We start from the raw sequence: 55235 nt of genomic DNA, 5'->3' as shown, positions 1-55235 counted from the left end.
TCGGCGTGAACGTCGTGATCCGGGGCACCGACGGCGCGGCGCTCGACGCCGCTATGCAGAGGCTGGCCGACGCATTCCCCGGGGCGACCGAGTGACGGCACCGGACGCGGCGGAGCTGCTCGCCGCGATGGAGGCGACTTGGCCCGCCGCCGCGGCCGCCCGCCATGGGCCGTGGATGATCCGCGACGGGCAGGGCGGCGGCAAGCGCGTCTCGGCGGCAACCGCCGAGGGCCCTGTCGGAGAGGGCGATATCCCGGCAGCCGAAGCCGCATTGACTGATCTCGGGCAGACACGGCTGTTCCAGGTGCGCGCCGGCGAGGACGACCTCGACCGCCTGCTTGACGTGCGCGGCTATGCCGTCATCGATCCCGTGACGCTCTATGCCTGCCCCGTGCGGCCGCTCGCGGACCAGGAGCGCCCGCGCCTGTCCGCCTTCACGATGTGGGAGCCGCTCGCCATCATGCGCGAGATCTGGGCCGAGGGCGGGATCGGCCCGGCTAGGCAGGCGGTGATGGAGCGTGCGGACGGGCCGAAGACGGCGGTACTGGGCCGCGCCGACGACAAACCCGCCGGCACCGCCTTCGTCGCCGTCCACCGCGACATCGCAATGGTGCACGCGCTCGAGGTGCGGCCCACGAGCCGCCGCCGGGGCGCAGCCCGGCACATGATGGTGCAGGCTGCGCAGTGGGCGCAGGCGCAGGGCGCGGGAACGCTGGCACTGGCCGTCACCGACGCCAACGAAGCCGCGAATGCGCTCTACCGCGCGCTCGGCATGACGGCCGCCGCGCGTTATCACTACCGCCTGCTCGATTGAGCGGATCACCGCTCATCCGGCGACTTGGAATTCCAAGGCCACAATCCGTCCAGATTCTCGGATAAACGTCGATGTCGGCCCGCGAAGGCCGACTCGCCCGCGCTCGGACGGGGTGCGCGGGACCCGGAGGCGCCGACGCGCGTTCGGCCTGACGACACGAATTCCGAGGATACACGACCGCCCGATGCTCCTGCGCTCTGCCCTTTCCTTTCTGCTTTGCGCCCTGCCCGCCTGGGCCGGGGCGGAGCTGTCGCTGCCCGCCGCGGCACGGCTGACGGCTGAAGAGTCGCGCGGGCTCGACCGGCACGAGATGGCGGTCGGGGCCTGGACGCCCGAAGGGATCGCGACGCTGACCGCCGAAGGGTCCGTCACGCGCCGGGCATGGCGCCTCCAGGGACAGAACCTGACGACGCTGCAACTGCTCGCCCCGCTCCGCCGGCAGCTCTACGATGCGGGCTACGAGATCCTGTTCGAGTGCGAAAGCGACGGCTGCGGCGGTTTCGACTTCCGCTTCTCGACGGACCTGTTGGGTGCGCCCGCGATGCACGTCGACCTGGGCGACTTCCGCTACCTCGCCGCACGGCGGGACGACAGCGGGACACGTGACCTCGTGAGCCTCATGGTCAGCCGCGCGCCCGGGGCCGGCTACGTGCAGGTGACGCAGGTCGGACCGCCCGAGGACCGCGCCCCGGCGCTGGTCACCTCGACCATGTCGGTCGACCCCGATGGGGCGTCAGCGGAAGACGACCTTGCGGCCCAATTGGCCGCCATCGGACGCGCTCCGCTGGAGGGGCTGAGCTTCGGAACCGGCAGCGCCACGCTCGCCGCCGAGGGCGCGGATGCTCTGGCCGACCTGGCCGAGTGGCTGCGGGAAAACCCGGACCGGACAGCGACGCTCGTCGGCCACACCGACGCCGAAGGTCCGCTTGCGCCGAACGTCGCGCTCTCGCGACAGCGGGCGGCGGCGGTGCGCGACCGGCTGGTGGACACCTTCGGCATACCGGCGGATCGACTACGCGCCGAGGGCGTCGGCTACCTCGCGCCCCGCGCCTCGAACGCGAGCGCGGACGGAAGGCTGGCCAACCGCCGGGTCGAGGTCGTGGTTACCGGCGAATGACGCCTACCAGACGTCCGGGCCCTTTTCCCCGAACGCGTCGACCAGGAAGTCGATGAAGGCCCGCACCTTGGGCTGCGTGAAACGGCCCGGCGGATAGACGGCATAGATGCCCTGCGTCTCGAGCGGCAGGTTCGGGATCGCCTCCTCGACCTGCCCTTTATCGAGCGCATCAGCGTACAGGAAGCTGGGCAGGTACGCGATGCCTAGACCCGAGATCGCGGCGTTCAGCAGCGACTGCCCGTCGTTCACGCTCAGCCAGCCCGACGTGCGCACCTGGCGCTTCTCGCCCGACGGCGCCGTCAGCCGCCAGACCGCCCCCGCCGACTGGCTGGTGTAGTGCAGCAGCTTGTGTTCGTTCAGGTCGTCGATCTTCATCGGGCGGCCGTACTTCTGGAAATAGCTCGGCGCGCCGATCATGCGCTTCGTCGTCTCGGTCAGCTTGCGCGCCCTGAGCGAGGAATCCTCAAGTTCACCGATGCGCACGGCCATGTCGAAGCCTTCCGAGATCAGCTCGACGTAACGGTTGTTCAGCACCATGTTCACCGTGATGTCCGGGTACTGGTGCAGGAAGTCGCCCAGGATCGGCGACAGGTGGTTCACGCCGAAATCGGTCGCCACCGAAATGCGCAGCAGGCCGGAGGGCGCCGACTGCATCGATGTCACGAGCGCGTCCGCCTCGCCCGCGTCGTTGAGCACCCGGCGCGCGCGGTCATAATATGCCAGCCCTATCTCGGTCGGGCTAACGCGTCGCGTCGTGCGGTTGAGCAGCCGCGCCCCCAGCCGCGCCTCGAGCGAGCTGACGTGCTTCGACACGGCAGATTTCGAGATCCCCATCTTCTTCGCGGCGTCGGTGAAGCCGCCCTGATCGACCACGGTCGCGAAGGCTTCCATCTCGGTCAGTCGATCCATGCCCGTCCTCGATCATCTTCTTTTTCTGTGTCCCCTCTGTCTTCCCGGATTCGGGCGACATTGGGGAAGCGCACCGGCATAATCGCGCAGCACGCCGGCCATTTGTTGACGGGTTGCGGAGAAACTACAAGCCGGCGGCCAAACGTGCCCCCTGGTCGATGGCGCGCTTGGCGTCCAGCTCCGCCGCCACATCAGCGCCGCCGATGACGTGACAGGCGATTCCAGCCGCCGTCAGGGCATCCGCCAGCCCCCTTTCGCTTTCTTGTCCCGCGCACAGCACCACCGTGTCACAGGCGATCACCTGTGGCTCTCCGGCAACGGTGACGTGCAGCCCCGCGGCATCGATCCGGTCATAGGTCACCCCGATCAGCGTCTTCACGCCCCGCATCTTGAGCGAGGCACGATGAATCCAGCCCGTCGTCTTACCCAGCCGCTTGCCCGCCTTCTCGGCCTTGCGCTGAAGCATCACCACCTCGCGCGCCGGCGCACCGGGATGCGGCCCGTCCGCCGCCAGACCGCCCGGCGTCGTTCCGGGATCGCCGACGCCCCACTCCGCCTTCCATGCGGCAAGGTCCAGAGTCGAGCTCGGGCCCGGATCGACCAGGAACTCCGCCACGTCGAAGCCGATGCCGCCCGCCCCGATCACGGCGACGCGGCGGCCGACCTCGACCCGTTCCGCCAGGACGTCCGCGTAACCCACCACGTTCGGCGCGTCTTGCCCCGGGATCTGCGGGTCGCGCGGCCGCACGCCGGTGGCGACGATCACCTCGTCGAACTCCGCCAGCGCCTCTGCCGTGACCTCCCTGCCCAGCCGCTGGTCGATGCCGCGCTCGGCCAGCATCACCTCGTACCAGGCCACGAGCCCGTCGAATTCTTCCTTTCCTGGGATTCGCCGCGCGAGGTTGAGCTGCCCGCCGATCCGCGCATCGCGCTCGAACAGCGTCACGGCATGTCCCCGCTCCGCTGCCGTCAGCGCCGCCGACAGGCCCGCCGGCCCCGCGCCCACGACGGCCACGCGCTTTGGCTCCGCCGCCGGCTCGAAGACCAGCTCGGTCTCGTGGCAGGCGCGCGGATTGACGAGGCAAGTCGAGATCTTGCCCGAGAACGTGTGGTCCAGGCACGCCTGGTTGCAGGCGATACACGGCGCGATGGTCTCGGACCGGCCCGCCGCCGCCTTCGCCACGAAGTCCGGATCCGTCAGGAACGGGCGTGCCATCGACACCATGTCGGCGCAGCCGTCGGCCAGCACCTGCTCGGCCACCTCGGGCGTGTTGATCCGGTTCGAGGTGACGACGGGCACCGAAACCTCGCCCATCAGCTTCCTCGTGACCCACGCGAAGGCCGCCCGGGGCACACTGGTGGCGATGGTCGGCACACGCGCCTCGTGCCAGCCGATGCCGGTGTTCAGGATCGAGGCACCCGCCGCCTCGACCGCTTTCGCCAGCCGCAGCACCTGATCCCATGTCTGACCCTCCGGGACGAGGTCGATCATCGAAAGCCGGTAGATCAGGATGAAATCCTCTCCCACTGCCGCGCGCGCCCGCCGCACGACCTCCACCGGGAGGCGCATCCGTTTCTCGTACGACCCGCCCCAGCGATCGGTGCGCGTGTTGGTGCGGGTCACCAGGAACTGGTTGAGGAAATAGCCCTCGGACCCCATCACCTCGACGCCGTCGTACCCGGCCTCGCGCGCGCGGGCGGCGGCGGTTGCGATATCGGCGATCTGCTTCTCGATCCCGTCCTCGTCCAACTCCTTTGGCGGAAAGGGCGAGATCGGCGACTTAAGGGCCGAGGGCGCGACGCATTCCGGCGAATAAGCATAGCGCCCGGCATGGAGGATCTGCATCGCGATGCGGCCGCCATCGGCGTGCACCCGGTCGGTGACCTCCCGGTGGTTCGCGATGTCCTGCGGCGTGAACAGGCCCGCCGCGCCCGGAAACACGCCACCTTCGCGATTGGGCGCCATGCCGCCGGTGACCATCAGCCCCACGCCGCCGCGCGCGCGGGCGGCGTAGAACTCGGCCACCCGGTTCCAGTCGCCCGTCTCCTCCAGCCCGGTATGCATCGAGCCCATGAGCACCCGGTTGGGCAGCGTCACGTGGCCCAGGTCGAGCGGCGACAGAAGGTGCGGATAGGGCATGGTCAACTTCTCCTCCGGAACCACCGCATTGATGCACCCCCGCCGCCTGCGCTGTCACGCGGTACGCGGCGTCCCTTCCGCATCTCTGGTCTGGAAATATCCCGGGGGAGCCGCGCGACCGCGCGGCGGGGGCAGAGCCCCCTCCTCCGTCAGCCGCCCGCGCCCCGGCTTGGGCCGAGGCCGGTCCATCTCACATCTCCGCCCGCGGCCGACGGCTGAGCGTCACGTCGCGCAGGACGGCGCTGTTCCGGCCCGGCGTCTCGAAGATCAGGTCGACCCAGATCCGGTCGACCGGCCGCGAACTCACGCCGCTGTTGGACAGGTCGAACTCTGCCGCCTGCACGCCGTCCTCCTGCGCCAGCTTGCGCACGATCTGCTCGGTGTTCGGGGCCTGCGTGACGTTCAGTCGGGCGTAGACGTCGACCGTCCGCTCCAGCTCCAGTGCCGCCGATAGCCGCAGGATGTGATTTCGCCGTAGCGCGGCGCGCGCCTTGTCCGGGAACTCCACGACGAGGCTCAGGAAGGTGCCGTCAAAGCGGTGCACGTCGATCTGGAGGTCGGGCACAGCTGCGCCGACCGCCACCTGCCGGATCGCGATCCCCGGCAGGCGCGAATCGTGAAACACGGTCACGTCATCGCTGAGCGCCGTGGGGCTTTGACAGTCGGTGAACTCCTGCACCGGCAGCGCCGCCGACCACGGAGCCGGGCGCCAGGCCCAGTCGGCGCCGGGCGGGGGCGGGATAGTTGCACCTGCAACCATTCCGCCGGCTGCCGCGCCGGCGGCGCCGGTGTCCCGGCCCCGCCGGCGGCGGAGAGCGGCCAGTCCAACCCTGCCCGCCGCGCGGATCATCTGGCGCCGTGTCCGGTCACTGGTCCATGTAGACGTGCTTCTCGGCCTTGGCGCCGGGATGCGTGACCGCGCCCTTCACCGTCGAGCCGACGAGCTGGGCGAATTTCCAGAGCGCACCGCTTGCATACTCGGTCTCGCGCGGGCCGGGCCAGGCCTGCTTTCGCAGAGCCAGCTCCTCGTCCGGCAGCGCCACCGAAAGCTCGCCCTTGATCGCGTCGATGGTGATCGTGTCCCCGTCCTTGATCAGCGCGATGGGTCCCCCCTGCGCCGCCTCGGGGCCGACATGGCCCACGCAGAAGCCCCGCGTGGCGCCCGAGAAGCGGCCGTCGGTGATCAGCGCCACCTTCTTGCCCATGCCCTGACCCGACAGCGCGGCGGTGGTGGCCAGCATCTCGCGCATGCCGGGGCCGCCGGCGGGACCCTCGTTGCGGATGACGAGCACCTCGCCTTCCTTGTACTCGCGCGCCTTGACGGCGGCGAAGGCGTCCTCCTCGCATTCGAAGACGCGGGCCGGCCCGGTGAAGACCTGGTCCTCGGCCGCGATGCCCGCGACTTTCACGATGCCGCCCTCGGGGGCGAGGTTGCCCTTCAGCCCCACGACACCGCCGGTCTTGCTGAGCGGCGCGTCGACCGGGTGGATCACCCGGCCGTCGACTTCACGGTCGATGCGATCGAGCTCCTCCCCGATGGTGCGGCCCGAAGCGGTCATGCAGTGCTCGTGGATCAGGCCGGCGCGGCGCAGCTCCTTCATCACGACGGGGATGCCGCCCGCGTCGTAGAGGTCCTTGGCCACGTACTGACCGCCGGGCTTGAGGTCGACGAAGTACGGCGTGTCGCGGAAGATCTCGCACACGTCGAACAGGTCGAAATCGATCCCGGCCTCGTGCGCGATGGCGGGCAGGTGCAGCCCGGCATTGGTCGAGCCGCCGGTGCAGGCGACGACCCGCGCCGCGTTCTCAAGGCTTTCGCGGGTCACGACGTCACGTGCGCGAATGTTCTTTTCCAAGAGGTTCATCACCGCCTCGCCCGAGGCCGTCGCGTACTGGTCGCGGCTCTCGTACGGCGCGGGCGCGCCCGACGAATTGAACAGCGCCAGGCCGATCGCCTCGGACACGCAGGCCATGGTGTTGGCGGTGAACTGGCCGCCGCAGGCCCCGGCCGAGGGGCAGGCCACGCGCTCGAGCACGGCCAGCGCCTCGTCCGACAGGGTGCCATTCTGGTGGCGGCCGACGGCCTCGAACATGTCCTGCACGGTCAGGTCGCGGCTGGCGAAGTCCTCGGGCACGTTCGACCCGGCGGGCACCTTGCCCGGCAGGATCGAGCCGCCGTAGATGAAGACCGACGGCACGTTCAGCCGCACCATCGCCATCATCATGCCCGGCAGCGACTTGTCGCATCCGGCCAGCCCTACGAGCGCGTCGTAGCAGTGCCCGCGCATGGTCAGCTCGACGGTGTCGGCGATGGCCTCGCGGCTGGCCAGCGACGAGCGCATGCCCTCGTGACCCATGGCGATGCCGTCGGTGACGGTGATGGTGGTGAACTCGCGCGGGGTGCCGGAGGCCGACTTCACGCCCAGCTTCACGGCCTGCGCCTGGCGGCTGAGCGCGATGTTGCACGGCGCGGCCTCGTTCCAGCAGGTCGCCACGCCGACGAAGGGCTGGTGAATCTCGTCCTCGCCCAGCCCCATGGCGTAATAATACGACCGGTGCGGTGCCCGAGCGGGACCCTCGGTCACATGGCGGCTCGGCAGCTTGGATTTGTCGAACTTGCCCTTCAGCATCGCGCCCATCTCCTCGTCTCTGTCGCGCTCGGAATATGCGAGGGGCGGCATCGGGACAAGCATGATTGCTCACCGCGCGGGCGGATTGTAACTTCCGGAAAAATTGCGGGGCACGAGGCAGCATGCCGTCAAATCTTTTCCGGCGCTACGTGGCGCCCGCCACGGCGCGCCCGCAGGTGTGGCGGCTGATCCTGGGGCTCGTCCTGTCGCTGGCCGTCTATGCCGGCTGGGTCGCGCTGATCCTGGCGACGATGGTCGCAGTCTCCGGCGTCGACAGCGCCACCGCCTGGGCGCGCGCGCTGGCCGAAGGCGCGACGCCCACGGCGACGCTGGTGCTTTTCATCAGCTTCCTCGGCATGGCGGCTGGTCCGATGCTGGCCGCGCGCCTTCTGCACGGGCGCGGTCCTGCGACGCTGTTCGGGCCACGCGTGCGGGTGCTTCGCGATTTCGTCGTCGCGGCCCTGGCCGTCGCGGCCATCTACGCGCCCGGCCTGGTGATCTGGTCGCTGATCTACGACGCGGTGCCGAACCTCGACCTCTGGCTCTGGCTCGCCTACCTGCCCGCCGCGCTGCTGGGCATCCTGATCCAGACCGGCGCGGAAGAGCTGGTGTTCCGGGGCTACATGACACAGCAGCTGGCGGCGCGCTTCCGCTCACCGCTGATCTGGCTCGCCGGGCCGGCGGTGCTGTTCGGACTGGTGCACTACAACCCTGCGACGGCGGGCGACAACGCTTGGCTGCTGGTCGGCTCGGCCACGGTCTTCGGGCTTGTCGCCGCGGACCTGACGCGGGTGACCGGCAGCCTCGGCGCCGCGTGGGGCTTTCATTTCGCCAACAACCTCGTCGCCATCCTGATCCTCGCCACCGCCGGCACGATCGAGGGTCTGTCGCTCTACCTCACCCCCTACCCGGCCGAGGCCGGCGGGATGGTCCGCGCGCTGATGGGCGGCGACATCCTTCTGATGCTGCTGGTCTGGGCCCTGCTGCGCCGCCTGCTGCCACGCTGATTGCATTTCACCGGCTTGCGGCTTATCTCGCGGACACCACGGACAGACCGGAAAGCCGCCTGCATGAACTGGATCTCGAACTACGTCCGCCCCAAGATCAACTCGCTCTTCTCGCGCCGGGAAGTGCCCGAGAACCTGTGGACCAAGTGCGACCAGTGCGGAACGATGCTGTTCCACCGGGAGCTGTCCGAGAACCTGAACGTCTGCACGAACTGCGACCACCACATGCAGATCACGCCGCGGGCGCGGTTCGAGGCGCTGTTCGACAACGGCACCTTCACCGAGGTGTCGGTGCCCCAGCCCGTGGCCGACCCGCTGCAGTTCCGCGACCAGAAGCGGTACCCTGATCGTCTGCGCACCGCCCAGCGCAATACCGGCGAGAAAGAGGCGATGCTGGTCGCCGAGGGCGAGATCGGACGCACGCCCATCATCGCCGCCGCGCAGGACTTCTCGTTCATGGGCGGCTCGATGGGCATGTACGTGGGCAACGCGATCATCGCCGCCGCCACCCGCGCGGTCGAGACGAAGCGCCCGCTGGTGCTGTTCTCCGCCGCCGGCGGAGCGCGCATGCAGGAAGGCATCCTGAGCCTCATGCAGATGCCGCGCACCACGGTGGCGGTCGAGATGCTGCGCGAGGCCGGCCTTCCCTATATCGTCGTGCTCACCCACCCCACGACGGGCGGCGTGACGGCGTCGTACGCGATGCTGGGCGACATCCAGATCTCGGAGCCCAACGCCCTGATCTGCTTCGCCGGCCCCCGCGTGATCGAGCAGACGATCCGCGAGAAGCTTCCCGAGGGCTTCCAGCGGGCCGAGTACCTGCTGGATCACGGCATGCTCGACCGCGTCACGCACCGCAAGGAGCTGCGCAACGAGCTCATCACCGTCGTCCGCATGCTGCTTGGCCTGCCGCCGGCGGTGCAGGGCGATCTGCCCCCGCCGGCCGAGGGCCCCGAGAAGCAGAAGGCCGAGACGGCGGAAATCGCGGAGACCCTCGTCACACAGGACACCACCGCGTGAGCCCAGATGCCTCGGACGTCATCCTGCAACGGATGATGTCGCTGCACCCGAAGATCATCGACCTGACGCTCGACCGGGTCTGGCGCCTGCTCGACCGGCTGGGTAACCCGCAGAACGACCTGCCCCCGGTGATCCACGTCGCGGGGACGAACGGCAAGGGCTCGTCACTGGCCATGATCCGCGCCGGGCTGGAGGGGGCGGGCCATCGCGTCCACGCCTATACCTCTCCGCACCTCGCCCGCTTCCACGAACGCATTCGGCTGGCCGGGAAGCTTATTTCCGAGGACGCGCTGGCCGCCATCCTCGACGAATGCGAGGCGACCAACGGCGGCGAGCCGATAACGTATTTCGAGATTACCACCTGCGCCGCCATCCTCGCCTTCGCGCGCACGGCCGCTGACTACACCCTGCTCGAGGTCGGGCTGGGCGGGCGGCTGGACGCCACCAACGTCATCGACCGCCCGGCGCTGACGGTCATCACGCCGGTCTCGCTCGACCACCAGTCCTATCTGGGCGACACCCTGCCCGAGATCGCGGGCGAGAAGGCCGGCATCCTCAAGCGCGGCGTGGCGTGCGTCGTCGGCCCGCAAGAGGACGCGGCGCTCGAGGTGATCGAGGCGCAGGCCGAAAGGCTGGGCGCGCCGCTCCTCGCCCACGGCCAGCACTGGCATGCGTGGGAAGAGCGTGAGCGGCTGGTATTCCAGGACGAGACCGGGCTTCTGGACCTGCCGCTGCCGAACCTGCCCGGGCCCCACCAGATCGACAATGCCGGCACTGCGCTCGCCGCCCTGCGCCACCTCGGCCTGGGGGAGGCCGCCTGCGAGGCCGCCGTCACCCGCGCCGAATGGCCCGCCCGGATGCAGCGCCTCACCCACGGGCCGCTGGTCGCGGCGGCGGGCGACGCGCAGCTCTGGCTCGACGGCGGACACAACCCGGCCGCCGGCACCGCGCTGGCCGCGACCCTGCGGCGGATGGACGACCGGCCGGTCCACCTGGTCTGCGGCATGCTGAACACGAAGGACGTGCAAGGCTACCTGCGCCCGCTCGCGGGTATCGCCCACTCGCTCCACGCCGTCTCGATTCCCGGAGAGGCGGCGACGCTGTCGGCGGACGAGACCGCCGCCGCGGCCACGGCGGTGGGCCTCGGCGCAACGACGGCGCCGGACGTGGAGACGGCGATCCGCGCCATCGCCACCGTCGATCCCGCTGCGCGCATATTGATCTGCGGCTCGCTCTACCTCGCCGGCGACGTGCTCCGCAAGAACGGCTGAGCATCCGGCCTCATCTTCGGTCCTGAAATATCCCCGGGGGTCCGGGGGCAGGCAGCCCCCGGACGTCAGCCACGTGGCGCAGACCGCCGGAGACTTGCCCCCGCCGCGTGCCAACGCCATAAGCCCGCCCCATGATCACGCGACACCACCAGAAGGGCGACGCCGCCTCCACTGCCGTCTATTCCGATTGCGAGCGGTACCGCTACACCCTCACGCGCACCTGGGATCCGCACGGGAAACGCGCGCTGTTCGTCATGCTCAACCCCTCGACCGCGACCGAGCTTCAGAACGATCCGACCGTCGAGCGCTGCGAGCGGCGGGCGCGGACACTGGGCTTCGGCGCGTTCCGCGTGTGCAACATTTTCGGATGGCGCGAGACCGACCCGAAGAAGATGCGCGCTGCCGAGGACCCGGTGGGGCCGGACAATGACGCCGCCATCGCGGAGTCCTGCGATTACGCCGACACCATCGTCTGCGCCTGGGGCACGCACGGGGCGCACCTGAGCCGGGGGCCCGAGGTCGAGGCGCTGATGCGCGGGACCGGCCGCACCCTGCACCACCTAGGGCTCACTCAGGCCGGCCACCCGAAGCACCCGCTCTACATCCCCTACACGGCGCAGCCGCAGGTCTGGACCTGAGGCATTCGCCTCAAGCTCAGGGCGCCGCGTGTTCATCGATCCGCTCCGCATCAGCCGTGTGCGGACGGTCCGCCGACGCGTCCGCCTCCTCCCCGTCCGGCTCCGATTCCGCGTCGCAATCCGGTCCGACGTCGGGCTGATCCGGCAACTCGGGATCGACCGGCAGCAGTACCGGTCCCGGCTCCTCCGCGCCCGGCATGTCCGGCTCTTCCGGGTCGACGGGACCCAGCACGTCGTCCGTCGCAGGCACGCCACCCGCGTCAGGCAGCTCGGGGTCCACGGGCTCGAGCACGGCGGAAAGAGGAACCACTTCACACCCGTCGGCGAGCCAGACGTCGCACACCGGGACCTCCTCATGCCCGGGAAAGCGCAGCACCGTGTCTCCGACGCGCAGCTCGGCACCATCCTCGCCCGTCGCCGTCTCCAGCGTCTCCACCTCCTCCGGCGAATCCAGCATGACGCGGTCGACGCCCGGGCGGAACCCGTCGAGCGCGACCAAGCCGGCCCGTCCGCCGTCGACCTCGTGGGTCACGCCGGGTCCTGCCTGTTCCGGAAGATGATCCCCGTCATCCGCCTCGTCGTCGTCGTCGAAGAACGGCACGACCGCCAAGCCCAGAAGCCCGACCGTCACGAAGCCCGCGATCATTCCGTTTCCCTTCGCCTGTGTCCCAAGCTTCATAAGAACGGCGGAGTCGGGCACGGTGTCCAAGACATTCGCGAGACGAGGTTAACGAATGCAGACCGCTTTCCAAGGGTTCGAGACACGGCGCATCGACGTGGGCCGCCTGTCGCTGTCGGTCCGCGTGGGCGGAGAGGGGCCGCCGCTCGTCCTGCTGCACGGCTTTCCCCAAACCCATCTCTGCTGGGCGCAAGTCGCACCGGCCTTCGCCGAGCGCCACACTGTGATCGTCCCCGACCTGCCCGGCTACGGCGCAAGCGACGCGCCCGCGGACGATGCGGAGCACACCGTCTATTCGAAGCGGGCGATGGCGCGGGACGTGGCCGGGCTGCTTGACTCGCTGGGGCATGACCGGGCGTCGGTCCTCGGCCACGACCGCGGGGCGCGCGTCGCCTACCGTTTCGCGCTGGATCATCCCGACCGGATCGACAGGCTCGGCATCATCGAGATCGTGCCGACCGGCGATTTCTGGGCCGCGTGGAACGCCGACCTCGCGCTCGCCGCCTACCACTGGACGTTCCTGGCCCAGCCCGCGCCGATGCCCGAGCGGCTGATCGCCGGTGACCCGGCCGGCTGGCTGGACCACACGCTCGCGTCGTGGAGCAAGTCCGGCACGCTGAACGCTTTTCCGCCCGAGGCCCTCGCCGCTTACCGCGCGCAGATGCAGGATCCCGCGCGCATCGCCGCCATGTGCGCCGACTATCGCGCCGGGGCGACGACGGACAGGCGGTTGGACGAGGCGGACCGTGCCGCCGGGCGCACCATCAAGGCGCCGGTGCGCTATCTCTACGGCCGCCACGGCTTTCCCGCCCGCACGGGCGATCCGGCGGGCATCTGGCGGCCATGGGCGCCGGTTCTTGGCACCGCCGACTGCGACAGCGGCCACTTCGTGCCGGAGGAGAACCCGCAGGCCGTGCACGACGCCTTCGGCCCGTTCTTCGCACGCTGACAGGAACAGGGGTCGCAAGCCGGCCAGCATTGCCGCTTTCAATTCGCGGCCTTTTCGCCTATATGCGCGCAATCGCACCTGCGGGTGTCGATCTCCACGGGCCTGAGCTGGACGACATCCCGGCCTGCGCCATCACCCTCAACACACAAGGAGACCCCGATGTCGATTACCGCGGAAGAAAAGACGCGCCTGATGAAGGAATACGGCACCAAGGACGGCGACACCGGTTCGCCGGAAGTCCAGGTGGCGATCCTCACCAGCCGCATCGCGACGCTGACCGAGCACTTCAAGACCCACAAGAAGGACAACCACTCGCGCCGTGGCCTTCTGAAGCTCGTGGCTCAGCGCCGCAAGCTGCTCGACTACCTCAAGGGCAAGGAAGAGAAGCGCTATCAGGACCTGATCGGTCGCCTCGGCATCCGCCGCTAAGAGATTCGGTCGCGCCTCCGGGACATCTCGGAGGCGCGATTGCTTTGACCCGGCCGCATCCGCGCCTACGGTCATCGCATCCTCCCGCCGGGCCTCGCCGGGATGGCAGACGACGAAGACGAGGTCACGGGGCGATGCGCCCCGTACGCACAACGGCCAAAGGGGAACGCCCCGGCGGCCAGAACAGGATACGAGATGTTCAACGTTACCAAGAAATCCATGCAGTGGGGGGACGAGACCCTCACGCTCGAGACGGGCAAGGTCGCCCGCCAGGCCGACGGCTCGGTCGTCGCCACGCTGGGCGAGACGAGCGTCATGGCCAACGTGACCTTCGCCAAGCAGGCGAAAGAGGGGCAGGACTTCTTCCCCCTCACCGTCCACTACCAGGAAAAATACTATGCCGCCGGCAAGGTGCCGGGCGGCTTCTTCAAGCGCGAGGCGCGGCCGACCGAGAAGGAAACTCTGACTGCCCGCCTGATCGACCGTCCGATCCGCCCGCTGTTCGTGCCGGGCTTCAAGAACGAAGTGCTCGTCATGTGCACCGTTCTGTCCCACGACCTGGTCAACGACCCCGACATCGTCGCGATGATTGCCGCCTCGGCCGCGCTGACGATTTCGGGCGCGCCGTTCATGGGCCCGATCGCCGGCTGCCGCGTGGGCTATGTCGACGGTGAGTACGTGCTCAACCCCGATGTCGAGGACATGAGCAACCTGCGCGCCAACCCGGACCAACGGCTCGACCTTGTCGTCGCGGGCACCCATGACGCCGTGATGATGGTCGAATCGGAAGCCTACGAGCTTTCCGAGGCCGAGATGCTGGGCGCGGTGAACTTCGCCCACGAGCAGATCAAGCCGGTCACCGACCTGATCGTCTCGCTCGCCGAGGAATGCGCGAAAGAGCCGTTCGACTTCACCCCGCCGGATTACTCCGCCCTCTACGAGCGCGTGAAGTCGGTGGGCGAGGAGCAGATGCGCGCCGCCTTCGCGATCCGGGACAAGCAAGAGCGCACGACTGCCATTTCCGCGGCCCGCGAAGCGATCCGCGCCCAGCTGACCGAGGAAGAGCTCGAGGACGCGAACCTCGGCTCCGCCTTCAAGAAGCTGGAATCCTCGATCCTGCGCGGCGACATCATCTCGGGCGGCGCCCGGATCGACGGCCGCGACACCGAAACGGTGCGTCCGATCGAATCCGAGGTCAGCTTCCTGCCCCGCACCCACGGCTCGGCGCTGTTCACCCGCGGCGAGACGCAGGCGCTGGTCGTCACCACGCTTGGCACCGGCGAGGACGAGCAGATCATCGACGCGCTGCACGGGAACTTCCGCTCGAACTTCCTGCTGCACTACAATTTCCCGCCGTACTCGGTCGGTGAAGCTGGTCGCGTCGGCCCTCCGGGACGGCGCGAGATCGGCCACGGCAAGCTGGCTTGGCGTGCGCTGCAGGCGGTCCTGCCGCCGGCGACCGAGTTCCCGTACACCATCCGTGTCGTGTCCGAGATCACCGAGTCCAACGGCTCGTCCTCGATGGCGTCGGTCTGCGGCGGTTCGCTGTCGATGATGGATGCGGGCGTGCCGCTGAAGGCGCCGGTCGCAGGCGTGGCCATGGGCCTGATCCTCGAGGACGACGGCCGCTACGCCGTGCTGACCGACATCCTGGGCGACGAAGATCACCTCGGCGACATGGACTTCAAGGTCGCGGGCACCGAGAACGGCATCACCTCGCTCCAGATGGACATCAAGGTGGCCGGCATCACGTCCGAGATCATGGAGAAGGCGCTGGATCAGGCCAAGCGCGGCCGGATGCACATCCTCTCCGAGATGGGCAATGCCCTGACCGAGGCCGGCGAATTCTCGGTCCACGCCCCGCGCATCGAGACGATGACCGTTCCGCAGGACAAGATCCGGGAAGTCATCGGCTCGGGCGGCAAGGTTATCCGCGAGATCGTGGAAGTCTCGGGCGCCAAGGTCGACATCAACGACGACGGCGTGATCAAGATCGCCTCGCCCAACGGCGAAGCCATTCAGAAGGCCTACGACATGATCTACTCGATCGTGGCGGAGCCCGAGGAAGGCAAGGTCTACAAGGGCAAGGTCGTGAAGATCGTCGACTTCGGTGCCTTCGTGAACTTCTTCGGCAAGCGCGACGGCCTCGTTCATGTCAGCCAGATCGAGAACCGCCGCCTGAACCATCCTTCGGACGTCCTGAAGGAAGGCCAGGAAGTCTGGGTCAAGCTGCTGGGCTTCGACGACCGCGGCAAGGTTCGCCTGTCGATGAAGGTTGTGAACCAGGAGACGGGCGAAGAAGCGACGAAGGAAGACGCTGCGGAGTGATCCGCGCCGTCCCCGGCTGAGACAAGAAGGCCCCGGCACTCGCCGGGGCCTTCTTCGTTCCGGTATCGTCTTCCACCTTCGCTATGGTTCGCTTCGGTCGCCGGTGCACGCACGAAAAAGCCGGGCCGCGCAGCATCCTGCGGGCCCGGCTGTTTCGACCGGCGGAAAACGGCGGCGTTACCGCGCCAGCCCGCCCGCCAGCCCCTTCTCGATCAGCGCGATGGTCTCGTCCACGCCGTAGAGCGCGATGAAGCCGCCGAAGCGCGGCCCCTGGCTCGCGCCCAGAAGCACTTCGTAGAGCGCCTTGAACCAGTCGCGCAGCGGCTCGAACCCGTGCTCCTTGCCCACGGCGAAGACGACCGATTGCAGCGCCTCGGCGTCCAGACCGCCGTCCCATGCGCGCAGCCGACCGGCGAGGTCCTCCATCGCCGCCCGCTCCCTTTCGTCCGGCAGGCGGAACGTCCGCTCCGGCGCGACGAAGTCGTGGAAGTAGCGCACGGCGAAGCCCGCCGCGGCGTCGAGGTCCGGGTGCGTCTCGGGCGAGGCCTCGGGCGCATAGCGCTTGATGAAGCCCCACAGCCTGTCCTTGTCCTCCGCCCCCGACACGGCGGCGAGGTTCAGAAGCATCGCGAACGGCACGACCATCTTCGACTCCGGCGGATTCCCGTTGTGCACGTGGAACACCGGGTTCGCCAGCTTCTGCGTCTCGTCCTGGTCCGGAAAGGCCCGCAGTTGCTGGTGGTACTCGTCCACCGCCTTGGGGATCACGTCGAAGTAGAGCCGCTTCGCCGTCTTCGGCTTCTGGTACATGAAGTACCCCAGCGACTCCGGCGCGGCATAGGTCAGCCACTCCTCCATCGACAGGCCGTTGCCCTTCGACTTCGAGATCTTCTGCCCCTTGTCGTCCAGGAACAGCTCGTAATTGAACAGCTCCGGCTGCGGCGTCCCGAGCGCCCGGCAGATCTTCGACGACAGCTCGGCCGAGGGGATCAGGTCCTTGCCGTACATCTCGTAATCGACGCCCAGCGCGGCCCAGCGCATTCCCCAGTCGGGCTTCCACTGCAGCTTCACGTGGCCGCCGGTGACGGGCACCTCGACCTTCTCGCCGTCCGGCTCCTGATAGACGATCGTGCCTTTCGACACGTTGCGCTCCAGCGTGGCGACCTGCAGCACGTGGCCGGTCTTGGGCGACACGGGCAGGAACGGCGAATAGGTGTTCACACGCTCGGCCTCGACCCCGCCGAGCGAGGGGATCATGATCTCCATTATCTTGTCGAATCGCTCAAGCACCGTCAGCAGCGCCTCGTCGAACCGGCCGCTCTTGTAGTACTCGGTCGAGGACGCGAACTCGTACTCGAAGCCGAAACTGTCCAGGAAGGCACGCAGGCGGGCATTGTTGTGATGGCCGAAGCTCTCGTGTGTGCCGAACGGGTCGCGCACCTTCGTCAGCGGCAGGTTGAGATCCTCGCGCACCTGCTCCTGGTTGGGGACGTTGGTCGGCACCTTGCGCAGGCCGTCCATGTCATCCGAGAAGCACAAGAGCTTCGTGGGAATGTCCGACAGGATCTCGAACGCCCGGCGCACCATCGTGGTGCGCTGGACCTCGCCGAAGGTCCCGATATGCGGCAGGCCCGAGGGGCCGTAGCCGGTCTCGAACAGCACGTGGCCCTTCTCGGGCGGTGCCTTTTCATAGCGTTTCAGGACCCGACGCGCTTCTTCGAAGGGCCAGGCTTTGGAACGCATCGCGGCATCGCGCAGGTCGGACATCTCGGAATCCTCGTCTCCGCCGGAACCCCCTGTCCCGGCAAAGCCCGCTAACTATTGCCGGGGGCCCGCCGCGTCAATAATCTGCGCCTGCACCCGACGGACAGGATCAGACACGTGAACGACGTTCCCCATTCGATGACGGCGCAGGACTGCCTCGTGGCGGTGATGGTCGCGGTTTCGGCTTCGGACGAGCGGTTGAGGACAACCGAACTCGTGACCATCGAGCGGATCGTGAATCACCTGCCGGTCTTCGGCGGCTACGATCAGGATCGCATCCGCACCGTTTCGCAGGTGGTCTTCGACCTCTTCGCCGAGGAGGACGGCCTCGACGCCTTCTTCGGCCTGATCCGTGACAACCTGCCCGAGCGGCTGAACGAGACGGCGTATGCGCTGGCCTGTGACGTGGCCGCCGCCGACGGCGCGCTGCAACAGACCGAGATCCGGTTCCTCGAGGAAATCCGCTACGAACTCTCGATCGACCGCCTGGCGGGAGCCGCGATCGAGCGGGGGGCGCGGGCGCGGCACATGACGCTTTGAGCGGTACGCCGCCGCGTGCCGGAACATCGGCGGGCCGGCGGCTGTTCTCTTGTCAAATGACACAGGAGAACCCGTTATGGAATTCATACTCGGACTGATCATTCTGATCCTGGACATCTACGCGATCTACCAGGTGCTGACGAGCGGTGCGTCCACGCTGGCCAAGGTGCTTTGGACGCTGGCCATCATCATCCTGCCGGTTATCGGCCTGATCGTGTGGTTCTTCGCTGGCCCCCGCGGCGGCTCGGCCCGTGTCTGATCGGAAGTAGCGCCGCCCTTGCCCTTCGTGCGGGGCGGCGTCCCGTCAGGTGATCGCTTCCAGACGCTCTTTCGACAGCTCGCCCGGCACGATGGTAATCGGTACGGGCAAAGAGCCCGCGTTGCGCGTCAACTGCGTCACCAGCGGCCCCGGCCCCTGCTTGCCGGTTCCCGCGCCCAGCACCAGAACCCCAACATCCGGATCCTCGCGTATCTGTTCGAGGATCTCGGGCACCGGTTCGCCCTCGCGGATCACCAGTTCCGGATCGACGCCCTGCTTGTCGCGCATCCACTTCGCGAAGACCTCAAAATGCGCCTCGATCCTATCGCGGGCCTCTTCGCGCATGATCTCGCCCACGCCGATCCAGTGATTGAACTCCTCGGGCGGGATCACCGACAGGATCTCGACCCCGCCGCCGGTCTTGGCCGCGCGCATGGCGGCGAAGCGCATGGCGTTCAGGCACTCGTGACTGTCATCGAGGATGACGAGGAACTTTCTCATGGGTCTGGCATCCCTGCCCTGATCGGCGGGATGATGGACGAGCGGCGTGCGGCTGTCCACAGGCTCAGGCGGACGCGAGCGCCCAGTCCCAGTAGAGCTCGCGCACCTTCTTCGTCACCGGCCCCACGCCGTACGTCGTGCCCTCGAACTCGGTGACCGGGGTGACCTTCTGCATGTTGCCGGACAGGAAGACTTCGTCGGCCGCGCGGAAATCTTCGAAGGTCAGCACGGTCTCATGGACCCGTATGCCCTCGGCGGCGAGGTTGGCGATGTGGCGGGCGCGAGTGATGCCGGCAAGGAACGTGCCGTTCGGGATCGGCGTGAAGATCTCGCCGTCACGCACCATGAAAACATTGGCGGTAGCGGCCTCGGCCACGTTGCCCATGGCGTCGGCGACGAGCGCGTTCTTGTATCCCTTCGACGCGGCCTCGACGAGCATCCGGGCGTTATTCGGGTAAAGGCAGCCGGCCTTGGCGTTCACCACGGCGCTTTCCAGCACCGGACGGCGGAAGCGGGTGGTGCCAAGCGTGGTGGTGAAGTCCTCGGGCGGCATCGGGATCTCTTCCAGGCAGACGCAGAACCCCGCTTCGCCCGGCCCCGGCGCGACGGCCGCGATGCCGCCATCGATGGCCCAGTACATCGGGCGAATGTAGACGGCGGCGTCCTTCGGGTAGAGCGCCAGTCCCTCGCAAATGATCTCGACCATCCGGTCCGCCGCGACGCCCGGCTCGAGCATCAGGGCTTTGGCGGAACGGTTCACCCGCGCGCAGTGCAGGTCGAGGTCCGGGGCCACGCCGTTGGCATAGCGCGCGCCGTCGAAGACGGTGGAGCCCAGCCAAGACCCGTGATCGGCGGCGCGCATGATCATCGCGTCGCCGTCGTGCCAGGCGCCCTCGAAATAAGTCTTGATGTTCTTGCCGGTCGCCATGGTCCCACCTCTTCGTCGTCAGCCGCGCGACTTAACCACTGCGCGGCGAGAGGGTCCAGAGCCTCAGGCGACCTGCGCGGTCAGCCCCGAGAGCATGTCGAGACAAGCGTCGAGCTGCGACAGCGCGATGTACTCGTCGGGCTTGTGCGCCTGCGCGATGCTGCCCGGCCCGCAGACGACGGCGTGGGTGCCCAGCGACTGGAACAGCCCCGCCTCGGTGCCGAAGGACACGACCTCGCTCTCGCGCCGGCCGGTCAGCGCAGCGATCAGGTCGCGGGCCTCGTTCTCGTCCATGGGCGCGAGTTCGGCCACCTCGCCGATCACGCGCGTCAGGATGTCGGCCGAGGGCTCAATCGCCCGCATCTGCGGCAGCAGGTCCTCGTGTACAAGCCGGGCAAGCGCCTCTTTCACGTAGGCGGGGTCCGAGGCCTGTACCGGGCGCATCTCCCACTCCACCTCGGCCTTGCCGGGGATGACGTTGTGCGCGACGCCGCCGTGGATGCGGCCGATGTTGATCGTGGTCCACGGAGGTTCGAACCGACTGCCGTGTGGTGCACGGGCTTTCAACGCCTCGCGCAACTCCAGAAGCCGCGCGACGTAGCGCACCGCGTACTCCGCCGCGTTCACCCCAAGTTCGGGGCGCGATCCGTGGCCCTCGAGCCCGTGGAACTCGGTCGTGTACTCGTTGCAACCTTTGTGGCCCTCCACGACGTGAAGGCTCGTCGGCTCTCCGATCAGCGCCATCGCGGGGCGCAGCTCGTGCGCGCGCAGCATCTCGACCAGGGCTTGCCCGCCAAGGCAGCCGACCTCCTCGTCATAGGTGAAGGCGAAGTGGATGGGGCGCTTGAGGTCCAGCGCCGCCCACTCGGGCGCCGCCGCGACAACGGCGGCGATGAAGCCTTTCATGTCGCAGGTGCCGCGCCCGTAAAGCAGGCCGTCGCGCTCCACCAGCCGGAACGGGTCGGACGACCAGTCCTGATCCTCGACCGGCACCACGTCCGTATGCCCCGACAGGACCAGTCCGCCGTCGCCCTCGGGCCCAAGCGTGGCGAAGAGGTTCGCCTTGTGGCCGCTGTCGTCATGCATCAACTCGACCCGCGCCCCCAGATCTCCGAGGCGCGAGGCGAGATGCACGATCATCTCGAGGTTGCTGTCCGACGACACCGTGGGAAAAGCCACGAGGTCCGCCAGGATGTCGCGGGCGTGCTGAATTAGGTCAGGCCTTGACATGCAGTCGGCGCGGCCTGTTGCAGAACGTTTCGGCTGGGCCGTGGTCGCGGATCAGGATGCTCTCGGTAATTTCGAGCCCCCAGTCGTTCATCCAGAGGCCCGGCATGAAGTGGAAAGTCATCCCCGGCTTCAGCTCGGTCTGATCCTCGGCCCTCAGCGATACGGTGCGCTCACCCCAATCCGGCGGATAGCTCAGGCCGATGGGATAGCCGCAGCGCGCGCCGCGCTCGATCCCGGCCCGCTCAAGCGGTTCGGCCAGGGCATTTGCGATGTCGCAGGCGCGGCGGCCCGGCCGCGCGGCCTCGAGCCCTGCTTCCAGCCCCTCGAGCAGCGCCGCCTCGGCGCGCCGGATGTGGTCGGGCGGGTCGCCCAAGAATACGGTGCGGCAGACGGGCACGTGGTAACGGCGATAGCAGCCGGCCAGTTCGAAGAACGTCGCCTCACCCTTCTTGAAGGTGTCGCCGTTCCAGGTCAGGTGCGGGGCCGAGGCGTCGGTGCCCGACGGCAGGAGCGGCACGATCGACGGGTAGTCGCCCCAGCAATCAGCCCCGTCACCGCGGATGATATCGCCGTAGATCTCGGCCACCAGGTCGTTCTTGCGCAGGCCAGGCTCCACCCGCTCGATCACGCCGTCAACGACTTTCTCGGCGATACGGGCGGCGCGGCGCATGAACGCGATCTCTTCGTCGGACTTCACGCCGCGCTGCCAGTTCACCAGCGCCGTCGCGTCGACGAACTGCGCGCCCGGCAGTTCCTGCAGCATCGTGACGTAAGCCTTGGCCGAGAAATAGTAGTTCTCCATCTCGACGCCGATGCGCGCGTTGCCATGCCCGGTCTCGTGGATAATCCGGGCGAGGTCCTGCATCGGGTGCCGCTCGGTCGACTGCACGAAGTTGTCGGCGTAGCCGATCACCCTTTCGTCTGGCATCCAGACGGTGCGGACGGCACCGTTCGCGTCTTGGTTCCGGCCCCACCAGATCGGGTCGTGGTCGTGAAAGACCAGTACGCCCTGGTGGACGTAGAAGGACCAGCCGTCATAGCCCGTGAGCCATGCCATGTTCGAGGGATCCTCGACGAACAGCACGTCGATCCCCGCCTCGGCCATTGCGGCCCGGGTGAGGGTCAGGCGCCGAGCGTACTCGGCTGCGCTGAACGGCAGGATGTCCGGAGCAGCAGGCATGGGGCAAGATCCTCCTTTTCGGCTCGGATTCAGCGTTCTTCGTGGCCAGCGGGACGGTCAACCGCGGGCACCCCCTTCGGAGCGCCGCAGGTTGGCACCGCGTCGCATTGCATCGGTATCTTGCACTAAAACCGGGCATCTGCCCTCCGTCTGAGCCGAAACCGAACTTTGGACGTCGACGAGCGACCTGATGGTTACTGCGTCGCCGGGCGTGCCCCGGTCGGGCTGCCGTTCGGCGGTGGCGGATTTGGGCGGAGGACCCTCGAAAGACTCCGACCGCTCAGAGTCTCGACGCGGGGAAAGCGCGGCGAGTTCCTGCGCGGGAGCAATCGTGATTGGGGAGCTTGAGGAGCAGGAACAGAGCACCGGACGAACGGGTCTGTGGCGTCGGGCTTCAGCCCGCTGGTCCGGTACCTACTAACGTAATCGTTACTAACTCGCTTTTACCGCGATTCGGCAGGCATCGAAACATGTTTCTGTCGTATATACGCCACCTTTGCGCCATGAATTCAGGCGACGGACGTAATGCGCCCGCCCCGAATGTCGGAGCGGGCGTTGTGGAAAGATTCGAGTCAGAGCTGCCGCTCGACCATCATCTTCTTGATCTCCTGGATCGCCTTCGCCGGGTTCAGACCCTTGGGACAGGTCTTGGCGCAGTTCATGATGGTGTGGCAACGGTACAGCTTGAACGGATCCTCCAGATCGTCCAGCCGCTCGCCCGTGGCCTCGTCCCGGCTGTCGATGATCCAGCGGTAGGCGTGCAACAGCGCGGCGGGCCCGAGGTAGCGGTCACCGTTCCACCAATAGCTCGGGCAGGCCGTCGAGCACGAGGCGCACATCACGCATTCATACAGGCCGTCGAGCTTCTTGCGGTCCTCGATCGACTGGCGCCACTCGTGCTCGGGGCGGCTCGTCTTGGTTTCAAGCCACGGCATGATGCTGGCGTGCTGGGCGTAGAAGTGGGTGAGGTCGGGGATCAGGTCCTTGACCACCGGCATGTGCGGCAGCGGATAAACCTTCACGTCGCCCTTGATCTCGTCCATCCCGTAGATGCAGGCCAGCGTATTGATCCCGTCGATGTTCATCGCGCACGATCCGCAGATCCCTTCCCGGCAGGACCGGCGGAAGGTCAGCGTCGGGTCGATCTCGTTCTTGATCTTGATGAGCGCGTCCAGGACCATCGGCCCGCAGGTGTCCATGTCGACGAAATAGGTGTCGACGCGGGGGTTCTCTCCGTCGTCCGGATTCCAGCGATAGATCTGGAACTTCCGCACGTTTTTCGCCCCCTCTGGCTTCGGCCAGGTCTTGCCGGTGCGAATCTTCGAGTTCTTGGGGAGGGTCAGTTGAACCATCTCTCTCTCCTATCTCAACAGCGGGGGCAGCCCCTCGGCCGCCAGGCATTGCAGGGTCGCGGGACGGGCCGCGACCGTGATCAGGATCTGGCGCGTCGAGGCCGTGGGCCCGGTGACGCTGTCGGCCGCCAGCGCCCGAAGCTCCGGAGCGGTGGCATTGTCCACCACGCAATCCGCGGCGGGTTCAAGCGGCACGCCCGGCGCGACGTCGGCCAGGATCGGGCGGATGGCGCTGCGCGCCGCGGCGCGGGTCAGATCCTCGCGCGTGGCGGGCGTGCAAGCGGCCAGCACCGCCGCCAGCAGGACGAGTCGGCCGATCATTCCAGCACCAGGGGCCGCGCCGGCCCCTGCCCCGTCGCCCGCCGGACGCAGCGATCGTAGGCTGCGTACGGATCGGCGCCGCCACCAAGGTTCACGCCCGCGGTGAGCGAGACGTCGAGGTCGGTGTGCATCCCGCCGCTGCCATAGCCCAGCTCGGCCACGCCGCCGATGGACGACACCGGCTCGGCCGCCGCGCGTGCCCGCTCGGCGCAGCGGCGCTCGGCCACCTCGGTCGAGGCGGGGGCGCAGGCGGCCGCGACCGCCAGAAGCCCGAGAGCCGCCGCCACCCGCTTCAATACACCCGGGCCTTGGGCGCGATCTTCTTCAGATCGATTCCGCCCTCGTTGTGGCCCAGCAGCGGGTTCAGGTGCACCGGACGGTAATCCAGCTCGACCTTTCCGTTGACGCGGGCCAGCGTGTGCTTGCGCCAGGTCTCGTCGTCGCGGTCGGGGTGATCCTCCTGCGCGTGGGCGCCGCGGCTTTCCTTGCGCGCCTCGGCGCTGACGATGGTGGCGAGCGCGTTCGGCATCAGGTTGGTCAGCTCGAGCGTCTCCATCAGGTCGCTGTTCCAGACGAGTGAACGGTCGCTGACATGCAGGTCGTCCATCTTGCCGGCGACGCCGTACATTTTCTCGACCCCTTCGGCGAGCGTCTTGTCCGTGCGGAAAACGGCGGCGTCCGACTGCATGGTCTTCTGCATCTCGAGCCGCAGTTCGGCCGTCGGGACATTGCCCTTGGCGTGACGCAGCCCGTCGAAACGCGCAAGCGCCTTGTCGATGCTCGCCTTGTTGAGCCGCGGGTTCGGCGCCTGCGGGTCCACCACCTCGGCCGCGCGGATGGCGGCGGCACGTCCGAACACCACCAGGTCGATCAGCGAGTTCGAGCCAAGCCGGTTGGCGCCATGGACGCTGGCGCAGCCGGCCTCGCCCACGGCCATCAGGCCCGGCGCAACGCGGTCGGGGTCGCCCTCGACCGGATCGAGCACCTCACCCCAATAGTTCGTCGGAATGCCGCCCATGTTGTAGTGCACCGTCGGCAGCACCGGGATCGGCTCCTTCGTGACGTCGACGCCGGCGAAGATGCGCGCGGATTCCGAAATGCCGGGCAGCCGCTCGGCCAGCGTCTCGGGCGGCAGGTGATTGAGGTGCAGGTGGATGTGATCCTTGCCCTCGCCCACGCCGCGGCCTTCACGGATCTCCATGGTCATGCAGCGCGAGACCACGTCGCGCGACGCCAGATCCTTGTAGGTCGGCGCATAGCGCTCCATGAAGCGCTCGCCCTCGGAATTGGTAAGGTAACCACCCTCGCCCCGCGCGCCCTCGGTGATCAGGCAGCCCGAGCCGTAGATGCCGGTGGGGTGGAACTGAACGAACTCCATGTCCTGCAGCGGCAGACCCTGCCGCGCCACCATGCCGCCGCCGTCGCCGGTGCATGTGTGCGCCGAGGTGGCCGAGAAATACGCCCGTCCGTAGCCGCCGGTGGCAAGCACGACCATCTTGGCATTGAAGACGTGCATCGTGCCGTCGTCGAGCTTCCAGCACACGACGCCCTGGCACTGCCCATCGTCGGACATGATCAGATCGATGGCGAAATATTCGATGAAGAACTCGGCGTTGTTCTTCAGCGACTGGCCATAGAGCGTGTGCAGGATCGCGTGCCCGGTCCGATCGGCCGCCGCGCAGGTCCGCTGCACCGGGGGACCCTCGCCGAACTCGGTGGTGTGGCCACCGAACGGACGCTGGTAAATCTTTCCCTCTTCTGTGCGCGAGAACGGCACGCCGTAGTGTTCCAGCTCGTAGACCGCTTTCGGCGCCTCGCGGGCGAGGTATTCCATCGCGTCCGTGTCGCCCAGCCAGTCCGAGCCCTTCACGGTGTCGTACATGTGCCACTGCCAGTGGTCGGGGCCCATGTTGCTCAGCGACGCGGCGATGCCGCCCTGCGCGGCGACGGTGTGCGAGCGCGTCGGGAACACCTTGGTGACGCAGGCCGTCTTCAGGCCCTGCTCGGCCATGCCCAGCGTGGCGCGAAGGCCCGAGCCTCCGGCACCGACGACGACTACGTCGTAGGTATGCGTTTCGTATTCGTAAGCAGCCATGAAAGTCTCCTCAGAGCGCGAGGCGGGCGATGGCGAAAAGCCCCGTCGCCGCCGCGGCGTAGCTGATGCAGATCACCGCGATGATCGAGATCTTGCGGGCCAGGCCCTGCACGTAATCCTCGATCATCACCTGCGCGCCGTTCTTGAAGTGCACGAAGCCGACCAACAGCGTCAGCGCCGCAACGATCGCGGGGAAGGGGCGCGAGAAATAGGCAACCACCTCGGGATATGGCTCGCCCAGCATCGGCCCGAAGGTGAAGACGAAAAGCGGCACGAGCACCAGAAGCGCCACCGAACTGATCGTCATGTTCCAGAAGTGCGAGGTACCGGTCTTGGCCGACCCCATCCCCGTCGCGCGCTTGCGCGCCGTCATGTAAGCCATGTCGCCCTCCTCAGATCACGATGACGGTGAATACGGTCAGCACGACCGACCCGATCATGCAGCCCCAGCCCAGCTTCTCGGCAATGCCGATTTCAAGCCCGCGGCCGGTGTCCCAGTACAGGTGCCGCAGCCCGGCCAGCGTGTGATACCAGAGCGCCAGCAGCGACAGGAACATGATCAGGTCGCCGAACCACGAGGTGATGAAGCCGTCGGCGGTCGCGAAGGCCTCGGGCGAAGTCGCGGCGGCGAGCAGCCACCACACGACCAGCAATGCCCCGACCAGAAGCCCGTTGCCGGTGATGCGGGTAAAGATCGAGGAGATGGAGGTGATCTGCGGCCTGTAGTACGGCCCGATCATGAAGGGCGAGAGTGGGCGGTCCCCCCGGTTCACGTCTGGCATGGCTTTCCCTTCCGTTGTGCCGCCGCGCGGCGCGTTCGGGCGCAAGTGATAGCGGTTTTTACGCGCGTGTCACGTGATCGAAGCACAATCGGCCGAGGTATTTAGACGCATTTCAAGTTTTCGCCGGCGTTCGTGATCACGCCTCGGCGGCGTGTGATCACGGCCTCGCCGAGTGCGGCCGGTCAGCCCGATTCGGTGCGCGGCCCCATCTCTGGTCTGAAAATATCCCCGCCGGAGGCACCGCGCCGGGCGACGCCCGGCGCGAAGAAGAAGGCGTCGGGCCGCAGGCGCGGCAGTTTCCTATCGGGGAACCAGCACCCAGTAATCGAGGTCCAGCAGAACCTCGGGCAGGTATTTCCCGTCCTCTCCCTTCAGCGCAAACGCGCCGCTGTCGCCCTTCACCGCCACCAGCCGCAGGCGCAGTGCGCCCACTCCCGGCGCCGCCGTTTCGGCCCGGTCCAGAACCTCGGACCAGGCCCGCACGGTGTCACCCGAGAAGCACGGGTTCGCATGGACCCCGCCGTTCAGCCCGACGATCGCCTGCGCGCTCGCCAACCCGTTAAACGACAGCGCCCGCGCGAGCGAGATGACGTGCCCGCCATAGACCAGCCGCCGCCCGTCCTCGCGCAGCGCAGCGTCGAAGTGCACCCTGGCGGTGTTCTGCCACAGCCGCGTGGCCAGCATGTGCTCGGCCTCCTCCACCGTCACGCCATCGACGTGATCGATGCGCTCGCCGATCGCGTAGTCGGCCCACCGGTGCGGCTCGCCCGCCAGCGCGACGTCGTAGTTCGAAAAGTCCAGCTCCTTCGGCACCACCAGCTCGCTCGCTGCCACCGCGTCGGCCAGGTCGGGCACCACCGTCTCCGGAGCCGCCCCCTCGGCCCGCCGCCGGACCATGACCCAGCGCACGAAGCTCAGGACCGGCGCGCCGTGCTGGTTGCGTCCCGTGGTCCGCACCCAGACCACGCCGGTCTTGCCGCTGGAGTTTTGCTTGAGCCCGATCACCTCGGACTCCGCTGTCAGCGTGTCTCCGGGCCAGACCGGCCGCAACCACCGCCCCTCCGCGTAGCCCAGGTTCGCTACGGCGTTCAGCGAGATGTCGGGCACCGACTTTCCGAACACCGTATGGAACACGATCAGGTCGTCTACGGGGGCGGCCGGCAGGCCGCAGGACCGCGCGAAGGCATCGGACGAATGCAGCGCCCCCCGTGCGGGATAGAGCGCGTGGTACAGCGCCCGTTCGCCGCCCGACAGGGTCCGGGGCACGGCGTGGACGATCCGCTCGCCCAGCCGGTAATCCTCGAAGAAGCGCCCCGCGTTCGTCTTCACGTCACTGCGCCCCCAGCTTCATGTCCGGCGAATACTCGCCCTCGACCTCCTTGGTGACGGCCTGCGCGCAGCGCATCACCCCGTTCTCGGCATCGAAGGCATAGGCGGGATCGCCGTGCAGCTCCCATCCCTTGGCGAGCGCCTCGCTCACCTTATGACAGAAGGCCGACGTATCGTCGCCAGTGAGAAGTCGATAGAGTTTCATCCGAACGGCCAATATCCAAGCCAGCCGTGGATCATCGCCACGACGAGATAAAGAACGAGCGCCGCGACCGGCGCGATGATTTCCTTGCGCACGGGCGCGGGTTCGGGCTTGCGCCACTGCGACACCGGCTCCGCCCGGTTGATCAGGGCGATCTCGGCCAGCGCCCACAGCAGCAAGCCGCCGAACAGGATGAACGACTTGAGGTCGCCGTTGACCAGAAGGTGGCCCACCGCCCAGCACGAGAAGCCGATGAGCTGCGGATGCCGGGTGACGCGCGTGATCCGCGTCTTCATGCCGCTCGCCGCGAACAGGTAGAAGCCGATCAGGACCAGCAGGTTGTTGATGCCGACCAGCGCGGGGCTGCGGCCCCACCAATAAACGTTGTCGCCGGTGCGGTAGCCGAACACCATCAGCACGATGCTGATCAGCAGCAACACCGCCACCAGCCCCTTGCCCTTGTCGCCCATCTTCGCGCGTGCGTCGGGGGCCACGCGCTTGAACATGTGCGCGCCCGCCCACAGCAAAACGCCGAGGATCAGTAGTATCATGTGCTCTCCAGTTCCCAGATCGCCTGTGCCTTCGCGAGCGTCGCCCGCGCGGTCTCAACATGCAGATTCTCGACGATCTTTCCATCCAGCACGGCGACGCCCCGCCCTTTCGCCTGCGCCTCCTCGAACGCTGCGATCTGTCGGCGGGACAGGTCGACCTCGGCCTCGGTCGGGGCGAAGCAAGCGTTGGCGACGTCCACCTGCGCCGGGTGGATCAGCGTCTTGCCATCCATCCCCAGCGCCCGGCCCTGCCGACACTCGTCGCGCAGGCCGTCCTCGTCCTTGAAGGCGTTGTAGACCCCGTCGACGCACGCGATCCCAGCGGCGCGCGCCGCCAGCAGGCAGGTTTGAAGAGCCATCATCATCGGCAGCCGATCCGCGCGGAAGCCGCAGCGCAGTTCCTTGGCCAGATCGTTCGTCCCCAGCACCAACCCCTGCATCCGCGGCGCCCGCGCGATGGTGACCGCATTCAGGATGCCCTCGCAGGTCTCCATCATGGCCCAGATGCGGGTCTGTGCCGTCTCGGCCCGCGCCTCCAGCCGATCGGCCAGTGCCTCAACATCCGCGTCACGGTCCACCTTGGGCAGAAGGATCGCCTGCGGCCGCGCGGCCGCCACGGCGTCAAGGTCCGCCTCACCCCACTCGGTGTCGAGCGCGTTGATCCGGACGAGCTGCGCGCGCGGGCCGTACCCGCCCTCTGCCAGAGTCTGGGCGAGCAGATCGCGCGCATTGGCCTTCTCGTCAGGCGCGACTGCGTCCTCAAGATCGAAGATGATGGCGTCCACCGGCAGGGTTTTCGCCTTCTCCAATGCCCGGGGATTGGAGCCTGGGATGTAGAGGACAGAGCGCCAGGGCCGCGCCGCGTGATCCATGGGAGCCTCCCGCAATATTGTTGCGAAACCCAGCACGAATCCGACGAGATCCGCAAGAAAAACTTCGCCGCGGCGCAGCGCGCGATGAGGGACCGGGAGGGACGGAAGAGCTCAGGTGAGAGCGTCGAAGATGAGTTTCGCGCCGGTTATCGTCAGGAAGACATAGGCCAGCATGAAGAACCAGCGATCCGGCACCATCCGGTGCAGCACGACGCCCAGCCAGATGCCCAGAAGCGCCACGGGGGCAAGGAACAGGTCCGCGATCAGCGTCTCGCGAGTGAAGATCCCGAGCGCGAGGTAGGGCGGCAGCTTAACCGCGTTGATCGCCCAGAAGGTGATCACCGTCGTCGCCTGGTACGTCGTCTTCGAGAAGCCTTGCGTCAGCAGGTAAACGGCCGCCGGCGGGCCGCCCGCATGGCTGATGAAGCTCGTCAGACCCGCGACCGCGCCCCATCCGAAGCCCGCCGTGCGCCCCATTATATGGCCCCGCGTCGCCAGCCATCCCCGCGCCCGCGCCAGCCGGTAGACGACGAAGCCCAGTGCCACGAGCCCGATCAGCAGCCGGAACAGGTCGGCGTTTGCCACGGTGTAAAGCGCCGCGCCCGCCGCGATGCCCGGCAGGCTGCCGACGATCAGCAGCTTCGCCGCCTCGGCGTCCCACTTGCGCCAGTAGGCGCGCACCGCTCCCAGGTCCATCAGCATCAGCAGCGGCAGCATCAGGCCGATGGCCTCGCCCGGCTCGACCACGAGCGCCAGGAACGGCGCCGCGGCGAAGGCGGCACCCGATCCGAACCCGCCCTTCGAGATTCCAGCGAACAGCACGGCCGGCGTCGCGAAAAGAAGAAATGTTGCGTCGACGACCATCCTGCCCCGTCCCGGCCCGCGTTCGGCGCGCCTTAGCACCGAACGCAGGCGGATCAAACGCTTACCGCGGCACCGCTTGCGACCCCGGCGGCAACTCGCGGCGAGGCGCGCCGATGCTGCGGGGCGGCGCACTTGCGCGACACTGCGGGAATGGCTTACCCACGCGACGTCACAAGTTCAGGACCGGAGATCCAAATCCATGGCCAGACCCAAGATCGCCCTCATCGGCGCGGGACAGATCGGCGGGACGCTCGCGCATCTCGCCGCCCTCAAGGAGCTCGGCGACGTCGTCCTCTTCGACATCGCTGACGGCACGCCGCAGGGCAAGGCGCTCGACATCGCCGAGTCCGGCCCGTCCGAGGGCTTCGACGCCGCCCTGAGCGGGACCACGGATTATGCCGACATCGCGGGCGCCGACGTCTGCATCGTCACCGCCGGGGTGCCGCGCAAGCCCGGCATGAGCCGCGACGACCTGCTCGGCATCAACCTCAAGGTCATGAAGGCGGTGGGCGAGGGTATCAAGACCCACGCTCCGGACGCCTTCGTCATCTGCATCACCAACCCGCTCGATGCGATGGTCTGGGCCCTGCGCGAGTTCTCGGGGCTACCTCACGAGAAGGTCGTGGGCATGGCCGGCGTGCTCGACTCGGCGCGCTTCCGCCACTTCCTGAGCCTCGAGTTCGACGTGTCGATGAAGGACGTCACGGCGTTCGTGCTGGGCGGCCACGGCGACACCATGGTGCCGCTGACCCGCTACTCGACCGTGGCGGGCATCCCGCTGCCCGACCTCGTGCAGATGGGCTGGACCACGCAGGAAAAGCTGGACGCCATCGTGCAGCGCACCCGTGACGGCGGCGCCGAGATTGTGGGCCTGCTCAAGACCGGATCGGCGTTCTACGCGCCCGCGACCTCGGCGATCGAGATGGCCGAGGCGTACCTGAAGGACCAGAAGCGCCTCCTGCCCTGCGCGGCTTGGGTGGACGGACCCTATGGCCTGAAGGGCATGTACGTCGGCGTGCCGACCATCATCGGCGCGAACGGCATCGAGCGCATCGTCGACATCAAGCTCGACAAGGACGAGCAGGCTATGTTCGACAAGTCGGTGGATTCGGTGCGCGGCCTAGTGGACGCCTGCAAGGGCATCGACGAAACGCTCGCCTGAGCGCGGCCAAACGCTGAAAATGGAAGGCGGCCGCGCCCGGCGCGGCCGCCTTTTTCGTGACCGGTGGCTGATTCTCTGCGTCGCAGCGTTTGCGCCACACTTCGCCGCCACCTGTGATCACACCCGAAAAAGCTGTGATCACAAGGATCGGAAAATGCGTAGAAATGCGCTCAATGGACCTGAAAGGCCTTAAACGCCGTTCCCGGACGTGTCATGCACCGTGAAACCGCAGCAGATACGGGACAGTTCAGGTGAACATTCACGAATATCAGGCGAAGGCGCTCCTGCGCGACTATGGCGCCCCGGTCTCGGACGGCCGCGTGGTGACCAAGGCCGAGGAGGCGAAAACCGCAGCGGGCGAACTCGACGGGCCGCTCTGGGTGGTCAAGGCGCAGATCCATGCCGGCGGCCGCGGCAAGGGGTCGTTCCAGGAAGCCGACGCCGGCGAAAAGGGCGGCGTCCGGCTGGCGAAATCGGTCGAAGAGGCCGAGGCTGAAGCCAAGAAGATGCTCGGCCGCACCCTGGTGACGCACCAGACCGGCCCCGCCGGCAAGCAGGTCAACCGCATCTACATCGAGGACGGGTCCGACATCACCCGCGAGCTTTACCTCGCGCTGCTGGTCGACCGCGTCACCTCGCGCATCTCGTTCGTCTGCTCGACCGAGGGCGGCATGGACATCGAGGAGGTCGCAGCCTCGACCCCCGAGAAGATCCTGTCGTTCAGCGTGGATCCGGCGACCGGCTATCAGCCGTTCCACGGCCGCCGCATCGCTTTCAATCTCGGCCTCGAGGGCCAGCAGGTGAAGCAGTGCGTGTCGCTCATGGCGACGCTCTACAAGCTCTTCACCGACAAGGACATGGAGATGCTCGAGATCAACCCGCTGATCGTCACCGACAAGGGCGATCTGAAGGTGCTCGACGCGAAGTTCGGCTTCGACTCCAACGCGCTCTACCGCCACCAGGACATCGCCGCCCTGCGCGACGAGACCGAGGAAGACCCGAAAGAGCTCGCCGCGTCGAAGTACGACCTGAACTACATCGCGCTCGACGGCGAGATCGGCTGCATGGTCAACGGCGCCGGCCTTGCCATGGCGACGATGGACATCATCAAGCTCAAGGGCGCCGAGCCCGCAAACTTCCTCGACGTGGGCGGCGGCGCGACCAAGGAGAAGGTGACCGAGGCGTTCAAGATCATCACGTCCGACCAGAACGTGAAGGGCATCCTGGTCAACATCTTCGGCGGCATCATGCGCTGCGACATCATCGCCGAGGGCGTCATCGCCGCGGTGAAGGAAGTCGGCCTGAACGTTCCGCTCGTCGTCCGGCTGGAAGGCACGAACGTGGAGAAGGGCAAGGAGATCATCGAGACCTCTGGCCTGAACGTAATCGCCGCCGACGACCTGAGCGACGCCGCCGAGAAGATCGTGAAGGCGGTCAAGGGCTGATGCGCACGCTCGCGGTTCTTCCCCTCCTCGCGCTTGCCGCCCCGGCGGCAGCGCAGGAGACGGTGTCGCCCGAGGCTTTGGCGGCCTACGCAGCCGAGGTGTGCGTCCAGCGCACGCCCGGTCCCGGCGACATCGAAACTGGCGAGATGGAGCTGGTGGAACGGGGGGACGAACTGGCGACGTTCGCGCATCCGTCCGGTCTGGTGATGGCGCTGACCTCGCGGCCCGAGTTCTTCTCCTGCGAGATCGAGGTGCCCGAGGCCACCGAGGGCTACTTCGACGCACTGATGCAGGCTTTCGCGCCGCGGCTGCAAGAGGTCATTAACGCCGACGACCACGAGCAGGTCGAGGACGGGATGGTCTGGGAAGGCTACACCGAGACCGGCGCGCTCATCACCACCGAGCTTCAGTATCACGAGGGCGGCAGGATCACGCTGACCTCGAGCACTCAGACGACGCAGGCGCCCCCGGCGCCGCGCGACCTCAACTGAAAAGGGACAGACATGGCCGTCCTCGTTGACGAAAACACCAAAGTCATCTGTCAGGGCTTCACCGGAAGCCAGGGCACCTTCCACTCCGAACAGGCCATCGCCTACGGCACCAAGATGGTCGGCGGCGTGACCCCAGGCAAAGGCGGGCAGACCCACCTCGACCTGCCGGTATTCAACTCCTGCCACGAGGCGGTGCACGAAACCGGCGCCAACGCGTCCGTCATCTACGTGCCGCCGCCGTTCGCCGCGGACTCGATCCTCGAAGCCATCGATGCCGAGATCCCGCTTGTCGTCTGCATCACCGAGGGCATCCCGGTGCTCGACATGATGAAGGTCAAGCGCGCGCTCGAAGGGTCGAAGACCACGCTGATCGGCCCGAACTGCCCGGGCGTCATCACGCCCGACGCCTGCAAGATCGGCATCATGCCCGGCCACATCCACAAGCGCGGCAAGGTCGGCGTCGTGTCCCGTTCGGGCACGCTGACTTACGAAGCCGTGAAGCAGACCACCGACGTGGGCCTCGGCCAGTCGACCTGCGTCGGCATCGGCGGCGACCCGATCAAGGGGACCGAGCATATCGACGTGCTCGAGTGGTTCCTGGCCGATGACGAGACCGAGGCGATCATCATGATCGGCGAAATCGGCGGTTCGGCAGAGGAAGACGCCGCCGCATTCCTCGCCTCCGAGAAGAAGAAGGGCCGCTGGAAGCCGACCGCCGGCTTCATCGCTGGCCGCACGGCACCTCCGGGCCGCCGCATGGGCCATGCCGGCGCGATCGTCGCGGGCGGCAAGGGCGGCGCCGACGACAAGATCGAGGCGATGAAATCCGCCGGCATCACCGTCGCCGACAGCCCCGCCGGCCTGGGCGAGGCCGTGCTTAAGGCCATCGGGTAACAGTTAAGTGCCGGGCGGCCGCCGCCCGGCACCGAAAGAAAGAGGACCGGCCCAGATGGGCTTCGCAGACGCCATAAAGACGTGTTTTCGCAAATACGTCACGTTCTCCGGCCGCGCTTCGCGACCGGAGTATTGGTATTTCGTCCTCTTCATCTTTCTGGGCAGCATCGTGCTGAGCGCGGTCGACAGCGCTCTCTTCGGCATCGAAGTTGTTGAGGTCGCGCCCGGACAGATCAGCGCCGAGTCAGACGGCCCGCTCGCCTCGATCTTCTCGCTCGCCGTGTTCCTTCCCGCGCTCGCCGCAGCCTGGCGGCGGATGCACGATACCGGCCGATCGGGCCTCTTCGTCCTTTACCCGCTGATCGTCATGATCGGCGTGACCACGTTCGCCGGTTTCCTCGCCGGCTTCGACGCGGCCATGTCCGGCAACCTCGCCGCCCTCTTCGCTGGCGCAGGGGGGCTCGTGCTTGCCGTCGCCGTCTTCATCCTGATCCTATCGCCGCTTCTGGTGCTCTGGTGGCTGACCCGACCATCCGAACCGGGCTTCAATCAATACGGTCCCAATCCTCACGAGGTGATTTCATGACCGAGCAATCGCCCAACGATCTTTTCCGCGCCTCCAGCTTCATGCAGGGGCACAACGCGGAGTATCTGGAACATCTCTATGCCCGGTACGCCGAGGATCCGAACGCGGTCGACGCGGCGTGGGCCGATTTCTTCCGCCAGCTCGGCGACGAGGAGACGCAGGTGAAGTCAGAGGCGAACGGCCCCTCCTGGGCCCGCGCCGATTGGCCGCCCGCGCCGACGGACGAACTGACCGCCGCGCTCGACGGCCAATGGCCGGCGGCCGCCGCGGCCGCGCCCGCCGCCCCGGCCGAGGTCAAGCAACTCGCCCGGAAGATCGCCGACAAGGCGAAGGACGAGAACATCCGCGTCAACGAGGAGCAGATCCGCCGCGCGGTGCTGGACTCGATTCGCGCGCTCATGCTGATCCGCGCCTACCGCATCCGCGGTCACTTGGTGGCCGACCTCGACCCGCTTGGCATGCGCAACCCGACGCCGCATCCCGAGCTCGACCCGCGCTCCTACGGGTTCACCGACGCGGACATGGACCGGCCGATCTTCATCGACAAGGTCCTGGGCCTCGACGTCGCGACCCTGCGCGAGATCCTCGAGATCGTGCAGCGCACCTACTGCGGCACCTTCGCGCTACAATACATGCACATTTCGGACCCCGAGCAATCGGCCTGGCTGAAGGAGCGGATCGAGGGCTACGGCAAGGAGGTGAAGTTCACCCGCGAAGGTCGCCGCGCGATCCTCAACAAGCTGGTCGAGGCCGAGGGATTTGAGAAGTTCCTCCATGTGAAATACATGGGCACCAAGCGCTTTGGCCTGGACGGCGGCGAAAGCCTGATCCCGGCGATGGAGCAGATCATCAAGCGGGGCGGCGCGCTCGGCGTGAAAGAAATCGTCATCGGCATGCCGCATCGCGGCCGCCTGTCGGTCCTCGCCAACGTGATGAACAAGCCCTACCGCGCCATCTTCAACGAGTTCCAAGGCGGCAGCTTCAAGCCCGAGGATGTCGACGGGTCGGGCGACGTGAAGTACCACCTCGGCGCCTCGTCCGACCGTGAGTTCGACGGCAATTCGGTGCACCTGTCGCTGACCGCGAACCCCTCGCACCTCGAGGCGGTAAACCCGGTCGTTCTGGGCAAGGCGCGCGCCAAGCAGGACCAGCACGGCGATCCCGAGCGCACGGCGGTCCTGCCCGTTCTTCTGCACGGCGACGCGGCCTTCGCCGGCCAGGGCGTCGTGGCCGAGTGCTTCGGCCTGTCGGGCCTGAAGGGCCACCGCACCGGCGGCACCATCCACATCGTGGTCAACAACCAGATCGGCTTCACCACGGCGCCGCACAACTCGCGCTCGTCGCCGTACCCGACCGACATCGCGCTGATGGTCGAGGCGCCGATCTTCCACGTGAATGGCGACGACCCCGAAGCGGTGGTGCACGCCGCCAAGGTGGCCATCGAGTACCGGCAGAAGTTCCACAAAGACGTGGTCATCGACATGTTCTGCTATCGCCGGTTCGGCCACAACGAGGGCGACGAGCCCATGTTCACGAACCCCGCGATGTACAAGAACATCAAGAAGCGGAAGACGACCCTGTCGCTTTATACCGAGCGGCTGGTGCGCGACGGCCTGATCCCGGAGGGCGAGATCGAGGACGCCAAGGCCGCGTTCCAATCCAAGCTGAACGAGGAGTTCGAGGCCGGTAGGGAATACCGCCCGAACAAGGCCGACTGGCTGGACGGACGTTGGTCGCACCTCGACCGACAGGGCGAGAAGTACCAACGTGGCAAGACCGCGATCAAGGAGGAGACCCTGCAGGAGATCGGCCGCGCGCTCACGAGCACGCCCGACAACTTCAGCACCCACCGCACGGTCGAGCGCCTGCTCGAAACGAAGCGCAAGATGTTCGAAAGCGGCCAGGGCTTCGACTGGGCGACCGCCGAGGCGCTGGCCTTCGGATCGCTGCTGACCGAAGGCTATCCCGTCCGCCTTTCCGGGCAGGACTCGGCGCGCGGCACCTTCTCGCAGCGCCACTCGGCGCTCGTCGACCAGGAGAGCGAAGACCGGTACTACCCGCTCAACCACATCCGCGAGGGGCAGGCCAGGTACGAGGTCATCGACTCGATGCTCTCGGAATACGCCGTGCTGGGCTTCGAATACGGCTTTTCGCTGGCCGAGCCCAACGCGCTGACCATGTGGGAGGCCCAATTCGGCGACTTCGCCAACGGCGCGCAGATCATGTTCGACCAGTTCATCTCGTCTGGCGAATCGAAGTGGCTGCGCATGTCAGGCCTCGTCATGCTCCTGCCCCACGGCTACGAGGGTCAGGGCCCCGAGCACTCGTCCGCACGACTGGAACGCTTCCTGCAGATGTGTGGCCAGGACAACTGGATCGTCGCCAACTGCACGACGCCGGCGAACTACTTCCACATCTTGCGCCGCCAGCTGCACCGCACCTACCGTAAGCCGCTGGTGCTGATGACGCCCAAGTCGCTCCTGCGCCACAAGCTCGCGGTATCGGACGTCGAGGATTTCGTCACCGGCTCCAGCTTCCACCGCGTGCTGTGGGACGATGCCGAAAAGGGCCATTCCGACACGCAGCTCAAGCCGGACGACGAGATCAAGCGCTTGGTGATGTGCTCGGGCAAGGTCTACTACGACCTACTGGAAAAGCGCGACGCCGAGGGCATCGACGACGTCTACCTGATGCGGTTGGAACAGTTCTATCCGTTCCCGGCGCTGGCCCTGAACAAGGAGCTCAAGCGCTTCCCGCAGGCCAAGATGATCTGGTGCCAGGAAGAGCCCAAGAACCAAGGCGCCTGGACGTTTGTCGAGCCGAACATCGAGTGGGTCCTCAAGCGCATCAAGGCCGAGCACGACCGGCCCGTCTATGCGGGGCGCGCGGCCTCGGCCTCTCCGGCCACGGGTCTCGCCTCCGAGCACAAGGCACAACAAGAGGCGCTGGTGAACGCAGCGCTCGGAATCGAAGGGTAAACCGATGAGCATTGAAGTCCGCGTGCCCACACTGGGCGAAAGCGTCACCGAAGCCACCGTCGCCACCTGGTTTAAGAAACCCGGCGACAGCGTCGCGGCAGACGAGATGCTGTGCGAGCTCGAAACCGACAAGGTGACCGTCGAGGTCCCCGCCCCCTCCTCGGGCAAGCTCGACGAGATCGTCGCAGCCGAGGGGGAGACGGTGGGCGTCGACGCCTTGCTCGCCACCATCGCCGAGGCCGGGAATGCCGGACCGGAAGAGATGGCGCCGCGTCCCGAAGGCGCGAAGGTCGACGAGCAGGCCGAGGAGCCCAAGCACAACGAACCCTCCGACGCGAAGCAGGCCACCGGCGGCGACACGATCGACGTGATGGTGCCGACGCTGGGCGAAAGCGTCACCGAAGCCACCGTCGCCACCTGGTTCAAGAAGGAAGGCGACGCCGTCGAGGCCGACGAGATGCTGTGCGAGCTCGAGACCGACAAGGTCTCGGTCGAGGTGCCGGCCCCCGCCGCGGGCGTGCTGGGAAAGATTCTCAAGCCCGAGGGCGAAACCGTCGAGGCCGGCGGCAAGCTTGCCGAGATGACCACCGGTGCCGGTGGCGGTGCGGCCAAGTCCACGGCCTCGGACGGCGGTGACACGGTCGAGCGTCCGGGCGGCTACGGCAAGGCCGAGGCCGAGATCCCGAACCCCGACCGCGACACCGAGGACGCGCCCTCGGCCAAGAAGCTGATGGCCGAGAAGGGCGTCAGCCGCGATCAGGTCACGGGCTCGGGCCGCGACGGCCGCGTGATGAAGGAAGACGTGCTCAAGGCCGTCACGCAGCCCAAGGCCGAGGCGCCCGCGCCCAAGCAGGCTCCGCGCGCACCGTCGCCGGCCGCCGACGCCGACCGCGAGGAGCGGGTGAAGATGACGCGCTTGCGTCAGACCATCGCCCGCCGTCTGAAGGACGCGCAGAACACCGCCGCCATGCTGACCACCTATAACGAGGTGGACATGACCGGCGTCATGGAGCTGCGGAAGGAATACAAGGACCTGTTCGAGAAGAAGCACGGCGTGAAGCTCGGCTTCATGTCCTTCTTCACCAAGGCCTGCTGCCACGCCTTGAAGGAAGTGCCCGAGGTCAACGCCGAAATCGACGGCACCGACGTCGTCTACAAGCACTTCGTTCACATGGGCATCGCCGTTGGCACGCCCACGGGCCTTGTCGTGCCGGTCGTGCGCGACGCCGACCAGATGTCGTTCGCCGAGATCGAGAAGACGATCAACGGACTCGGAAAGAAGGCCCGCGACGGCAAGCTGTCGATGGCCGAGATGCAAGGCGGCACCTTCACCATTTCGAACGGCGGCGTCTACGGCTCGCTGATGTCCTCGCCGATCCTGAACCCGCCGCAGTCGGGCATCCTGGGCATGCACAAGATCCAGGAGCGGCCGATGGTCGTGAACGGCCAGATCGTGGCGCGCCCGATGATGTACCTGGCGCTCAGCTACGATCACCGCATCGTCGATGGCAAGGGCGCGGTAACTTTCCTCGTGCGGGTGAAAGAGGCACTCGAGGATCCACGCCGTCTGCTGATGGACCTGTAAGGCAGCCATGCCGAACCCGGAGCAGACGGCGCCACGGCGCCCGCTCTCCTCGGGCAGGGGCCACGCGCCCCTGTCCGGAACCCGTGGCGACTCCGCGCGTAGGGGCCGTGCTCACCTGCACCGCTCCCGAAACGGAGGCCACGCCATGACCCTTCCCGTCCTCATCCGCCGCGACGATCCCGACGTTCAGAGCTGGAACGACGCGCGCCGCGGCGTTCTGACCTTCCGCCTGCTGATCGACGGCGGCGCCGGCCCCACCGCGGGGCTTTGCCAAGGGACCGCCCGGCTCGACCCCCGCGGCTACGAGACGGCGCACCACCACGATATCGCCGAGACGGCGCATGTCCTGTCGGGCCGGGGCCGCCTCCGCCTCGGCGACAAGACGTTCGAGGTCGAGGCCGGCGACACCGTCCACATCGCGCCCCACACGGTCCATGCTTGGTCCGCCAACGATGCACCGCTCGAGGTCTTCTGGACGTTTCCGGCCGACCGCTTCGACGACATCGCCTACCACTTCGAGAATGACACATGACCACCAGCCGCCGCGCCACCGCCTGCCTCGCGCTGGCTGCCTTGGCGGCCTGCGCCGGCCCGGAAGTGAACGTCCCCGGTGCACCGACCGTGCGCCACACCCAGAGCACCGAGCGCTACGGCGAAGAAGGCCGTTGGCACCTGTTCTTCTTTCAGCCCCAGCAGGCGCGGTCGCTGTCCGACCGCCTGGCGCTGGCTCGCGCCGCCGCCAATGCCGACCCCGACTGCCGCTGGATCCGCACACCGCGGGACGAGATCGAGGCCCGCACCGCAGCCCAGGGCGCCCAATGGTCCGACCTCGTGCTCGCCGCCCCGCTGGCCTGCCGCGACACCTGAAGGAGAGAAATGATGCAACTTCTCTGCCGCTTCGACACCCCCGACTACGACGAGTGGAAAAAGACGTTCGACGCCGATGCCGAGGATCGGATGAACGCCGGACTCACCCTGCTCCAGCTCTGGCGCGACGCGGACACGCCCTCCGCCGCGCTCGCCCTGTTCGAGGTCAACGATCGCAAGCGTGCACAGGCCTGGATCGAGAAGGAAACCGGCTTCGGCCACGCCCTGACCGCCGACTTCCTCAAGCCTGCGCTCTGATCCCGTGACGCCCGAACTTACCGCCCTCGCCCTCGCCGGCCTGCTGCAGGTCGTGCAGTACGTCCTGATGGCCGTGCCCGCGAACCTTGAGCTGGGGCCCGGCAAGACCATGTCGCCGCGCGACCCGCACCGGCTGGGCAAGCCGCTCGACCAGCAGGTCAGCCTGCGGACGGGCCGCCTTTATCGAGCCCTCGACAACCACTTCGAAGGGCTGATCCTTTTCACCCTCGCGGTGGTGGTCGTCACGCTTTCGGGTGGCTCGACCTGGTTTACCACCGCCTGCGCCTGGACCTACCTCGCCGCCCGTATCCTTTACGTACCCGCCTACGCCTTCGGCTGGGTGCCCTGGCGGTCGTTCATCTGGATCGCAGGCTTCGCAGCGACGACGCTCATGCTGCTCGCGGCGCTGCTCTGATGCATCTCTGGTACTCAAATATCCTCGGGGGGAATTGCGCCGCAGGCGCAAGGGGGGCAGACAGCCCCCTGTATTCGCGCCCCGCTCGCCGCGCCGGCGCCCGCGACGCGCCCCGGCGCCCGCTTTGTGACCTCGAAGGGAGACCCCATGGCAAGCTATGACGTGATCGTAATCGGCAGCGGCCCCGGCGGCTATGTCTGCGCCATCCGCTGTGCGCAGCTTGGCCTCAAGACCGCCTGCGTCGAGGGCCGTGAAACGCTCGGCGGCACCTGCCTGAACGTGGGCTGCATCCCGTCCAAGGCGCTGCTCCACGCCACGCACCAGCTGCACGAGGCAGAGCACAACTTCGCGAAGATGGGCCTGAAGGGCAAAAGCCCCTCGGTCGATTGGGCGAAGATGCAAGCCTACAAGGACGACGTGATCGCCCAGAACACCAAGGGCATCGAGTTCCTGTTCAAGAAGAACAAGGTCGACTGGCTCAAGGGCTGGGGCTCGATTCCCGAGGCCGGCAAGGTCAAGGTCGGCGACGAGGTGCACGAGGCGAAGAACATCGTGATCGCCTCGGGCTCCGAGGTGTCGCCGCTCAAGGGTGTCGAGGTCGACGAGAAGGTCGTCGTCAGCTCGACCGGTGCGCTGTCGCTCAACAAGATCCCCAAGAAGATGGTCGTGATCGGCGCGGGAGTCATCGGGCTCGAAATGGGATCGGTCTATTCCCGCCTCGGGGCCGAGGTGACGGTCGTCGAGTTCCTCGACCACGTCACCCCCGGCATGGACGGCGAGGTGCAAAAGCAGTTCCAGCGCCTGCTCAAGAAGCAGGGGATGGACTTCGTGATGGGCGCCGCCGTGCAGGGCACCGAGGTCAAGGGCGGCAAGGCCAAGGTCACCTACAAGCTGCGCAAGGACGACAGCGAGCACGTGCTCGACGCCGACGCCGTGCTGCTGGCCACCGGCCGCCGCCCCTTCACCGACGGGCTGGGCCTGGCCGAGCTGGGGGTCGAGATGACCGGCCGCGGGCAGGTGAAGACCGACGGCCATTGGGCCACCAACGTGAAGGGCGTTCATGCCATCGGCGACGCCATCACCGGGCCGATGCTCGCCCACAAGGCCGAGGACGAGGGCATGGCGGTGGCCGAGACCATCGCCGGCAAGGCGGGCCACGTGAACTACAACGTGATCCCCAGCGTCATCTATACCCACCCCGAGGTCGCCGCGGTCGGTGCGACCGAAGAGGTGCTGAAGGAGCAGGGCCGCGCCTACAAGGTCGGCAAGTTCTCGTTCATGGGCAACGGCCGGGCCAAGGCGAACTTTGCCGCCGACGGCTTCGTGAAGATCATCGCCGACAAGGACACCGACCGCATCCTCGGCGCGCACATCATCGGACCGATGGCCGGCGACCTGATCCACGAGATCTGCGTCGCGATGGAGTTCGGGGCGGCCGCGCAGGACCTCGCCCTGACCTGCCACGCGCACCCGACCTACTCGGAAGCGGTGCGCGAGGCTGCGCTGGCCTGTGGCGACGGCCCGATTCACTCCTGAGAGATCTTCGGCCTGCCCGCCCTTGGGCAGGCCGTTTCCGTGTCCGCGTAGTGACGGCTCCGCCCGAGAACCAGCACCACGGCTGAAGCCTCGCTTGAACTGCTGACGGCAACGCCTGCCGACTGTGGTCACCAAAGCGGGATGTGGCGAAGCTCTGCCGCTCCGGCTCAGACCACGAGCATCTTCAGGCCCTGCGTCACGTCGGTCCGCACTGCCAGCCGCAGGCCCGGCTCATCCCCCGCCCTCAGCGCGGCAACGATGAGCCTGTGGTTCGACGGCACCTCCGTGCGGTTCAGCCGGCCATAGAGCTTGCGCATCGTGGGCCCCAGTTGGAGCCACACCGTTTCCGCCATCGCCAACATCGCCGGGGCCTGCGCCCGGAGGTAAAGCGTGCGATGGAACTCGAGGTTCGCGCGGATGTAGCCCACCGCGTCACGCTTCGCGATAACCTCGGCGATGGTGCCGTTGATCGCCTGCAGCCGGTCGATTAGCGCCAGGTGGGCCCGAGGGAGTGCGCGCGAGGACAGTTCGACCTCGATCAATGCGCGCAGGGCAGCAAGTTCCTCGATCCGGTCGTTGGACAGCTCCGGCGTGGCCACCCGGCCCGAGGCCGACAGCGTCAGCGCCCCCTCCGCCACCAGCCGGCGCACGGCCTCCCGCGCGGGGGTCATCGACACGTCGAATTGCTTGCCGATGCCGCGCAGGGTCAGCGCCTCGCCCGGCGGGATTTCCCCGTGCATGATCTGCCCGCGCAGGGCGCGGTACACGCGGTCATGGGCGGCCGGGGCCGTATCGGGAGGACGCGTCTGCATCAGCATGGGCCGCAGAATGCGCCTGACCCGACGACGGGGTCAATCGGTGAAGCGCCAGCGATGCAGTTCGCCGCCGTTCTGCCGCAGCCAGAGCCTTGGTGCCTCGAAGTCCGGCATCAGCCGGGCAACCGCCGCCCAGAAACGGGGCGAGTGATCCATGTGCGCCAGGTGCGCGACCTCGTGCGCGGCGACGTAGTCCAGCACCTCGGCCGGCGCGAGGATCAGCCGCCACGAGAACATCAGGTCGCCGCGCGAATTGCACGACCCCCAGCGCGAACGCGTGTCGCGCAGCGTGATCCGCCCGTGCGGGCGGCCGACGGCCGCTGCATGACGCCCCACCGCCTCAGCCAGCCGCTCGCGCGCCAGAAGCTTCAGCGCCGCCGCCACGCGGGGGCCGCAGGGCCGCCCTTCAGGCACGACGATCCGCGCCTCCTCGATCCGCGCCGCGCGCACCGGCCCAGCGGTGATCAGGCGTTCGCGCCCCTCCACCGGCAGGGCCACCCCGGGAAGCGGCCGCGCCTCCTCGGGTCGCCGGTCCAGCGCCGCGCGTAGCCACGCCTCCTTCTCGCGGGCGAAGGCCAGCGCATCGGCCTCCTTCGTCCGCCGCGGCAGCGTCAGCGTCACGCGGCCGTCCAAGCCCGAGACGCGCAAGCTGATCCGCCGCGCCCGCGTCGAGCGGCGCATGACAATCTCGATCGGCGGGTTGCCGGGAAGCGTCGCCTGCCCCATATGCCTGTCTCGTCCGGTGTCTGCCCGACCGCAGAGTAACGCCGAACGCACCGGCGCTGCCAGCGCGGGATAGGGGTCGAAAGGCTTTGACTCGTCCTTTCCGCTGTGGCACTCGGCGTCGACTCAGCGACAACCTGAAACGGACAAGGGGTACGCCATGCCCAAAGAAGAATGGGGCACCAAGCGGGTCTGCCCGACCACCGGCAAGCGGTTCTATGACCTGAACAAGAACCCGATCGTCAGCCCCTATACGGGCGAGATCGTCAACCTCGACACCGGCAAGGCCAGCCGGGCGACGATGCTGGCCGACAAGGCCGACAAGCCGACCAAGAAGAAGGCCGACATCGAAGAGGATGACGTGGTCTTGGAAGACGACGAGGAATCCTCCGACGTCGATCTGGGCGACGACGTGCTCGAGGACGACGACGACGACAACGTGTCGCTCGACGACATCGCGGACGTTTCGTCCGACGAAGACGAAAGCTGAAAGATTTTCGGGAGGGGCGCATTTTTCTCTTGCGCCCTCCCCGCTCCTCTCATAGAGACACGCGGGCAACGGCGGCGCACCGCCGGACCCGGATGGGGCCTTAGCTCAGTTGGGAGAGCGCTTGCATGGCATGCAAGAGGTCAGGGGTTCGACTCCCCTAGGCTCCACCAAATCTCACCAAACAAATCGATCAAGCCACTATCGCACCTTAGCGGTATCCGCGGACATCCTGCGTCCACCCGACCGGATGCCGTGTCGTGTTGATCCAAGTGGCGCGCTGATCCGCCGCCGGCTGCTTAGTGGCGCGAGGTCACGCACTTCATCCCGCTCTCTCCACTGTCCCAGGCGTCGGCCCGGGTGAGACCTGTGGCGTCTGCGAAACTGCGGCCGAAGGGCGTCTCGGCATTCGGCGGCTCAAGCGGCGCCGCCCCGGGCGTCAGGCGATGGCGCAGGAAGGCGATGGGGTGAGCGCGCAGGGTCAGGCGCATGGCGACATAATCCTCGACCACCTGCTCGCCCTCGCTCATCGGCGGCAGATGGGCGGCGGGCTCGACGATCCCCTCCCCGTCCAGATCCCCGGCGAAGAGCGGCAGGGGCTTGTCAGAGCCCAGTGCCCGCGCTTCCCAGATTGCGTCGCGGCGGCTCAGGCCGATGGAGGCAAAGGCGTCGGCCTCGGCCAGTATCCGCAGGGTGCGGGGCGCGACACCCGCCCGGCGCCAGACGTCCTGGAGCGCCTGATAGCCGTTGCCGCGGGCGGCGGCGATCCAGGTCGCCTCTTCCTCGCGCATCGCCTTGATCTGGCGGAAGCCCAGGCGGAGGCAGAGGTTACCCTGCCCGTCGGGCTCCATCACGTTGTCCCAGAAGCTCTTGTTGATGCAGACCGGCAGCACCGTGACCCCGTGCTCGCGCGCGTCGCGGACGATCTGGGCGGGGGCGTAGAATCCCATGGGCTGCGCATTCAGCAGCGCGCAGGCGAAGATGCCGGGGTGCTGCCGCTTGAGCCAGGCCGAGGCATAGACCAGCAACGCGAAGCTCGCCGCGTGGGATTCGGGGAAGCCGTAGGAGCCGAAGCCCTCGATCTGGGAAAAGCAGCGTTCGGCGAAGTCACGGTCATAGCCGTTCCGGGCCATGCCGCGCAGGAAACGCTCGCGGAACTCGCTGACGTTGCCGTGCTTCTTGAAGGTGGCGAGCGCCCGGCGCAGGCGGTCGGCCTCGTCCGGGGTGAAGCCTGCGCCGAGGATGGCGATCTGCATCGCCTGCTCCTGGAACAGCGGCACGCCCAGCGTCTTGCCCAGCACCTGGCCCAGTTCGTCCGAGGGGAAGGCGACCTCTTCCTCCTGGTTGCGGCGGCGCAGGTAGGGGTGGACCATGTCGCCCTGGATCGGGCCGGGGCGGATGATCGCCACCTCGATGACGAGGTCGTAGAAGCAGCGCGGACGCATTCGGGGCAGGAAGTTCATCTGCGCCCGGCTCTCGACCTGGAAGACGCCCAGGGAATCCGCCTCGCACAGCATGTCATAGACCGCCGGGTCCTCGGGCGGCAGGGTGGCGAGGTCGTAGTCAATGCGGTGGTGCCGCGCGATCAGGTCGAAGGCCTTGCGGATGCAGGTCAGCATCCCCAGAGCCAGCACGTCGACCTTGAGGATGCCGAGCGCGTCGATGTCGTCCTTGTCCCAGCAGATGACGGTCCGGTCCTCCATCGTCGCGTTTTCGACCGGGACCAGTTCGTCCAGCCGGCCCTCGGTGATGACGAAGCCACCGACGTGCTGGGACAGGTGGCGGGGGAAGCCCACGATCTCGTAGATCAGCTCCATCGTCTGGGCCAGCCGGCGGTCGTTCGGGTCGAGCCCGATCTCGGCCATGCGGTGCACTTCCAGCCCGTTGGTCCCGAAGAACCCCCAGAGCTGCGAGGACAGCGCCGCCACGGTGTCGTCGGTCAGCCCCATGGCGCGGCCGACCTCGCGGATGGCGCGCTTGCCGCGGTAGTGGATGACCGTGGCGCAAAGCCCGGCGCGGTGGCGGCCGTAGCGTTCGTAGATGTGCTGGATCACCTCCTCGCGCCGCTCGTGCTCGAAATCCACGTCGATGTCGGGCGGCTCGTCGCGGGCTTCCGAGACGAAGCGTTCGAACACCATCGTCCCGATCTCGGGCGAGACGCTGGTCACGCCGAGGCAGTAGCAGACCACCGAGTTCGCGGCCGACCCCCGCCCCTGGCAGAGGATGTTGCGGGACCGGGCGAAGGTGACGATGTCGTTGACGGTCAGGAAGTAGGGCTCGTACTTCAGCTTGGCGATCAGGTCGAGCTCGTGGCGCAGCAGGTCGCGCACCTTCTGCGGCGCGCCGGAAGGATAGCGCCACTTCAGCCCGGCATGGGCGAGGCGCGACAGCCGCTCGCTCGCCGTCTCGCCCTCGGCGATCTCGGAGGGGTATTCGTAGCGCAGCTCGTCCAGCGAGAAGGGGCAGCGGGCGGCGATTTCCTCGGTGCGGGCGAGTGCGTCCTCGTGGCCGCGGAACAGGCGCGCCAGTTCCGCCGGGCTACGCAGGCGCTGTTCGGCGTTGGCGAGCGCGGCGCGGCCCAGGTCGTCCACCCGGCAGCCGGTTCGGATCGCCGTCAGCACGTCGGTCAGCTTGCGCCGCGCGCCGTGGTGCATCATCGGCGCGGCCGAGGCGACGGTGGGCAGACCCAGCCCCTCGGCCACGCGCGCCAGATGATCGAACCGCGCCCGGTCCTGCCCGTCGTAGCGCGGCGCGAGCAGGAGAGAGACCTGGCCGGGGAAGCGCCGGGCGAGCCGCGCCGCCTGTTTCCGCCAGCGTTTCCGCACGCCGGGGTGGAGCAGCAGTTCCGCACCCTCCCCCCATTCCAGCAGGTCGGCGAAGGACAGCTCGCAGCTCCCCTTCTCGGCCCTTGTCCGGCCCAGCGTCAGCAGGCGGCAGAGCCGACCCCAGGCGGCGCGGTCGCGTGGGATCATGGTGACGGCCGGGCCGTCGCGGGGAACGATGCGCGCGGCGGGCAGCAGGCGGGGCACGGTATAGATGGGCGCGCGCGGCGGCTCGGGCAGGTGTGGCGGCGCGGGCGGGCCGATCGGGTCGGCGTCTGCGGCACACCGCATCCGAACCTCGCGCGCGATCTCCTTCACCTGCGCATGCGCCCGGACGATTCCCGCGACGGTGTTCTCGTCGGCGATGGCCAGCGCGGTGAGGCCGACCGCGGCGGCCCGGTCCACGTATTCTTCGGGATGCGACCCGCCGGTGAGGAAGGTGAAATTCGAGGTGATGGAAAGTTCTGCGGCCATGACGGGCGCAGTATATTCACCTTATGTTCTCACGTGGAGTCGATTCGTACCTACCGCCGCCCGACGTCAGGCCGCGATTATCGCGCCGGTCACAGCCGCTCGCGGAAGGCGTCCAGCACGTGGGCATATACCTCGCGCTTGAAGGGCACGATGCTGTCCAGAAGATCTTCGGGCGGCAGCCAGCGCCACTCCGAAAACTCGGGATGCGCCGTGGCGATCCGCACGTCGGCGTCCCGCCCGTGAAAGCGCAGCAGGAACCAGAGCTGCTGCTGGCCCCGAAACTTCCCCTTCCACACCTTCGGCACCAGATGGTGCGGCAAGTCGTAGGGCAACCATTCCCGCGTCTCGTCCTCCACCGTCACGAGGCCTCGAGGGATCCCTGTCTCCTCCTCCAGCTCGCGCAGTGCCGCCTCACGCGGGTCCTCGCCCGGGTCGATCCCGCCCTGCGGCATCTGCCAAGCGTCTTCGTCCCGATCGACGCGCTGTCCCACGAAGACATGCCCCGACTCGTTGATCAGCATCACGCCGACGCAGGGGCGGTACGGAAGAAGGGCGATCTCGTCCGGTGTCATGAGTATCCCTGGAATGGAAAAGGGCCGCCCCCGAAGGAGCGGCCCATACGTCCTAATCGGCGGCGGCGCGCTGCTCGGCCAGCTGTGCCGGCCCGAGGGCAGTCAGGCCCTTGAGGATGTCAATGGCATAGGCCAACTGGTAATCCTCTTCGCGCAGCTCGGCGGCCTTCTCGGCGGCAGCGCGTTCTTCCTCGATAATGCGCTGCTCGTCCTCGCTCATCGAGTCGTTGTCGAGCGCGCCGCGCAGGTCGGCCTCGGAGCGGAGAGGCCGGTTGCCACTCTCTTCTTCCTCGGCGACCTCTTCGCCGCGCGGCGGCTGCTGCACCACGATGTCGGGCGACACGCCGAGTGCCTGGATCGAGCGTCCCGACGGCGTGTAGTAGCGCGCCGTGGTCAGCCGCATGGCGCCCTCGCCCCGCAGCGGCATCACCGTCTGGACCGAACCCTTGCCGAAACTCTTGGTGCCCACGACGATGGCGCGGCGGTGGTCCTGAAGCGCGCCGGCGACGATTTCGGACGCCGAGGCCGAGCCGCCGTTGATCAGCACGACCATTGGCTTGCCCTCGGCCAGATCACCCGTCGTGGCATTGTAGCGATCGCTGTCGGCCGAATCGCGCCCGCGGGTCGAGACGATCTCGCCCGACTCGAGGAAGGCATCGGACACCTTGATCGCCTGCGTCAGCAGGCCGCCAGGGTTGTTGCGCAGGTCCAGCACGAAGCCGTTGACGTTGTCGATGCCGCCCGCGGCCTCGACCTGCTCGGCCAGCCCTTCCTCGAGGTTCGGGAACGTCTGGTCGTTGAAAGTCGTGACGCGCAGCACAACCGTCTCGCCCTCGGTCCGGGCGCGCACGGCGGTCAGGGTGATCGTGTCGCGGATGATCGAAACGTCGAACGGCTCGTCGCGTCCTTCGCGCACGACGGTCACCAGGATCTCGCTGCCCACCGGGCCGCGCATCAGCTCGACCGCCTCGTCCAGCGTCAGGCCCAGCACCGACTCCCCGTCGACGTGGGTGATGAAGTCCCCCGCCTCGATGCCCGCGGCGTCGGCCGGCGTGCCGTCGATCGGAGAGACGACCTTCACGAAGCCCTCTTCCTGCGTCACCTCGATGCCCAGGCCCCCGAACTCGCCGCGGGTCTGCACGCGCATGTCCTCGGCGTCGTCGGGGCTCAGGTAGCTCGAGTGCGGGTCGAGCGAGGTGAGCATGCCGTCGATCGCGGCTTCGATCAGTTCGCCCTCGTCCACCTCTTCGACGTACTGCGCGCGGATGCGCTCGAAGATATCGCCGAACAGGTCGAGCTGCTCGTAGACGCTGGCCTTGCCCGCGTTCTCCTGGGCGATCAGAGGCCCCGCCACCTGGGTGGTCAACACGGCGCCGGCCAGGGTGCCGCCGAGGGCGGCCATCACGAATTTCTTCATCTGGTTGTCCTAGTCCTCATCCAGTCTGAACCACTGCCTCGGGTCCACGGGCGCGTCGCCCTCTCTCAGCTCCAAGTAAAGCGTCTCGTCGGGCGCTTGACCACCGGGCTCTGTCGCGGCGGCGGGGATCGCCGGCGCGCGGTCCGCGCCCGGCATCAGCCCGATGGGGCTGCCCGCCGGCAGCACGTCTCCGGCGCGACCATAGACCTGATCTAGTCCCGCGAACACGAGGAGATATCCGCCCGAAGGCTCAAGGATCATCACGTTTCCGTAGTCGAGCAGCGGCCCGAGATAGCGGATCGTGGCCGGCCAGGGCGTGGTCACCACCGCGCCGGGCGCCGTCTCAACCAGCAGGCCCGGACGGCGGATACCGGCGGCGTCGGGCTCGCGGAAGCCCCGGCGGACGGTTCCGCGAACCGGAAGCTCCAGGTCGCCCTTCGCCGCGGCGAAATCCGGCAGGTCGGGCGCGGCTGGATCGGCGGGCAGCGAGGCGAGGCTGGTCGCGAACCCTTCCAGCGTGTCAGCGCTCTCGATCAGCCGGCGCATCTGGGCCGGGTCCTCGGTCACGCGGCGCGGCAGTTCGGTCCGGTCCGAGATCGCCTGGCTCAGCCGGGTGCGTGCCTCCTGCACGCCGCGCAGTGCCTCTTCCAGTGTCTGCGCCGCGCCGTCCTGAAGCGCGCGCAGCGTCGCCAACTCCTCCAGCCTCGCGCGCAGCTCCTCGACCTCGGCGTGCAGCGCAGGCGTCACGTCGCTCAGAACCATGCCCGACCGCGCGGTTCCCAGCGCACCCGAGGGGTGAAGCAGCAGCAACGCCTCGGGCGAGGAGTGCATGCTTTGCAGCGCCCCAATCAGCTGCTCCAGCCGCAGGCGCTCGACCTCGAACGACTCGCGGATCGTCCGTTCGCGTGCGCTCGCCCGGCGCAGTCCCTCACGCATGGCGGCGAGCCCCGCCTCGTAGGCACGTATCGTGCGCGTCAGCGCCGCCACCCGGTCGCGGGCGCTGCCTGCCCGCTCCAACCCCGCCGCGGCCTGCTGCAACTGCGCCGCCGCGCGCCGCGCCATGTCATCCGGCGCGGCGGCCGACTGCGCCGCGACGGGAAGCGCGAGGCAGAGGAGGAGCGCCGCCAGCCTCATCTCACGATCAGGCTCTCGCCGGTCATTTCCTCGGGCGTCTCGATTTGCATCAGGTCCAGCAGCGTCGGCGCCAGGTCGGCGAGCCGCCCGTCGCGCAGCGATGCGCCGTTCGGCCCGCCCACGACGATGACGGGCACGGGATTCAGCGTGTGCGCGGTGTGCGGGCCGCCGGTGTCGGGGTCGACCATCATCTCGCAGTTGCCGTGGTCGGCGGTGACGATCATCGCGCCGCCCACCTCGTCGAGCGCCTTCAGCGCCGCGCCCAGCCCCTGGTCAACCGCTTCGCAGGCGCGCATGGCGGCCTGCAGGTCGCCGGTATGGCCGACCATGTCCGGGTTGGCATAGTTCACCACGATCAGGTCATAGCGGTCGCGGATCGCCTCGACGAACTTCTCAGTCACCTCGGGCGCCGACATCTCGGGCTGCATGTCATAGGTCGCGACGGCGGGAGATTTCGGCATGTACCGGTCCTCCCCCTCCTCCGGGGTCTCCTTCCCGCCGTTCAGGAAGAAGGTCACGTGCGGGTACTTCTCGGTCTCGGCCAGGCGGAACTGCCGCAGCTTCTGCTTCGCCACCCATTCGCCCAGCGTGTTCACGATCTTCCGCTTCGGAAAGACCGTCGCCATGAAGGCGTTGTGCTCGGTCGAGTACTCGACCATCCCCAGAAGCGCCGAAAATGTCGGCCGCTCGCCCGGATCGAAGGAGGAAAAGCCCGGCTCGCCTACGGCGCGCAGGATCTCCCGTGCACGGTCGGCGCGGAAGTTGAGGCAGAAGAATCCGTCGCCGTCCTTCGCGCCCCCGTACCCCTCGAGCACGGTGGCGGGGATGAACTCGTCGGTCTTCCCCTCGTCGTAGGAGGCCAGCACCGCCGCCTCCGCGTCTGGCGCGGTACGGCCCTTGCCGCAGATCATGGCGTCATAGGCGCTTTCGACCCGCTCCCAGCGATTATCGCGATCCATGGCATAGTAGCGCCCGATCACCGTGACGACGCGCGCCCCCTCGGGCAGCCGTTTCACTAGGTCTGCCAAGAAACCGTCGGCAGACTTCGGCGCCACGTCGCGCCCGTCGGTGATCGCGTGCACCGCCACCGGCACGCCCGCCTCCGTGATCGTCTTCGCCGCCGCGATGATGTGATCGATATGCCCGTGCACGCCCCCGTCCGAAGCAACGCCCATCAGGTGCGCCGTCCCGTTTGCGTCCTTCACCGTCGCGATGAAGTCCTTCAGCGCCGCGTTCTCGAAGAAGCTTCCGTCCTCGATCGCCAGGTCGATCTGGCCCAGGTCCATCGCCACGATCCGCCCCGCGCCGATATTGGTGTGCCCGACCTCGGAATTGCCCATCTGGCCGGTCGGCAGGCCCACGTCGGGCCCATGAGTGGTCAGCTGCGCGGTCGGGCACGTGGCCAACAGCCGGTCGAAGTTCGGCGTGTCTGCCAGAGCCGGCGCGTTGGCGGTGGTGTCCTCGCGCTTGCCCCAGCCATCGAGGATGCACAGGACGACGGGTTTCGGTGCGCTCATCGGGTCACTCCTTTCGCGACTGCCCCCTTCTAGACCCGCCGCGGGTCAGGAGAAACACTCTCCGGCCGAAAACAGCGTGCGGTCCATCTTCGGTCCTGAAATATCCCCGCCGGAGGCACCGCGCCGGGCCCGGGCCCGGCGCCACTGAAGGCGTCGCGCCGCAGGCGCGTCCGGGTTCTCACGCCCGGTGGTAGGGCGTCCCGGCCAGGATCGAGGCGGCGCGGTAAAGCTGCTCGGCCAGCATCACGCGGACCAGCATGTGGGGCCAGACCATGTCGCCGAAGGACAATGCAAAGTCGGCGCTTTCGCGCAGCGACGAATCCAGCCCGTCGGCCCCTCCGATCAGGAAGGCCACGTCCTGTCGCCCCTGGTCGCGCCACGTGGCGAGCTGCTGCGCGAAGTCCGGCGACGGCATCCGCCGGCCGCGTTCGTCCATGATGCAGGTGAGGGCGCCGTCCGGCACGGCGCGGGACAGCAGCGCGGCTTCGGCGGACATGCCGCCGCCCTTGCGATCCTCGACCTCGGTCACCCTGGCGGGGCCGAGGGATAGTTGCCGCCCGGTCTTGTCGAAACGGGTCAGGTAGTCGTCGACCATCGTGCGTTCGGGGCCGGTTTTCAGCCGGCCCACCGCACAGATATGCAGCCGCATTCAGACGCGGGCCGCGGCCTGCTCCGACGGGCTGAGCCACATCTTCTCGAGCTGGTAGAACTCGCGCACTTCCGGGCGGAACACGTGGACGATCACGTCGCCCGTGTCGATCAGCACCCAGTCGCCGGCGTCCTTGCCCTCGACCTTGCACTGGCGGCCATGCTCCTGCTTGAGCCGGTCGACCAGCTTCTCCGAGATCGACGCCACTTGGCGCGAGGAGCGGCCCGAGGCGATGACCATGTAATCGGCCATCTCGGACTTGCCGCGCAGGTCGACCTTGACCACGTCTTCGGCCTTGTCGTCTTCGAGGGATGTGAGGATGTGCTGAAGCAGCTGTTCGCTCGTCAGCGTTTCGGACACGGCCTTCATGGCCTTGTCGGATGCGGCCACGCGAACGGCCGCGTCTTGGTTGAGAGACAGGACATCGTCCTCCTTCATGGCGCGCCGCAGACGGCCCCGGCGCCGGACCTGTTCACAAGATAGCAACGCATAGGCCACTTCTCAATGACCGCGCGTGCAGCGCGTCATATCAGCGGCCGCTTCTCCGGCGTCGTGTCAGCACCACCCGCCAGCGCCGCGAGCGCATCGAGGTCGTTGATGCGCAGCGTCCCGCCCTGCCAGCCCACCAGTTGCCGCTCACGCAGCTTCGCCAAGGTCTTGTTGGTGTGCACGAGCGACAGGCCAAGCGCGTCGGCCAGATCCTGCTGACGATAGGGCAACGGCATCATGCGGTCGCGCACCAGGCCCAGCGCCTCGCCCCGGCTGAAGATGCGCACCAGTGCCCATGCGATGCGCTCGATCGCCGTGCGCTGGCCGACGGTCGCCAGCGCCTCGCCCAGGAAGCCCTCTTCCGTGGCGGCGAGCCACGTCAGGTCGTAGGCCCGACGCGGCTGGTGCTTGAACATCGTCCAGAGGTCGGAACGATTGAAAACGCACAGCGTCATGCGCGTCGTCGCTTCGACGGAATGCCGCATCTCGTCCATGAGCCCGGCCTGCAGGCCGATGAAGTCCCCCGGCAGGATGAAGTTGACCACCTGCCTCCGGCCATGGACGAGCGTCTTGTAACGCACGCCCATGCCCCGCAGGGCGGTAAAAAGCTGCGGGCTGCTCGACCCCTCCATCATCAGCTGCGTGCCGGCCTCTACCGTCAGCTCGCCGGTCTTGAACCGCTGCATGAAGGCCAGTTCGTCCTGCGTAAAGTCCTGAAAGCACGACAGGGCCCGCAGCGGACAATCCTTGCACTTCGTTGCCATGATTTCCCTGCGTCTATGTCACAGTTTAATGCCGCCTTCGATCTTTCGTTCCAGACTGCGCGCTTCACGAACATCGACAGGAGCAGGCATGGCCGCGAAGGATAGCCTCGTTTTCTCAAGCGGGCGCTACTTGATACTCGAGAAGAACGCCGTCGTGGCGTCGGACCTGCTGGAAGCGATTCGCGAGGTCGACCCAGAGGCAGAGGTCTTCGTCTGCGGCACGTATCGCTCCGCCGAGGATCACGTCGCCATGACGCCGGGGCTGGACGTGGCGTTCATCCACGTCCGCCGGGACGACCCCGAGCCGGACGCGCTGATCCGCGGGCTGCGCGGCCACGCGGCACAGGTGGTGCTGATCGAGAATGCTGATGTGCGCTTCGGCAAGACGGCGCTGCTGAACCTGCCGTTCGTCACCGAATCCGTCGCCGCCGCGCTGAACGGACTGGTGGTCGAC

57 protein-coding genes and 1 tRNA gene (2 of these 58 cut by a window edge) are annotated in these 55235 nt (G+C 67.7%); 27 read left to right on the top strand and 31 right to left on the bottom strand.

Annotation, left to right across the window (positions count from 1 at the left end):
* The 3 genes from BM162_RS08275 to BM162_RS08265 form a co-directional block, all read left to right on the top strand.
* Nucleotides 1–95 carry the end of a competence/damage-inducible protein A gene (locus BM162_RS08275; RefSeq protein WP_093420296.1) on the top strand. The gene continues 637 nt to the left of window position 1, outside the view, so only the last 95 of its 732 coding nucleotides appear in the window; the start codon falls outside the window, past its left edge; the stop codon is at nt 93–95.
* Complete coding sequence (locus tag BM162_RS08270; RefSeq protein WP_245759206.1) at nt 92–814, top strand: GNAT family N-acetyltransferase; 723 nt, start codon at nt 92–94, stop codon at nt 812–814. Before BM162_RS08275 ends, BM162_RS08270 begins: the two co-directional genes overlap by 4 nt.
* A 184-nt stretch (nt 815–998) precedes the next feature.
* Complete coding sequence (locus BM162_RS08265; RefSeq protein ID WP_093420295.1) at nt 999–1931, top strand: OmpA family protein; 933 nt, start codon at nt 999–1001, stop codon at nt 1929–1931.
* A gap of 3 nt (nt 1932–1934) precedes the next feature.
* Here BM162_RS08265 and BM162_RS08260 read toward each other — a convergent pair whose 3' ends face one another.
* The 4 genes from BM162_RS08260 to ilvD all read right to left on the bottom strand — a co-directional run bounded on the left by BM162_RS08260 (nt 1935) and on the right by ilvD (nt 7610).
* Nucleotides 1935–2840, bottom strand: a complete 906-nt coding sequence (locus tag BM162_RS08260) for a LysR family transcriptional regulator (RefSeq protein WP_093420292.1) — start codon at nt 2838–2840, stop codon at nt 1935–1937.
* Nucleotides 2841–2964: 124 nt separating this feature from the next.
* Nucleotides 2965–4980: an NADPH-dependent 2,4-dienoyl-CoA reductase gene (locus BM162_RS08255; protein WP_093420290.1), complete on the bottom strand. Its 2016-nt coding sequence runs from the start codon at nt 4978–4980 to the stop codon at nt 2965–2967.
* Nucleotides 4981–5170: 190 nt separating this feature from the next.
* On the bottom strand, nt 5171–5740 hold the full coding sequence (locus BM162_RS08250) for a DUF6478 family protein (protein ID WP_143096122.1): 570 nt from the start codon (nt 5738–5740) through the stop codon (nt 5171–5173).
* A gap of 106 nt (nt 5741–5846) precedes the next feature.
* Nucleotides 5847–7610, bottom strand: coding sequence for a dihydroxy-acid dehydratase (gene ilvD / locus BM162_RS08245; RefSeq protein ID WP_093420614.1), 1764 nt, complete (start codon nt 7608–7610; stop codon nt 5847–5849).
* Between the two features lie 122 nt (nt 7611–7732).
* Between ilvD and BM162_RS08240 the strand changes: the two genes are divergently transcribed.
* From BM162_RS08240 to BM162_RS08225, 4 genes are all read left to right on the top strand, one after another.
* Nucleotides 7733–8617, top strand: a complete 885-nt coding sequence (locus BM162_RS08240; protein ID WP_093420285.1) for a CPBP family intramembrane glutamic endopeptidase — start codon at nt 7733–7735, stop codon at nt 8615–8617.
* Between the two features lie 63 nt (nt 8618–8680).
* Nucleotides 8681–9637, top strand: a complete 957-nt coding sequence (gene accD / locus BM162_RS08235) for an acetyl-CoA carboxylase, carboxyltransferase subunit beta (RefSeq protein ID WP_093420282.1) — start codon at nt 8681–8683, stop codon at nt 9635–9637.
* Nucleotides 9634–10908 (top strand): bifunctional folylpolyglutamate synthase/dihydrofolate synthase, encoded by a 1275-nt coding sequence (locus tag BM162_RS08230; RefSeq protein WP_093420280.1) that lies wholly within the window; start codon nt 9634–9636, stop codon nt 10906–10908. Before accD ends, BM162_RS08230 begins: the two co-directional genes overlap by 4 nt.
* Before the next feature lie 131 nt (nt 10909–11039).
* A complete protein-coding gene (locus BM162_RS08225; RefSeq protein ID WP_093420276.1) occupies nt 11040–11546 on the top strand; it encodes a DUF1643 domain-containing protein in 507 nt (168 codons plus the stop codon).
* A 16-nt stretch (nt 11547–11562) separates the two neighbouring features.
* Here BM162_RS08225 and BM162_RS08220 read toward each other — a convergent pair whose 3' ends face one another.
* Nucleotides 11563–12192: a hypothetical protein gene (locus tag BM162_RS08220; protein WP_093420274.1), complete on the bottom strand. Its 630-nt coding sequence runs from the start codon at nt 12190–12192 to the stop codon at nt 11563–11565.
* A gap of 88 nt (nt 12193–12280) precedes the next feature.
* Between BM162_RS08220 and BM162_RS08215 the strand changes: the two genes are divergently transcribed.
* The 3 genes from BM162_RS08215 to pnp all read left to right on the top strand — a co-directional run bounded on the left by BM162_RS08215 (nt 12281) and on the right by pnp (nt 15931).
* Nucleotides 12281–13174: an alpha/beta fold hydrolase gene (locus BM162_RS08215; protein ID WP_093420271.1), complete on the top strand. Its 894-nt coding sequence runs from the start codon at nt 12281–12283 to the stop codon at nt 13172–13174.
* Nucleotides 13175–13333: 159 nt separating this feature from the next.
* Nucleotides 13334–13603: a 30S ribosomal protein S15 gene (rpsO, locus tag BM162_RS08210; protein ID WP_093420269.1), complete on the top strand. Its 270-nt coding sequence runs from the start codon at nt 13334–13336 to the stop codon at nt 13601–13603.
* 195 nt (nt 13604–13798) lie between these two features.
* Entirely contained in the window at nt 13799–15931 is a 2133-nt protein-coding gene (pnp, locus tag BM162_RS08205; RefSeq protein ID WP_093420266.1) for a polyribonucleotide nucleotidyltransferase, read from the top strand.
* Nucleotides 15932–16108: 177 nt separating this feature from the next.
* Here pnp and BM162_RS08200 read toward each other — a convergent pair whose 3' ends face one another.
* Entirely contained in the window at nt 16109–17698 is a 1590-nt protein-coding gene (locus BM162_RS08200; protein WP_093420264.1) for a lysine--tRNA ligase, read from the bottom strand.
* A gap of 135 nt (nt 17699–17833) precedes the next feature.
* Here BM162_RS08200 and BM162_RS08195 point away from each other — a divergent pair, with 135 nt between their 5' ends.
* Nucleotides 17834–18235 carry a tellurite resistance TerB family protein gene (locus BM162_RS08195; protein WP_093420611.1) on the top strand — a complete coding sequence of 134 codons (402 nt, stop codon included), beginning with the start codon at nt 17834–17836 and terminating at the stop codon, nt 18233–18235.
* 76 nt (nt 18236–18311) lie between these two features.
* Nucleotides 18312–18494: a PLDc N-terminal domain-containing protein gene (locus BM162_RS08190; protein WP_093420261.1), complete on the top strand. Its 183-nt coding sequence runs from the start codon at nt 18312–18314 to the stop codon at nt 18492–18494.
* A 45-nt stretch (nt 18495–18539) separates the two neighbouring features.
* On the opposite strand, the gene BM162_RS08185 is transcribed toward BM162_RS08190, so the two are convergent.
* From BM162_RS08185 to BM162_RS08115, 15 genes are all read right to left on the bottom strand, one after another.
* Nucleotides 18540–18995: a universal stress protein gene (locus BM162_RS08185; RefSeq protein ID WP_093420259.1), complete on the bottom strand. Its 456-nt coding sequence runs from the start codon at nt 18993–18995 to the stop codon at nt 18540–18542.
* 64 nt (nt 18996–19059) lie between these two features.
* On the bottom strand, nt 19060–19923 hold the full coding sequence (locus BM162_RS08180; protein ID WP_093420256.1) for a branched-chain amino acid aminotransferase: 864 nt from the start codon (nt 19921–19923) through the stop codon (nt 19060–19062).
* A gap of 63 nt (nt 19924–19986) precedes the next feature.
* Nucleotides 19987–21153 (bottom strand): acetylornithine deacetylase, encoded by a 1167-nt coding sequence (gene argE / locus BM162_RS08175; protein ID WP_093420254.1) that lies wholly within the window; start codon nt 21151–21153, stop codon nt 19987–19989.
* Nucleotides 21140–22333 carry a M24 family metallopeptidase gene (locus tag BM162_RS08170; RefSeq protein WP_093420250.1) on the bottom strand — a complete coding sequence of 398 codons (1194 nt, stop codon included), beginning with the start codon at nt 22331–22333 and terminating at the stop codon, nt 21140–21142. The genes argE and BM162_RS08170 overlap by 14 nt, the downstream gene beginning before the upstream one ends.
* A gap of 572 nt (nt 22334–22905) precedes the next feature.
* Entirely contained in the window at nt 22906–23685 is a 780-nt protein-coding gene (locus BM162_RS08165) for a succinate dehydrogenase iron-sulfur subunit (protein WP_093420248.1), read from the bottom strand.
* A 9-nt stretch (nt 23686–23694) separates the two neighbouring features.
* Nucleotides 23695–24006, bottom strand: a complete 312-nt coding sequence (locus BM162_RS08160) for a hypothetical protein (RefSeq protein WP_093420245.1) — start codon at nt 24004–24006, stop codon at nt 23695–23697.
* Complete coding sequence (locus BM162_RS08155) at nt 24003–24293, bottom strand: hypothetical protein (protein WP_143096121.1); 291 nt, start codon at nt 24291–24293, stop codon at nt 24003–24005. The genes BM162_RS08160 and BM162_RS08155 overlap by 4 nt, the downstream gene beginning before the upstream one ends.
* 5 nt (nt 24294–24298) lie before the next feature.
* Nucleotides 24299–26101, bottom strand: a complete 1803-nt coding sequence (sdhA, locus tag BM162_RS08150) for a succinate dehydrogenase flavoprotein subunit (RefSeq protein ID WP_093420241.1) — start codon at nt 26099–26101, stop codon at nt 24299–24301.
* 10 nt (nt 26102–26111) lie between these two features.
* Nucleotides 26112–26483, bottom strand: coding sequence for a succinate dehydrogenase, hydrophobic membrane anchor protein (gene sdhD / locus BM162_RS08145; protein WP_093420239.1), 372 nt, complete (start codon nt 26481–26483; stop codon nt 26112–26114).
* A gap of 10 nt (nt 26484–26493) precedes the next feature.
* On the bottom strand, nt 26494–26883 hold the full coding sequence (sdhC, locus tag BM162_RS08140; protein ID WP_093420238.1) for a succinate dehydrogenase, cytochrome b556 subunit: 390 nt from the start codon (nt 26881–26883) through the stop codon (nt 26494–26496).
* 300 nt (nt 26884–27183) lie between these two features.
* Nucleotides 27184–28212, bottom strand: a complete 1029-nt coding sequence (locus tag BM162_RS08135) for a MaoC family dehydratase (RefSeq protein WP_093420236.1) — start codon at nt 28210–28212, stop codon at nt 27184–27186.
* A gap of 1 nt (nt 28213) precedes the next feature.
* On the bottom strand, nt 28214–28417 hold the full coding sequence (locus tag BM162_RS08130; protein ID WP_093420234.1) for a DUF1737 domain-containing protein: 204 nt from the start codon (nt 28415–28417) through the stop codon (nt 28214–28216).
* On the bottom strand, nt 28414–28965 hold the full coding sequence (locus tag BM162_RS08125; RefSeq protein WP_093420232.1) for an NnrU family protein: 552 nt from the start codon (nt 28963–28965) through the stop codon (nt 28414–28416). Before BM162_RS08125 ends, BM162_RS08130 begins: the two co-directional genes overlap by 4 nt.
* Nucleotides 28962–29837, bottom strand: a complete 876-nt coding sequence (locus BM162_RS08120; protein ID WP_093420230.1) for an HpcH/HpaI aldolase/citrate lyase family protein — start codon at nt 29835–29837, stop codon at nt 28962–28964. The genes BM162_RS08125 and BM162_RS08120 overlap by 4 nt, the downstream gene beginning before the upstream one ends.
* Before the next feature lie 111 nt (nt 29838–29948).
* Nucleotides 29949–30701, bottom strand: a complete 753-nt coding sequence (locus tag BM162_RS08115; protein ID WP_093420228.1) for a sulfite exporter TauE/SafE family protein — start codon at nt 30699–30701, stop codon at nt 29949–29951.
* A 199-nt stretch (nt 30702–30900) separates the two neighbouring features.
* On the opposite strand from BM162_RS08115, the gene mdh reads away from it, so the two are divergent.
* From mdh to lpdA, 12 genes are all read left to right on the top strand, one after another.
* Nucleotides 30901–31863 (top strand): malate dehydrogenase, encoded by a 963-nt coding sequence (mdh, locus tag BM162_RS08110; protein ID WP_093420226.1) that lies wholly within the window; start codon nt 30901–30903, stop codon nt 31861–31863.
* A 251-nt stretch (nt 31864–32114) separates the two neighbouring features.
* Nucleotides 32115–33308, top strand: coding sequence for an ADP-forming succinate--CoA ligase subunit beta (sucC, locus tag BM162_RS08105; RefSeq protein WP_093420224.1), 1194 nt, complete (start codon nt 32115–32117; stop codon nt 33306–33308).
* On the top strand, nt 33308–33799 hold the full coding sequence (locus BM162_RS08100; RefSeq protein WP_093420222.1) for a hypothetical protein: 492 nt from the start codon (nt 33308–33310) through the stop codon (nt 33797–33799). Before sucC ends, BM162_RS08100 begins: the two co-directional genes overlap by 1 nt.
* 12 nt (nt 33800–33811) lie before the next feature.
* Entirely contained in the window at nt 33812–34693 is an 882-nt protein-coding gene (sucD, locus tag BM162_RS08095) for a succinate--CoA ligase subunit alpha (protein WP_093420220.1), read from the top strand.
* Nucleotides 34694–34700: 7 nt separating this feature from the next.
* Nucleotides 34701–35279, top strand: coding sequence for a DUF805 domain-containing protein (locus tag BM162_RS08090; RefSeq protein ID WP_342741152.1), 579 nt, complete (start codon nt 34701–34703; stop codon nt 35277–35279).
* The gene (locus BM162_RS08085) at nt 35276–38257 is read left to right on the top strand and encodes a 2-oxoglutarate dehydrogenase E1 component (protein ID WP_093420216.1); all 2982 of its coding nucleotides are present in this window, start codon (nt 35276–35278) and stop codon (nt 38255–38257) included. The genes BM162_RS08090 and BM162_RS08085 overlap by 4 nt, the downstream gene beginning before the upstream one ends.
* 4 nt (nt 38258–38261) lie before the next feature.
* Nucleotides 38262–39842: a 2-oxoglutarate dehydrogenase complex dihydrolipoyllysine-residue succinyltransferase gene (gene odhB, locus BM162_RS08080; RefSeq protein WP_093420214.1), complete on the top strand. Its 1581-nt coding sequence runs from the start codon at nt 38262–38264 to the stop codon at nt 39840–39842.
* A gap of 145 nt (nt 39843–39987) precedes the next feature.
* Complete coding sequence (locus BM162_RS08075; RefSeq protein ID WP_093420212.1) at nt 39988–40374, top strand: cupin domain-containing protein; 387 nt, start codon at nt 39988–39990, stop codon at nt 40372–40374.
* Nucleotides 40371–40709 (top strand): hypothetical protein, encoded by a 339-nt coding sequence (locus BM162_RS08070; RefSeq protein ID WP_093420210.1) that lies wholly within the window; start codon nt 40371–40373, stop codon nt 40707–40709. Before BM162_RS08075 ends, BM162_RS08070 begins: the two co-directional genes overlap by 4 nt.
* A 12-nt stretch (nt 40710–40721) precedes the next feature.
* Nucleotides 40722–40967, top strand: a complete 246-nt coding sequence (locus BM162_RS08065) for a hypothetical protein (RefSeq protein ID WP_093420609.1) — start codon at nt 40722–40724, stop codon at nt 40965–40967.
* A 4-nt stretch (nt 40968–40971) separates the two neighbouring features.
* The gene (locus BM162_RS08060; RefSeq protein WP_093420208.1) at nt 40972–41382 is read left to right on the top strand and encodes an MAPEG family protein; all 411 of its coding nucleotides are present in this window, start codon (nt 40972–40974) and stop codon (nt 41380–41382) included.
* Between the two features lie 147 nt (nt 41383–41529).
* Nucleotides 41530–42918 (top strand): dihydrolipoyl dehydrogenase, encoded by a 1389-nt coding sequence (lpdA, locus tag BM162_RS08055; RefSeq protein WP_093420206.1) that lies wholly within the window; start codon nt 41530–41532, stop codon nt 42916–42918.
* A 167-nt stretch (nt 42919–43085) separates the two neighbouring features.
* Here lpdA and BM162_RS08050 read toward each other — a convergent pair whose 3' ends face one another.
* Both BM162_RS08050 and BM162_RS08045 read right to left on the bottom strand, forming a co-directional pair.
* The gene (locus BM162_RS08050; protein ID WP_093420204.1) at nt 43086–43736 is read right to left on the bottom strand and encodes a GntR family transcriptional regulator; all 651 of its coding nucleotides are present in this window, start codon (nt 43734–43736) and stop codon (nt 43086–43088) included.
* 33 nt (nt 43737–43769) lie between these two features.
* Nucleotides 43770–44459, bottom strand: coding sequence for a M48 family metallopeptidase (locus BM162_RS08045; protein ID WP_093420202.1), 690 nt, complete (start codon nt 44457–44459; stop codon nt 43770–43772).
* A gap of 157 nt (nt 44460–44616) precedes the next feature.
* On the opposite strand from BM162_RS08045, the gene BM162_RS08040 reads away from it, so the two are divergent.
* Both BM162_RS08040 and BM162_RS08035 read left to right on the top strand, forming a co-directional pair.
* On the top strand, nt 44617–44946 hold the full coding sequence (locus BM162_RS08040; RefSeq protein WP_093420200.1) for a TIGR02300 family protein: 330 nt from the start codon (nt 44617–44619) through the stop codon (nt 44944–44946).
* A gap of 94 nt (nt 44947–45040) precedes the next feature.
* Nucleotides 45041–45116, top strand: a tRNA-Ala gene (locus tag BM162_RS08035).
* Between the two features lie 126 nt (nt 45117–45242).
* On the opposite strand, the gene BM162_RS08030 is transcribed toward BM162_RS08035, so the two are convergent.
* The 8 genes from BM162_RS08030 to BM162_RS07995 form a co-directional block, all read right to left on the bottom strand.
* The gene (locus BM162_RS08030) at nt 45243–48239 is read right to left on the bottom strand and encodes an error-prone DNA polymerase (protein WP_093420198.1); all 2997 of its coding nucleotides are present in this window, start codon (nt 48237–48239) and stop codon (nt 45243–45245) included.
* An 89-nt stretch (nt 48240–48328) separates the two neighbouring features.
* Nucleotides 48329–48811: an RNA pyrophosphohydrolase gene (locus tag BM162_RS08025; RefSeq protein WP_093420196.1), complete on the bottom strand. Its 483-nt coding sequence runs from the start codon at nt 48809–48811 to the stop codon at nt 48329–48331.
* 52 nt (nt 48812–48863) lie between these two features.
* On the bottom strand, nt 48864–50228 hold the full coding sequence (locus BM162_RS08020) for a S41 family peptidase (protein WP_093420194.1): 1365 nt from the start codon (nt 50226–50228) through the stop codon (nt 48864–48866).
* 9 nt (nt 50229–50237) lie between these two features.
* Nucleotides 50238–51362: a murein hydrolase activator EnvC family protein gene (locus BM162_RS08015; protein ID WP_093420192.1), complete on the bottom strand. Its 1125-nt coding sequence runs from the start codon at nt 51360–51362 to the stop codon at nt 50238–50240.
* Nucleotides 51359–52879 carry a 2,3-bisphosphoglycerate-independent phosphoglycerate mutase gene (gpmI, locus tag BM162_RS08010; RefSeq protein ID WP_093420190.1) on the bottom strand — a complete coding sequence of 507 codons (1521 nt, stop codon included), beginning with the start codon at nt 52877–52879 and terminating at the stop codon, nt 51359–51361. Before gpmI ends, BM162_RS08015 begins: the two co-directional genes overlap by 4 nt.
* A 178-nt stretch (nt 52880–53057) precedes the next feature.
* The gene (gene rlmH, locus BM162_RS08005; protein WP_093420188.1) at nt 53058–53528 is read right to left on the bottom strand and encodes a 23S rRNA (pseudouridine(1915)-N(3))-methyltransferase RlmH; all 471 of its coding nucleotides are present in this window, start codon (nt 53526–53528) and stop codon (nt 53058–53060) included.
* The gene (gene rsfS, locus BM162_RS08000; protein ID WP_177215097.1) at nt 53529–53966 is read right to left on the bottom strand and encodes a ribosome silencing factor; all 438 of its coding nucleotides are present in this window, start codon (nt 53964–53966) and stop codon (nt 53529–53531) included.
* Nucleotides 53967–54052: 86 nt separating this feature from the next.
* Nucleotides 54053–54781: a Crp/Fnr family transcriptional regulator gene (locus BM162_RS07995; protein ID WP_093420186.1), complete on the bottom strand. Its 729-nt coding sequence runs from the start codon at nt 54779–54781 to the stop codon at nt 54053–54055.
* 88 nt (nt 54782–54869) lie between these two features.
* Here BM162_RS07995 and BM162_RS07990 point away from each other — a divergent pair, with 88 nt between their 5' ends.
* Nucleotides 54870–55235, top strand: partial view of a hypothetical protein gene (locus BM162_RS07990; RefSeq protein WP_093420184.1) — the 5' portion only. It continues 21 nt past the right edge of the window; only the first 366 of its 387 coding nucleotides appear in the window; it begins with the start codon at nt 54870–54872; its stop codon lies off the right edge, out of view.

The organism is Tranquillimonas alkanivorans (genome assembly GCF_900115595.1).
GTDB classification, from domain to species: Bacteria; Pseudomonadota; Alphaproteobacteria; order Rhodobacterales; family Rhodobacteraceae; genus Tranquillimonas; species Tranquillimonas alkanivorans.
The sequence above is the reverse complement of the archived record's forward strand: the minus strand, read 5'-3'. Positions and strand labels throughout refer to the sequence as shown.

What these genes read in the sequence shown, in the direction of transcription:
- BM162_RS08065 (WP_093420609.1), top strand. Translation starts at nt 40,722, where the DNA reads ATGCAACTTCTCTGCCGCTTCGACACCCCCGACTACGACGAGTGGAAA.
- mdh (WP_093420226.1), top strand. Translation starts at nt 30,901, where the DNA reads ATGGCCAGACCCAAGATCGCCCTCATCGGCGCGGGACAGATCGGCGGG.
- BM162_RS08025 (WP_093420196.1), bottom strand. Translation starts at nt 48,811, where the DNA reads ATGACACCGGACGAGATCGCCCTTCTTCCGTACCGCCCCTGCGTCGGC.
- rsfS (WP_177215097.1), bottom strand. Translation starts at nt 53,966, where the DNA reads ATGAAGGAGGACGATGTCCTGTCTCTCAACCAAGACGCGGCCGTTCGC.
- BM162_RS07995 (WP_093420186.1), bottom strand. Translation starts at nt 54,781, where the DNA reads ATGGCAACGAAGTGCAAGGATTGTCCGCTGCGGGCCCTGTCGTGCTTT.
- sdhA (WP_093420241.1), bottom strand. Translation starts at nt 26,101, where the DNA reads ATGGCTGCTTACGAATACGAAACGCATACCTACGACGTAGTCGTCGTC.
- BM162_RS08050 (WP_093420204.1), bottom strand. Translation starts at nt 43,736, where the DNA reads ATGCTGATGCAGACGCGTCCTCCCGATACGGCCCCGGCCGCCCATGAC.
- BM162_RS08070 (WP_093420210.1), top strand. Translation starts at nt 40,371, where the DNA reads ATGACCACCAGCCGCCGCGCCACCGCCTGCCTCGCGCTGGCTGCCTTG.
- gpmI (WP_093420190.1), bottom strand. Translation starts at nt 52,879, where the DNA reads ATGAGCGCACCGAAACCCGTCGTCCTGTGCATCCTCGATGGCTGGGGC.
- BM162_RS08195 (WP_093420611.1), top strand. Translation starts at nt 17,834, where the DNA reads ATGACGGCGCAGGACTGCCTCGTGGCGGTGATGGTCGCGGTTTCGGCT.
- BM162_RS08085 (WP_093420216.1), top strand. Translation starts at nt 35,276, where the DNA reads ATGACCGAGCAATCGCCCAACGATCTTTTCCGCGCCTCCAGCTTCATG.
- sdhD (WP_093420239.1), bottom strand. Translation starts at nt 26,483, where the DNA reads ATGGCTTACATGACGGCGCGCAAGCGCGCGACGGGGATGGGGTCGGCC.
- BM162_RS08190 (WP_093420261.1), top strand. Translation starts at nt 18,312, where the DNA reads ATGGAATTCATACTCGGACTGATCATTCTGATCCTGGACATCTACGCG.
- argE (WP_093420254.1), bottom strand. Translation starts at nt 21,153, where the DNA reads ATGTCAAGGCCTGACCTAATTCAGCACGCCCGCGACATCCTGGCGGAC.
- BM162_RS08185 (WP_093420259.1), bottom strand. Translation starts at nt 18,995, where the DNA reads ATGAGAAAGTTCCTCGTCATCCTCGATGACAGTCACGAGTGCCTGAAC.
- BM162_RS08180 (WP_093420256.1), bottom strand. Translation starts at nt 19,923, where the DNA reads ATGGCGACCGGCAAGAACATCAAGACTTATTTCGAGGGCGCCTGGCAC.
- BM162_RS08120 (WP_093420230.1), bottom strand. Translation starts at nt 29,837, where the DNA reads ATGGATCACGCGGCGCGGCCCTGGCGCTCTGTCCTCTACATCCCAGGC.
- BM162_RS08255 (WP_093420290.1), bottom strand. Translation starts at nt 4,980, where the DNA reads ATGCCCTATCCGCACCTTCTGTCGCCGCTCGACCTGGGCCACGTGACG.
- BM162_RS08130 (WP_093420234.1), bottom strand. Translation starts at nt 28,417, where the DNA reads ATGAAACTCTATCGACTTCTCACTGGCGACGATACGTCGGCCTTCTGT.
- accD (WP_093420282.1), top strand. Translation starts at nt 8,681, where the DNA reads ATGAACTGGATCTCGAACTACGTCCGCCCCAAGATCAACTCGCTCTTC.
- rlmH (WP_093420188.1), bottom strand. Translation starts at nt 53,528, where the DNA reads ATGCGGCTGCATATCTGTGCGGTGGGCCGGCTGAAAACCGGCCCCGAA.
- BM162_RS08220 (WP_093420274.1), bottom strand. Translation starts at nt 12,192, where the DNA reads ATGATCGCGGGCTTCGTGACGGTCGGGCTTCTGGGCTTGGCGGTCGTG.
- BM162_RS08265 (WP_093420295.1), top strand. Translation starts at nt 999, where the DNA reads ATGCTCCTGCGCTCTGCCCTTTCCTTTCTGCTTTGCGCCCTGCCCGCC.
- BM162_RS08125 (WP_093420232.1), bottom strand. Translation starts at nt 28,965, where the DNA reads ATGATACTACTGATCCTCGGCGTTTTGCTGTGGGCGGGCGCGCACATG.
- BM162_RS08170 (WP_093420250.1), bottom strand. Translation starts at nt 22,333, where the DNA reads ATGCCTGCTGCTCCGGACATCCTGCCGTTCAGCGCAGCCGAGTACGCT.
- BM162_RS08040 (WP_093420200.1), top strand. Translation starts at nt 44,617, where the DNA reads ATGCCCAAAGAAGAATGGGGCACCAAGCGGGTCTGCCCGACCACCGGC.
- BM162_RS08020 (WP_093420194.1), bottom strand. Translation starts at nt 50,228, where the DNA reads ATGAAGAAATTCGTGATGGCCGCCCTCGGCGGCACCCTGGCCGGCGCC.
- BM162_RS08200 (WP_093420264.1), bottom strand. Translation starts at nt 17,698, where the DNA reads ATGTCCGACCTGCGCGATGCCGCGATGCGTTCCAAAGCCTGGCCCTTC.
- BM162_RS08165 (WP_093420248.1), bottom strand. Translation starts at nt 23,685, where the DNA reads ATGGTTCAACTGACCCTCCCCAAGAACTCGAAGATTCGCACCGGCAAG.
- BM162_RS08015 (WP_093420192.1), bottom strand. Translation starts at nt 51,362, where the DNA reads ATGAGGCTGGCGGCGCTCCTCCTCTGCCTCGCGCTTCCCGTCGCGGCG.
- BM162_RS08030 (WP_093420198.1), bottom strand. Translation starts at nt 48,239, where the DNA reads ATGGCCGCAGAACTTTCCATCACCTCGAATTTCACCTTCCTCACCGGC.
- sdhC (WP_093420238.1), bottom strand. Translation starts at nt 26,883, where the DNA reads ATGCCAGACGTGAACCGGGGGGACCGCCCACTCTCGCCCTTCATGATC.
- pnp (WP_093420266.1), top strand. Translation starts at nt 13,799, where the DNA reads ATGTTCAACGTTACCAAGAAATCCATGCAGTGGGGGGACGAGACCCTC.
- BM162_RS08215 (WP_093420271.1), top strand. Translation starts at nt 12,281, where the DNA reads ATGCAGACCGCTTTCCAAGGGTTCGAGACACGGCGCATCGACGTGGGC.
- BM162_RS08225 (WP_093420276.1), top strand. Translation starts at nt 11,040, where the DNA reads ATGATCACGCGACACCACCAGAAGGGCGACGCCGCCTCCACTGCCGTC.
- BM162_RS08260 (WP_093420292.1), bottom strand. Translation starts at nt 2,840, where the DNA reads ATGGATCGACTGACCGAGATGGAAGCCTTCGCGACCGTGGTCGATCAG.
- BM162_RS08240 (WP_093420285.1), top strand. Translation starts at nt 7,733, where the DNA reads ATGCCGTCAAATCTTTTCCGGCGCTACGTGGCGCCCGCCACGGCGCGC.
- BM162_RS08115 (WP_093420228.1), bottom strand. Translation starts at nt 30,701, where the DNA reads ATGGTCGTCGACGCAACATTTCTTCTTTTCGCGACGCCGGCCGTGCTG.
- rpsO (WP_093420269.1), top strand. Translation starts at nt 13,334, where the DNA reads ATGTCGATTACCGCGGAAGAAAAGACGCGCCTGATGAAGGAATACGGC.
- BM162_RS08045 (WP_093420202.1), bottom strand. Translation starts at nt 44,459, where the DNA reads ATGGGGCAGGCGACGCTTCCCGGCAACCCGCCGATCGAGATTGTCATG.
- sucD (WP_093420220.1), top strand. Translation starts at nt 33,812, where the DNA reads ATGGCCGTCCTCGTTGACGAAAACACCAAAGTCATCTGTCAGGGCTTC.
- lpdA (WP_093420206.1), top strand. Translation starts at nt 41,530, where the DNA reads ATGGCAAGCTATGACGTGATCGTAATCGGCAGCGGCCCCGGCGGCTAT.
- BM162_RS08160 (WP_093420245.1), bottom strand. Translation starts at nt 24,006, where the DNA reads ATGATCGGCCGACTCGTCCTGCTGGCGGCGGTGCTGGCCGCTTGCACG.
- ilvD (WP_093420614.1), bottom strand. Translation starts at nt 7,610, where the DNA reads ATGCTGAAGGGCAAGTTCGACAAATCCAAGCTGCCGAGCCGCCATGTG.
- odhB (WP_093420214.1), top strand. Translation starts at nt 38,262, where the DNA reads ATGAGCATTGAAGTCCGCGTGCCCACACTGGGCGAAAGCGTCACCGAA.
- BM162_RS08075 (WP_093420212.1), top strand. Translation starts at nt 39,988, where the DNA reads ATGACCCTTCCCGTCCTCATCCGCCGCGACGATCCCGACGTTCAGAGC.
- BM162_RS08250 (WP_143096122.1), bottom strand. Translation starts at nt 5,740, where the DNA reads ATGGTTGCAGGTGCAACTATCCCGCCCCCGCCCGGCGCCGACTGGGCC.
- BM162_RS08100 (WP_093420222.1), top strand. Translation starts at nt 33,308, where the DNA reads ATGCGCACGCTCGCGGTTCTTCCCCTCCTCGCGCTTGCCGCCCCGGCG.